Origin of the sequence: Burkholderia sp. NLJ2, assembly GCF_049487195.1 — a bacterium.
In the GTDB taxonomy this organism is placed as follows: Bacteria; Pseudomonadota; Gammaproteobacteria; order Burkholderiales; family Burkholderiaceae; genus Burkholderia; species Burkholderia pyrrocinia.
In genome coordinates this window covers 2,386,831-2,443,430 of record NZ_CP137808.1, presented here as the reverse complement: position 1 = coordinate 2,443,430, position 56,600 = coordinate 2,386,831, and the positions used below count along the sequence as shown (strand labels likewise).

The following is a 56,600-nucleotide window of genomic DNA, read 5'->3' as shown; positions in this document are numbered from 1 at the left end:
GGCGTGCGATCGACCTCGCACGACGTGCAGGTGGCGGCGAGCGCCGGCGACAGCAGGATGTGGTCGATGCGCAGCCCCGCGTTGCGGCGGAACGCCATCATCCGGTAGTCCCACCACGTGAAGGTCTTCTCGGGCTGTTCGAAGCGGCGGAACGCATCGACGAAGCCGAGCTCGATCAGCTTGGCGAAGTGCGCGCGCTCCTGCGGCGACACGAGGTTCTGGCCTTCCCATTTCGCGGGATCGTGCACGTCGCGGTCTTCCGGCGCGATGTTGTAGTCGCCGAGCAGCGCGAGCTTCGGGTAGCGCTGCAGTTCCGTGCTCAGCCATGCGTGCAGCGCGTCGAGCCACTGCATCTTGTAGACGAACTTGTCGGAGTCGGGCGCCTGGCCGTTCGGAAAATAGGCGGACACGATGCGCACGCCGTCGACCGTCGCGGCGACCACGCGCTGCTGCGGATCGTCGAAGCCGGGGATGTTGCGCACGACGTCCGCTTCGTCGACGGACAGCGTGTCGCGCGCGAGGATCGCGACGCCGTTGTAGGTCTTCTGGCCCGTGAACCAGCTGCGGTAGCCGGCCGCTTCGAGATCGACGCGCGGGAATTTCTCGTCGGGCAGCTTCAGTTCCTGCAGGCACAGCACGTCGGTGCCGCTTTGCGCGAGCCAGTCGAGCACGTGCTGCTTGCGGACGTTGAGCGAGTTGACGTTCCAGGTGGCGATTTTCATGAACGGGAGTGTGCGTACGGCGTGAATGCGAAGGCCGCCATCTTACCGCGAGCACGCGGCGCGAACGCGTGCGATGCGCGAGGCGGCGAGGGTGCCACGCATCGCTGCGTGGGGGGGGAAAGAAATTGCGACAAAAGTGTTGACGTGAGTACTTCCTCACCCTATAATTTATTTCTCTGACGCGGGGTGGAGCAGTCTGGCAGCTCGTCGGGCTCATAACCCGAAGGTCGTAGGTTCAAATCCTACCCCCGCAACCAAGCACACCAGACGATGTGCGGCGCATATGACCGATGCGCGCTTCGTCGACAGGAACCCGGCCTCGTGCCGGGTTTTTTGTTTTCTGCGCGTGTATCGTTATCGCGCAGCCCATTCCACGGCCGCCTTCGCATGCAGCGCGGTCGTGTCGAATACCGGCAGCGGCGAGTCGTCCGCGCCGATCAGCAGCGTGATTTCCGTACAGCCGAGGATCACGGCCTGCGCGCCGCGCTTCGCCAGTCCTTCGATGATCGTCACGTACGTCGCGCGCGATTCGTGCGAGATGACGCCGTGACACAGCTCGTCGTAGATGATCCGGTGCACGTCGTCGCGCCCGCGTTCGTCCGGTACCAGCACCTCCATCCCAAACTTCCCGCGCAGCCGCTCCGCATAGAACGGCAGCTCCATCGTGTAGCGCGTGCCGAGCAGCGCGACGCGCTCGACGCCCGCGTCGCGCAGCGCGGTGCCGGTCGGATCGGCGATGTGCAGGAACGGCAGCGTCACCGCGGCTTCGATCGCGTCATGCACGCGGTGCATCGTATTGGTCGTCAGCACGACGAGATCGGCGCCGGCCGCTTCGAGCTGCCGCGCGGCGCCGGCCATCCGTTCGCCGAGTGCGGCCCAGTCTTGCGTGCGCTGCAGCGCTTCGATCTCCGCGAAATCGACCGTCACCAGCACGCTCTTCGCGTTGTGATGCCCGCCATGCAGCGCCTTCGAGTGCCGGTTGATCATCCGGTAGTACTCGGCCGACGATTCCCAGCTCATTCCGCCGATCAGTCCGATCGTCTTCATTCGTCACCTTTGCGTTTCGTGTGTCGCGGCAGACGAGTATAGGCGCCGCTCTCCGCGCACCGCCAATACGATCCGTGCAAAGCGGGCCGGTACGGCGCAGCCGGGCGTGGCCGCACGCGACAGTTGAAACCGGCACTGTGTTTTTGTACAGTATCGGCACCGTGAACCCGACCACCATTCCGCCTGCCGATCCACACGCACCGCCGCCGGGCGACGTGCTGCCGCGCATGCGCAAGATCATTCATTGCGATTGCGACTGTTTCTACGCGTCGGTCGAGATGCGCGACGACCCGTCGCTGCGCAACCGGCCGATCGCGGTCGGCGGCCGGCCGGACCAGCGCGGCGTGATCGCGACCTGCAACTACGAGGCGCGGCGCTACGGCGTGCATTCGGCGATGTCGTCGGCGCTGGCGATGCGCAAGTGTCCGGACCTGCTGATCCTGCCGTCCGCGATGGACAAGTACCGCGCGGCGTCGCGGCAGATCATGGCGATCTATCGCGACTACACGCCCGACGTCGAGCCGTTGTCGCTCGACGAGGCGTACCTCGACGTCAGCGGGTCCGAGCGGTGCCAGGGCAGCGCGACGCTGATTGCGCGGGAGATCCGCCAGCGCGTGCACGACACGGTCGGCGTGACCGTGTCGGCCGGCGTCGCGCCGAACAAGTTCATCGCGAAGATCGCGTCCGACTGGAACAAGCCCGACGGCCTGTTCGTCGTGCGGCCGCACGAGATCGACGCGTTCGTCGCGGCGCTGCCGGTGCGCAAGCTGCACGGCGTCGGCAAGGTGACGGCTACGCGGCTCGACCGGCTCGGCATCCAGACCTGCGCGCAATTGCGCGACTGGCCGCTGATCGACCTGCACCGCGAATTCGGCGCGTTCGGGCGGCGGCTGTACGAGCTGTCGCGCGGGATCGACGAGCGGCCCGTGCAGGCCGACCAGGAGCGCAAGTCGGTCAGCGTCGAGACGACCTACGTGACCGACCTGACGACGCTCGAGCAATGCGCGGAGGAAATCCGCCGCCTCGTCGTGCAACTCGACGTGCGCGTCGCGCGCGCCGGCGCCGCGCGGTCGATCCGCAAGCTGTACGTGAAGATCCGCTTCGCCGATTTCCAGCGCACGACGGTCGAGTGCGTGGCCGACGCGACGAATGCCGATACGGCCGTCACGCTGCTCGCGAAGGGGCTGCAGCGGCGCGCGCAGGCCGTGCGGCTGCTCGGCGTCGGCGTGCGCATCGATGAGGACACGGCCGAGCGTCACGGGCAGTTCTCGCTGTTCGACGACGAATCGACCGCACCATGAAAAAAGGCACCGCCGAAGCGATGCCTTTCGATGCAGCCCGAAGGGTCGGGCGGGGCGGCGCGCTCAGTGCGCGGGCGCGGCCATCCCGTTGTGGCGCAGCAGCGCATCGATTTCGGGCTCGCGGCCGCGGAACGCCTTGAACGAATCCATCGCCGGCCGGCTGCCGCCGACCTCGAGGATTTCGCGGCGATAGCGCGTGCCGGTCGCCGCGTCGAGCACGCTGCCGCTCGCGGCCGCCGCTTCCTCGAATGCCGCGTACGCGTCGGCCGACAGCACCTCGGCCCATTTGTAGCTGTAGTAGCCGGCCGCATAACCGCCCGCGAAGATATGGCTGAACGTGTTCGGCCAGCGCGAGAACGCCGCTTGCGGGATCACGTGATAGCGCTCGTTGATCTCGCGCGCGAATGCGGTCACGCCGGTTGCACCCGCCGGGTCGAAGTCGACGTGCAGCAGCATGTCGAACATCGAGAACACGATCTGGCGCAGCGTGCCGAGCCCGCTCTGGAAATTCTTCGCGGCGATCATCTTGTCGAACAGGTCGCGCGGCAGCGTGGCGCCCGTGTCGACGTGCGACGACATCGACGACAGCACGTCCCATTCCCAGCAGAAGTTTTCCATGAACTGCGACGGCAGCTCGACCGCATCCCATTCGACGCCGTTGATGCCGGACACGCCGAGTTCGTCGACGCGCGTGAGCATGTGATGCAGCCCGTGGCCGAACTCATGGAACAGCGTGATGACTTCGTCGTGCGTGAAGCACGCGGGCTTGCCGCCGACCGGTGCCGAGAAGTTGCAGGTCAGGTATGCGACCGGCGTCTGCACGGTGCTGCCGCGCTTCGCGCGCGAACGCGCGTCGTCCATCCATGCGCCGCCGCGCTTGCCTTCGCGCGCGTACAGGTCGAGATAGAACTGCGCGACGAGCGAGCCGTCGCGGTTTTCGACGCGGAAGAAGCGCACGTCCTTGTGCCACACCGGCGCGTCGTCCGGCTTGATCCGCACGCCGAACAGCGTCTCGGTGACGGTGAACAGGCCCTTCAGCACGGCCGGCTCCGGGAAGTACTGCTTGACCTCGTTTTCCGAGAACGCGTAGCGCTGCTCGCGCAGCTTTTCGGCTGCGTACGCGACGTCCCACGGCGCGAGTTCGGCGAGGCCGAGTTCCTTCGCCGCGAATGCGCGCAGTTCGTCCCAGTCCTTGTCCGCGTGCGGGCGCGCGCGCGTCGCGAGATCCTCGAGGAACGCGATCACCTGCTGCGGCGATTCGGCCATCTTCGGCGCGAGCGACACTTCGGCGAAGTTGCGGTAGCCGAGCATCTGCGCCTCTTCGCGGCGCAGCTTCAGCTCGTCGGCGACGATCGCCGTGTTGTCCCACTCGGCCTTGCCGTCGCCGTACTGCGGCCCCAGTTCCGACGCGCGCGTCGCATAGGCGCGGTAGAGCGTCTCGCGCAGCGCGCGGGTGTTCGCGTACTGCAGCACCGGGAAGTATGACGGAAAGTGCAGCGTGAATTTCCAGCCGTCCTTGCTGTCCTTCTGCGCGGCTTCGCGGGCGGCCTCGATCGCGTCGCCGGGCAGGCCGGCCAGTTCGGCGTCGTCCTGCACGAAGTACGCGTACGCGTTGGTCGCGTCGAGCACGTGGTCGGAGAACGCCTTCGACAGCGCGGCCTGCTGTTCCTGCAGTTCCGCGAAGCGCGGCTTCTGGTCCTCGGGCAGCTCGGCGCCCGACAGGCGGAAATCGCGCAGCGCGTTGTCGAGGATCTTCTTGCGCTCGGCGGACAGCGTCGCGTATTCGGCGCTCGCGGCGATCGCCTTGTACTTCTCGTACAGCGCGAGATTCTGGCCGACGCTCGACCAGAACTCGGTCACGCGCGGCAGGTTCTCGCCGTATGCGGCCCGCAGCTCGGGCGTATCGGCGACCGCGTTCAGGTGGCCGACGACGCCCCACGCACGGCCGAGCGGCTCCGTCGCCTGCTCGACCGTCTCGACGACGGCGGCCCAGGTCGCCGGCGTCGCGGGCGCGCTCGCGGCGTCGACCGCGCGACCGGCTGCGTCGAGCAGCGTATCGAGCGCGGGCGTCACGTGTTCCGGGCGGATTTCGCCGAAGCGGGGCAGGCCGGTGAAGTCGAGGAGCGGATTGGTGTTGGCGCTGGCGGACATAAGACTCCCTGTCTGTTGCCGGATGAACCGGGATGAAAAGGGTAACGGCGGCTGGGCGCGATGGCGCCCGATACCGACATTATTGGGGCGCATCGTGCGCTTTCCAATCGTTAGTTTCTAACGGCGCGATTGACGCAGGGTCGGATGCGGGACGGCAAGCCGTCGGGCGACGCGCGGCCGGCGTGGTGCAGCCGGTGTGGTGCGGCTGGCGAGACGCCGGCGCACGGGACCGCGCGCCGGCTGTACGGGCAGAGGGGGTCAGGCGGCCGCGGCGGCAGCGCGCTCGGCGGCTTCGATCGTGTTGATCAGCAGCATCGTGATGGTCATCGGGCCGACACCGCCCGGCACCGGCGTGATGTGGCCGGCGACTTCCTTCACGCCCGCGAAATCGACGTCGCCGCACAGCTTGCCTGCGTCGTCGCGGTTCATGCCGACGTCGATCACCGTCGCGCCGGGCTTCACCATGTCGGCCGTCAGGATGTTGCGCTTGCCGACCGCGGCGACCACGATGTCGGCCTGCCGCGTGTGCGCGGCGAGGTCGCGCGTCTTGCTGTGGCAGATCGTCACGGTCGCGCCGGCTTCGAGCAGCAGCATCGCCATCGGCTTGCCGACGATGTTCGAGCGGCCGATCACGACTGCGTTCGCGCCCTGCAGCGCGATGTCATGCGCGGCGAACATCTTCATCACGCCATACGGCGTGCACGGGCGGAACAGCGGCTTGCCGGTCATCAGCGCGCCGGCGTTCGCAACGTGAAAGCCGTCGACGTCCTTCTCCGGTGCGATCGCCTCGATCACCTTGTGGCTGTCGATGTGCGCGGGCAGCGGCAACTGGACGAGGATGCCGTGGATCTTCGGGTCGCGGTTCAGTTCGTCGATGCGCGCGAGCAGGTCGGCTTCCGACAGCGTTGCCGGGTACGTGTCCTTCAGCGAGAAGAAACCGTTGTCCTCGCACGCCTTGATCTTGTTGCGCACGTAGACTTCGCTCGCCGGGTTTTCGCCGACGAGGATTACCGCGAGGCCGGGCTGGTGGCCGCGTGCGGTCAGGGCGGCGGCGCGTTCGGCGGCCTGCGCGCGCAAGGTCTTCGAAAGGGCGTTGCCGTCGATGAGGAGGGCTGTCATGGTGGTGGGTCCTGCCGGGAAGTTGGAATGCGTGCGTACGGCACGAAGCGCCGCAGCAAAACACGCAATTATACCGTTCGCCTGCTGCCGTCCGACAGCGAATCAGCAGGAAGCGTCATGACCGCGGCGCTCGCGCGCCGGGAGGAAAGGCCGCCGCCGCGCGAGTGGGCCGCATCGCGCGGGGCGGCCGGGCCGGGCGGGCAGGGCCGCCGCGGCCGGCGTACGCTCAGGCCTGTTTCTTCGACAGCGCGAGGCGCAGCAGGTCGGCCACCGTGTTGACGTTGAGCTTTTCCATGATGTTCGCGCGGTGCGCTTCGACCGTCTTGATGCTGATGCCGAGGTCGTCGGCGATCTGCTTGTTCAGGCGGCCCGCGATGATCCGTTCGAGCACCTGCTGTTCGCGCGCGGTCAGCTTCGACAGGCGTTCGCTCGCGGCACGCTGTTCCTGGACGCTCTTGCTCTCGCTTCGGGCCTTGTCGAGCATCCGCTCGACGAGCTTGCGCAGCTCGGCTTCGTCGAACGGTTTCTCGATAAAGTCCATCGCACCCTTTTTCATCGTCGACACGGCCATCGGCACGTCGCCGTGACCCGTGACGAAGATGATCGGCAGCGCGGCGTTGTCGGCGATCAGGCGTTCCTGCAGTTCGAGACCGCTCATGCCCGACATCCGCACGTCGAGGATCAGGCACGCGATCTGTCCGGCCTGTTGCGCAGGCTGGTACGCATCGAGGAATTGCTCGGCGCTCGAGAAGCATTGCACGCGATAGCCGTTCGCCTCCAGCAGCCAGCGCAGCGAGTCCCGTACGGCCTCGTCGTCGTCAACGACAAAGACGGTTTCCTGAGTGGTGGTGACAGGGCTATTCATAGTTCTCCCGTTACGGTATGTGATGCCGATGCCTCGCGCCCCCCTTGGCCGAGATCAGCGGGTTCCCCAATGGGCAGGCTGCAGTGGAACGTCGCGCCGGAAATGCGGCCATCCGGCTCGACGTTGTTGACCACCCACAGACGCCCCCGATGCGATTCGATGATCGAACGGCAGATGTTCAGCCCCATGCCCATGCCATCGGACTTGGTGCTGTAAAACGGTTCGAACAGGCGTTCGGCGGTCGCTTCGTCGACGCCCGGACCCTGGTCGATCACGCGGATGTCGACGAATCCCGCATCGATGTCGGCGACGACGCGGATCACGCCGTCCGCCGACGCCGGCTTCACGTCGGCCATCGCCTCGGCCGCGTTCTTCATCAGGTTCATCAGCACCTGCTCGATCAGCACGGGGTCGACATAAATAATAGGCATTCTTGCGAGGATTTCCGTGACGATCCGGATCCTGCGCTTCCTGGCCTCGATTTCGGCGAGCCCGACCGCGTCGGCGACGATGTCCGCGACGCGCGCCGGCTGGCGCTTCGGCTCGCTGCGCTTCACGAATTCGCGGATCCGCTTGACGATCATCCCCGCGCGCAGCGCCTGCTGCGCGGTCTTTTCCAGCGCGGGCTGTAGCGTCTCGGGCGTGCCGCGGCCGCTCTTGACGAGCGCGAGCGTGCCCGAGCAGTAGTTGTTGATCGCGGCGAGCGGCTGATTCAATTCGTGAGCAATCGACGACGCCATTTCACCCATCGTCATCAATCGGCTCGTGAACTGCAGCTTCTCTTCCTGCTGGTGCGCGAGTTCCTGCGCCTTCTTGCGGGTCGTGATGTCGGTCGCGATCTGCATCTGCGCGAGGTGGCCGTCCACCCACTGGATGTACTGGCGGCGCACCTCGAACCACTTCTGGATGCTCTCGACGTACACCTCCTGCGCATCGGCGGTGCTGCTCGTCAGCGCTGCGGCCGGCAGGCCCGCGAACGCGTCGACCATGTCGATCGAGTCGGACGATGCCTGTGCGCGATCGAAGCCGCCGCCCGACAGCTCGAGATGGCCGTCGGGGCGGATGCCGAACAGGTGGCGGTAGTAGCGGTTCGCGAACAGCAGCTCGGCCTCGTCGGCGGCCAGCACCGACACCGCGGCGTCGAGGCTTTCGAGCACCGTCGTGAAGCGCTCGTGCGCGGCCGCGAGTTCCTCGCGCGCGCGCTTCGGCTCGGTGATGTCGGTCATCGACGACATCCAGCCGGTCTGGCGGCCGGAACTGTCGATCAGCGGCGACACGTACAGGCGCGCATGGAACAGCGTGCCGTTCTTGCGCCGCACGCGCAGCTCGAAGCCCGAGCTCGGCGCCTTGCCGCGCAGCGTCATGTCGAGCTGGCGCTGCATTTCCGGATAGGCGTCGCGCGGCCAGTACGGGAACGGCGCGACCTTGCCGACGAGGTCGCTCTCGTCCCAGCCGGTCATCCGGCAGAACGCCGGGTTCACGTGCGTGATGCGGCCGTGCATGTCGAGCACGCGCATGCCGATCAGCACCGAGTTCTCCATCGCGCGGCGGAAGAACGCTTCCGCGTACAGCGCCTGCTGCGCCTCGAAGCGCTGGCGCGTGTGCTTCCACAGGCTCCAGAGGCTCCACAGCACGAAGCACGACAGCCCCGCGACGAGCCACACGAGCGTGTTGTTGGTCAGGTTCGTGAGCTGCGGGAACGCGTACACGCGCACGGTCAGCCCCTGGCCGGGCGGGTCGAGCGGCAGGTCGTAGTGCGAGTCGCGCGGCAGGCGCGGGCGCGTCGACGTGGACGACAGCTCGCGGTTGTTCGCGTCGGTGATCGAGATCTTGTACTTCGACGACAGCTCCTGCGGGATGTCGTGCTTCAGGATGCCTTCGACCGAGAACACCGCGGCGATCGAGCCGAGATACTCGCGGTCGCCGCGCATCACCGGCGTCTGCAGCGTGATGAAGCCGTTGCCGAAGTCGTCGTACATCAGCGGCGAATAGGCCTGGCGGCGCGTGCTGCGCGCTTCGTCGTAGGCGCCGCGCACGGCGTCCTGCATCTGTGCGTCGCCGGGCTTCGCGAGCCGCTGGCCGAGCAGCGGCGGATGCACGGTCGGCCAGCGCTGCACGCCGGGCGCGGTGTACCAGTTCAGGTAGAGGATTTCCGGATGCGTCTGCATCACGTCCGCGACGGCCATCTGGAACGCGTTCTGGTCGAGGCGGCCCGACGCGAGATCGCGCGACAGCGCCTGGAGCTGTTCCTGCGCGCCCGTCATCGACAGGCGGATCTGCTGCTGCGCCCACGCGACGTTACGGAAGAGGGTGTCTTCCTGCTGCTGCTGTTCGCGGCGATTGAGGCTCCACAGGATGAGGCTCATCACCACCAGGAACACCAGGATCGACAGCAGCGGCGTCAGCAAATAGGAATTGGACCACCACGGTCCGTGGTGCCAACGGGACGGCTGCGACTCCGCCGGCGGGCCCGACGGTCGCGCCGAGCGTGCGAAAAGCCGATCGGTCAACATGGCAGGATTGTAGCGCAGCGCAATACATGGAAAACCTGTACCGCATATGTTGAACGGAAACGGATTTATGCTGCGGGGACGTGCCGCGGAGCCCCGAAACAAGGGTGCAGCGCAGCAATATTCCGCATTACGAGAAAAGATCTCACAATTCGAAAATCTTGTTGCGCGGGCCCGCGCACGCTCATTACAATCCGCTGGAGCTTGCCCGCAGCCGGTCGCGTCGCGTCGTCTGCACGAGAGCGATCCTCACATTCCAGGACCCAGGAGACGAGAATGTCCGCTGTACCGAACGAAGTGATGAAATATGTCGCCGCCGAACGTGACGACGACCCGCAAGAAACCGTTGAGTGGCTCGAGTCGCTCGATGGCGTGATCTCCTCCGTGGGCACCGGCCGCGCGCATTACCTGATCGAAAAGCAGATCGAGTTCGCGCGCATGCACGGCGAACACCTGCCGTTCTCCGCGAATACCCCGTACATCAACACGATCCCGGTCGAAGCCCAGGCGAAGATTCCTGGCGACCAGGACCTCGAGCACCGCATCCGTTCGTACACGCGCTGGAACGCGCTGGCGATGGTGCTGCGCGCGGGCAAGGACACGAACGTCGGCGGCCACATCGCATCGTTCGCATCGGCCGCGACGCTCTATGACGTCGGCTACAACCACTTCTGGCACGCGCCGTCCGAGAACCACGGCGGCGATCTCGTGTTCGTGCAGGGCCACTCGTCGCCGGGCGTGTACTCGCGCGCGTTCCTGCTCGGCCGCCTGACCGAGAACCAGCTCGACAACTTCCGCCAGGAAGTCGGCGGCAACGGCATCTCGTCGTATCCGCACCCGTGGCTGATGCCGGACTTCTGGCAGTTCCCGACCGTGTCGATGGGCCTGGGCCCGATCATGGCGATCTACCAGGCGCGCTTCATGAAGTACATCGAAGCGCGCGGCATCGCGAAGACGCAGGGCCGCAAGGTGTGGGCGTTCCTCGGCGACGGCGAGACGGACGAACCGGAATCGCTCGGCGCGATCGGGATGGCGAGCCGCGAGAAGCTCGACAACCTCGTGTTCGTGATCAACTGCAACCTGCAGCGTCTCGACGGCCCGGTGCGCGGCAACGGCAAGATCATCCAGGAACTGGAATCGGAATTCCGCGGCGCCGGCTGGAACGTGATCAAGGTCATCTGGGGCAGCCGCTGGGATGCGCTGTTCGCACGCGACAAGACGGGCGCGCTGATGCGCCGCATGATGGAAGTCGTCGACGGCGAATACCAGACGTACAAGTCGGAATCGGGCGCGTTCGTCCGCGAGCACTTCTTCAACACGCCTGAACTGAAGGCGCTGGTCGCCGACTGGTCGGACGACGACATCTGGGCGCTGAACCGCGGCGGCCACGATCCGCACAAGATCTACGCGGCGTTCCACGAGGCCAGCAACACGAAGGACGCGCCGACCGTCATCCTCGCGAAGACCATCAAGGGCTACGGGATGGGCGAGTCGGGCCAGGCGATGAACATCACGCACCAGCAGAAGAAGCTGCCGGTCGAGCAACTGAAGAAGTTCCGCGACCAGTTCCGCCTGCCGATCACCGACGAACAGATCGCCGACGTGCCGTACCTCAAGTTCGACGAAGGCTCGAAGGAACTCGAATACATGCGCAAGCAGCGCATGGACCTCGGCGGCTACCTGCCGCAGCGCCGCGAGAAGGCGACCTCGCTGCCGGTGCCGGCGCTCGACGCGTTCGAGCCGCTCCTGAAGGGCACGGGCGAAGGCCGCGAGATCTCGACGACGATGGCGTTCGTGCGGATCCTGAACATCCTGCTGAAGGACAAGGCGCTCGGCAAGCGCGTCGTGCCGATCGTCCCGGACGAGTCGCGCACGTTCGGCATGGAAGGCCTGTTCCGCCAGATCGGCATCTGGAACCAGCAAGGCCAGAAGTACGTGCCGGAAGATTCCGACCAGCTGATGTTCTACAAGGAATCGGAAACCGGCCAGATCCTGCAGGAAGGCATCAACGAGGCGGGCGGCATGTGCGACTGGATCGCGGCGGCGACGTCGTATTCGACGCACGGCGAGATCATGGTGCCGTTCTACATCTTCTACTCGATGTTCGGCTTCCAGCGGATCGGCGACCTCGCATGGGCCGCGGGCGACATGCGTTCGCGCGGCTTCCTGCTCGGCGGTACCGCGGGCCGCACGACGCTGAACGGCGAAGGCCTGCAGCACGAAGACGGCCACTCGCTCCTGTGGGCGGCATCGGTGCCGAACTGCGTGAGCTACGACCCGACCTTCGGTTATGAACTGGCTGTGATCATCCAGGACGGCCTGCGCCGCATGGTGCAGGACCAGGAAGACGTGTACTACTACATCACGGTGATGAACGAGAACTACGAGCACCCGGCGATCCCGCAGGGCGAGCAAGTGGCGGCCGACATCATCAAGGGCATGTACGCGTTCAAGAAGGCCGATGCGAACACGAAGGCGCCGCGCGTCCAGCTGCTCGGCGCGGGCACGATCTTCAACGAAGTGATCGCCGCCGCCGATCTGCTGAAGAACGACTGGGGCGTCGCCGCCGACCTGTGGAGCGTGCCGAGCTTCACCGAGCTCGCGCGCGAAGGCCACGAAATCGAGCGCTGGAACCTGCTCCATCCGACCGAGGAGCGTCGCCTGTCGCACGTGCAGAAGTGCCTGAAGGACACGCAGGGCCCGGTCATCGCATCGACCGACTACGTTCGTGCGCTGGTCGACCAGATCCGCGGCCAGATCGATCGCCGCTTCGTCGTGCTGGGCACCGACGGCTACGGTCGTTCGGACACGCGCGAGAACCTGCGCCACTTCTTCGAGGTCGACCGCCACTGGGTCACCGTCGCCGCGCTCAACGCGCTGGCCGACGAAGGCACGATCGAGCGCAAGGTGGTCGCGGACGCGATCGCCAAGTACAACCTCGATCCGTCCAAGCCCAACCCGATGACCGTTTAACGCACACGCCGTGTGATGCCGCGCGCCGCTTCCGGGAGGAGCGCGCGCGGCCATGGAGACAGAAACAGATGAGTCAAGCGATCGAAGTGAAGGTGCCGGATATCGGCGATTACAAGGACGTGCCCGTCATCGAAGTGCTCGTGAAGGCGGGCGATACGGTCGAGCCCGAGCAGTCGCTCGTCACGCTCGAGTCCGACAAGGCGACGATGGACGTCCCTAGCCCGGCTGCGGGCACGGTGAAGGAAGTGAAGGTGAAGGTGGGCGATTCGGTGTCGGAAGGCACGCTGATCATCCTGCTCGACGGCGGCGCAGCCGCCCAGCCGAACGGCGCGGCTGCTCCGGCAGCAGCCCCGGCTCCGGCGGCAGCGCCGGCTGCGGCTGCACCGGCTGCCGCACCGGCAGCGGCCGGCGGCACGCTCGAAGTGAAGGTGCCCGACATCGGCGACTACAAGGATGTCCCGGTGATCGAGATCGGCGTGAAGGTCGGCGACACGGTCGAGAAGGAGCAGTCGCTCGTCACGCTCGAATCGGACAAGGCGACGATGGACGTCCCGAGCCCGGCTGCGGGCGTCGTGAAGGATATCAAGGTGAAGGTCGGCGATTCCGTGTCGGAAGGCACGCTGATCGTGCTGCTCGAAGCCGCAGGCGCGCCGGCTACCGCACCGCAGGCGAGCGCACCGGCTCCGGCCGCTGCCGCGCCGGCTCCGGCGCCTGCCGCCGCGCCCGCGAAGGCTGCACCGGCACCGGCTGCCGCCGCCGCCCCGGCCGCAGCGCCGTCGGGCGAATACCGCGCCAGCCACGCATCGCCGTCGGTGCGCAAGTTCGCGCGCGAACTCGGCGTCGAAGTTGCACGCGTGCAGGGTTCGGGTCCGAAGGGCCGCATCACGAAGGAAGACGTCACGGGCTTCGTGAAGGGCGTGATGACGGGCCAGCGCGCAGCACCGGGCGCGGCAGCGGCCGCGCCGGCAGGTGGCGGCGAGCTGAATTTGCTGCCGTGGCCGAAGGTCGACTTCTCGAAGTTCGGCCCGTTCGAGGCGAAGCCGCTGTCGCGCATCAAGAAGATCTCGGGCGCGAACCTGCATCGCAACTGGGTGATGATCCCGCACGTCACGAACAACGACGAAGCGGACATCACCGAGCTCGAGGCGCTGCGCGTCCAGCTGAACAAGGAGCACGAGAAGGCGGGCGTGAAGTTCACGATGCTCGCGTTCGTGATCAAGGCGGTCGTCGCCGCGCTGAAGAAGTTCCCGACCTTCAACGCGAGCCTCGACGGCGACAACCTCGTGTTCAAGCAGTACTTCCACGTCGGTTTCGCTGCCGATACGCCGAACGGCCTCGTCGTGCCGGTGATCCGCGATGCGGACAAGAAGGGGCTCGTCGACATCGCGAAGGAAATGAGCGACCTGTCGAAGGCCGCGCGCGACGGCAAGCTGAAGCCGGACCAGATGCAGGGCGGCTGCTTCTCGATCTCGTCGCTCGGCGGGATCGGCGGCACGAACTTCACGCCGATCATCAACGCGCCGGAAGTGGCGATTCTCGGGTTGTCGCGCGGCCAGACGAAGCCGGTGTGGGACGGCAAGCAGTTCGTGCCGCGTCTCATGCTGCCGCTGTCGCTGTCGTATGACCATCGCGTGATCGATGGCGCGGAAGCCGCGCGGTTCAATGCGTATCTCGGCGCGTTGCTCGGCGATTTCCGTCGCATCATTCTTTGATGAGCGGGGAGGTTGCTCGCGGGGGCGTGGGTTTCTTTTCTGTTATCCACGCCTCGTCGTTGAACTGGCTTTCTTGACGGTCTGCCGGCGTCGCCCCTGCGCGGGGCGGCGGTCACTTTTCTTTGTCTTCCAAAGAAAAGTAACCAAAAGAAAGGCGCGTCCTTGGGCGGACGGCAAAGGTGGTCCTGCCCAGCGTCGTGGTCCTTCTTTTGCCAGGCCGTAGTTCTCCCGCGGGTTTCTTCCCCCTCTGTCTGCAGCTAATCAAGAAGGGGACAGTAATGAGTCTCATCGAAGTCAAGGTTCCGGATATCGGCGATTTCAGCGGCGTCGATGTCATCGAAGTCAACGTGAAGCCGGGCGACGTGATCGAAAAAGAGCAGACGCTCATCACGCTCGAATCGGACAAAGCCTCGATGGAAGTGCCCAGCGACGTCGCCGGCACCGTCAAGGAAATCAAGGTCAAAGCCGGCGAGAAAGTCTCGCAAGGCACCGTCATCGCCATCGTCGAAGCCTCGGCAGGCGCCGCCGCGCCCGCGAAAGCACCCGAACCGGCCAAGCCCGCAGCGGCTGCTCCGGCACCGGCCGCCCCGGCGCCCGCGCCGCAAGCCGGCAGCTACGCCGGCGCAGTCGACATCGAATGCGACATGCTCGTGCTCGGCGCCGGCCCCGGCGGCTACTCGGCCGCGTTCCGCGCAGCCGATCTCGGCATGAAGACGGTGCTCGTCGAACGCTACTCGACGCTCGGCGGCGTGTGCCTGAACGTGGGCTGCATCCCGTCGAAGGCGCTGCTGCACACGGCGCTCGTCATCGACGAAGCCGCGGCGCTCGCGTCGCACGGCATCACGTTCGGCAAGCCGCAGGTCGATCTCGACAAGCTGCGCGACTTCAAGGGCGGCGTCGTCAAGAAGCTGACGACGGGCCTCGCCGGCATGGCGAAGGCGCGCAAGGTCGAAGTTGTCACGGGCGTCGGCGCATTCGTCGATCCGTATCACATGGAAGTGCAGGGCGAAAACGGCAAGAAGGTCGTCAGGTTCAAGCAGGCGATCATCGCCGCGGGCTCGCAGGCCGTGAAGCTGCCGTTCATGCCGGAAGACCCGCGCGTCGTCGATTCGACGGGCGCGCTCGAACTGCGCCAGCTGCCGAAGCGCTTGCTCGTGATCGGCGGCGGCATCATCGGCCTCGAAATGGCGACGGTGTACGCGACGCTCGGCGCCGAGATCGACGTCGTCGAAATGATGGACGGCCTGATGATGGGCGCCGACCGCGATCTCGTGAAGGTCTGGGAAAAGTACAACGCGAAGCGTTTCGGCAACGTGATGCTGAAGACCAAGACGGTCGGCGCGGAAGCGAAGGAAGACGGCATCTACGTGAAGTTCGAGGGCGAGAAGGCGCCGGCGGAAGCGCAGCGCTACGACCTCGTGCTCGTCGCGGTGGGCCGCAGCCCGAACGGCAAGAAGATTGGCGCCGACAAGGCAGGCGTGGCCGTCACGGATCGCGGCTTCATCGACGTCGACAAGCAGATGCGCACGAACGTCCCGCACATCTTTGCGATCGGCGATGTCGTCGGCCAGCCGATGCTCGCGCACAAGGCAGTGCATGAAGGCCACGTCGCGGCGGAAGCCGCGCACGGCGAGAAGGCGTACTTCGACGCACTGCAGATCCCGTCGGTGGCGTACACCGATCCGGAAGTGGCGTGGGCCGGCAAGACGGAAGACCAGTGCAAGGCCGAAGGCATCAAGTACGGCAAGGCCGTGTTCCCGTGGGCCGCTTCGGGCCGCGCGATCGCGAACGGCCGCGACGAAGGCTTCACGAAACTGATCTTCGACGAGGAAACCCATCGCGTGATCGGCGGTGCAATCGTCGGCCTGAACGCGGGCGACCTGATCAGCGAAGTGTGCCTCGCCGTCGAAATGGGCGCGGACGCGGAAGACATCGGCAAGACGATCCATCCGCACCCGACGCTCGGCGAATCGGTCGGCATGGCCGCCGAACTGTACGAAGGCGTCTGTACGGACCTGCCGCCGCAACGCAAGAAGTAACGCGACCGGCACGGCCGGTCATGCGCCGGCCATGAAAAAACGCCGCCGCCCGGGCAAGCCGGGCGGCGGCGTTTTCTTTTGCTCGCGGCCGGCGCGGCGATCAAACGGCTGTTCGAGCGTAGCGAGCGGCTACCGGTTCGCGCAGTTTCCGGCGCCAGAAACGAAAAAGCCGCGCTGAGCGCGGCTCTTTCAGGAGCAGGGGACGCTTACGCGGCCGGCTTGCTCGTACGACGTGCAGCAGCGGCGGTAGCAGCCTTCGTTGCGACGGCAGCAGCGGCGTTGAAGTTCGTTTCGGCGATCTCGACGGCTTGCTTCGCAGCCTTCTGAACCGTTTCGTACGTGGTGTTCGCAGCGTTCAGTGCCGACTTCAGCGCGGCGACAGCCGTTTCCGAACCGGCCGGGGCGTTCTTCGCGACGTTGTCGACGAGTGCCTGGACCTTCTTGTTCTGCTCTTCGAATTGGGCTTCAGCAACCTTCGCGAACTCGGCTTGCGTCGACGATGCGATTTCGTACAGGTGACGGCCGTACGACAGCACCTTTTCAGCGACCGGCTGCGACAGGCTCGCTTGCAGTGCGATCAGTTCCTGAGCGTCCTTCACCGACAGCAGACGCTGTGCGTTTTCCTGGCCCTCGGCCAGCGTCGACTTCACGACCTGCAGATTCAATTCGATCAGCTTTTCGACGCTTTCGAACGCCTTGGTCGTCAGACCGAACAGGCTTTCGAGGTTGGCTTTCTGTGCGGCGGCGATTTGCTCGGGGGTCAGCAAGGACATGTCAAGCTCCTGAAAAGCGATCGCGTCGATCGCAGGGTAAGGGGCACTACAAAGGGGAACCTCGGATGCGCGTGCTTTGTGCAACGCAGCAATGAAGCCTATTTTAGGGCAGAGAAAACGGATGTCAAGTATTTTTTGTGCGTTGCACAATCGTGACAAATTATCGATAAAACAACAAGTTATCGCGGCCGTCCGGAATCGGTTTCACGCGAATTCCCAAATGGTGCGCACGGCCGCGGGGCAGGCGCGGCGCACCATGATCAAGCACCGGTAAACCTGACAGGCCTGTGGAACGTTATCCTTCTGTTCCTGTCGAAAACGCGCCGTTTCAATGCGCGTGCCGTGGCGACGTGCCGCCGCCACGGTCGAGGTCGGAGTGCCTGGCACGCCGAGCGCCGGATACGTAGTTTCCCCGCTTTAAATTGCCTCCAAAGTGACGTTATCTCAATTAACCGTGTGGTAATCGGGAGACGGGTACTGTCGGGCAGCGCATCCCATGAATTTTTTCGATGGGGGCGGGAGAGTCGATTGGTCAGAGGTTGGCCGACTCTTACATTCCGGTTTAACGACGATCGGTAAGTGCCTAATATTGCTCTTTTTTTCAGCTTTAACTACACTTGCGGAAACTCCCGCCCGCTTTGTCCAGACCCCAATGAAAGCCGAATCGTTTTCACCGCGCAGATTGTTGCAGAGCATGACGCTCGGCACGGCTGTGTCGGTCGCCGTCGCCTTGCTGGCGACGACCGCGTCCGTCGCGCCCGCTGACGCCTTTGCCGCCACTGCGAAGACCCAACAAGCTGCCAAGAAAAAGGCCGTCGCTCCTGCTTCGTCCGCGAAGAAGAAGACGGCCAAGGCAACCGCCGACAAATCCGCCAAGGTCGCAGCGGCCGATGCGCCGCGAGCGTCGCGCAAGCGCGTGACGCTCGCGGCGAACGTGCATGGCGGCCACCGCGGCGCGGTCCGCAAGATCGCGTTCCAGCCGCGCCGGCCGACGGTCGGCCAGGCGTTCGGCCTGCACGACACGCCGGACGCGCTCGCGCTGCGCTCGAGCGTCGCGTACGTCGTCGACCAGAATTCCGGCGAACCGCTGTTCGACAAGAATTCGCACGCCGTCGTGCCGATCGCGTCGATCACGAAGCTGATGACGGCGATGGTCGTGCTCGACTCGAAGTCGCCGATGACCGACCAGATCGAAGTCACCGACGAAGACCGCGACTACGAAAAGGGCACGGGCTCGCGCCTGTCGGTCGGCTCGGTGCTGTCGCGCGAGGACATGCTGCATATCGCGCTGATGGCGTCGGAAAACCGCGCGGCCGCCGCGCTGTCGCGTTACTACCCGGGCGGCCGTCCGGCGTTCATCGCCGCGATGAACGCGAAGGCGAAGTCGCTCGGCATGGCCGATACGCACTTCGAGAATTCGACGGGCCTGTCGAGCTCGAACGTGTCGAGCGCGCGCGACCTCGTGAAGATGGTCAATGCCGCGTACCAATACCCGACGATCCGCCAGTTCTCGACCGATCGCAGCTACGAGGTGTACACGGGCAAGCGCAATCTCGCCTACAACAGCACGAACGCGCTGATCCGCGGCAACGGCTCGTGGGACATCGGCCTGCAGAAGACGGGTTTCATCAACGAAGCGGGCGAGTGCCTCGTGATGCAGGCAACGATCCACGGCCGGCCGATGGTGATGGTGCTGCTCGATTCGTACGGCAAGTATTCGCGCTTCGCCGACGCGGCACGCCTGCGCAACTGGCTCGATGCCGGCGGCGGCGAGCGCCTGACGGCGGCCAACGCGCCGAACGGCGGCACCTGATCGCGCCTGCGGCGGTCCGCCGCCGCGCCGGTCGGCTGCAAGCAAAAAGCCCCGCGATCGCGGGGCTTTTTTCGTTCGGGAGAACCGGGGCCGGTGAAGGCAGCTTACGCCTGCCGCTGCAGCCCGTCCGCATCCTTCGCGGGCGCCGGCCGGTAGCCGAGCGATTCCGAGATGGTGAGCGCCGTGCGGCTCAACTGGCCGAGCCACGCGTCCTGCAGGCGATCGGCCGGTGCCGACAGCGACAGGCCCGCGACGAGCTTGCCCGAATCGTCGTAGATGCCGGCCGCGATACAGCGCACGCCGAGCTCCAGCTCCTCGTTGTCGCGTGCGCACGATTGTTGGCGGACGATCGTCAGCTCGCGCTCGAGCTTCGCGATGTCGGTGATGCTGTTCTGCGTATGGCCGGACAGCCCCGTGCGCGTCGCATAGGCGCGCACGCGCGACGTTTCGTCGGCCGCGAGGAACAGCTTGCCGACCGACGTGAGGTGCAGCGGCGCACGGCCGCCAATCGCACGGACGACCTGCATCCCGGAACGCTCCGAATACGCGCGCTCGATATAGACGATCTCGTCGCCCTGGCGCACCGACAGGTTCACGGTCTGCCCGGTGAGGCGGTGCAGCTCGCGCATCGGATTCAGCGCCGCGTCGCGTACCGACAGGCGCGCCTTCACGAGGTTGCCGAGCTCGAGCAGCCGCATGCCGAGGCGGTACGTGCCGGGATCGGAGCGATCGACGAGACGGCAGGTCACCATGTCGTTGAGGATGCGGTGCGCGGTCGACGGATGCAGCTCCGTGCGCTGCGCAAGCTCCTTCAGGCTGACAGGGTCGCTGTGCGCGGCGAGCGCGTCCAGCAGCCGCATCATGCGTTCGATCACCTGGATCGACGTTTTTGAATCCGGGGTGGGTTGGCTCATGTCGGGGGAGAAATCGGTTGACGCGTCAAGCGGAGTTGGGCCGATTGTATCTCGTATTGTGAAAAAAGCGAACGCCGTTCGAGGAAGTCCTCGTTTCGCGCAGCGCGGGCTTGCGCGCGAGCCGGCGTTGGTCTTGCCGGCCAAACGGCGGATAATGAGAGCCGTTTTCTCGAAGGAGCACGTATGCGAGTCGGTTTGTTCGTGACCTGCCTGGTCGATCTGATGCGCCCCGAAATCGGTTTCTCGGCGCTCAAGCTGATTCGCGACGCCGGTTACGAGGTGATCGTGCCGCCCGCGCAGACCTGCTGCGGCCAGCCGGCCTACAACTCCGGCGACCGCGCGCTCGCGCGCGATCTCGCGGAAAAGACGCTGCGCGAGTTCGAGCAGTTCGATTATGTCGTCGCGCCGTCGGGTTCGTGCGGCGGGATGATCCGCACGCACTACGGCGACCTGTTCCGCGACGACCCCGAACTGATGGGGCGCTACGCGCGGCTCCAGCAGAAAGTCTACGAACTGACCGATTTCCTTGCGAACGTCGCCAAGGTGTCGCTCGAGCCGGGCGAGTTCACCGGGCCCGTTACCTATCACGACTCGTGCTCGGGCCTGCGCGAACTCGGCGTGAAGGCGCAGCCGCGCGCGCTGCTCGCGCAGCGCGGCATCGCGGTCACCGAGATGAAGGACTGCGAGCACTGCTGCGGCTTCGGCGGCACGTTCGCAGTCAAGTACGGCGATATTTCGGCTGCCATCGCGGATGAGAAATGCGCGAACGTGCGTGCGTCGGGCGCGGGCGCGGTCGTGCTCGGCGATCTCGGCTGCATGCTGAACATCGAAGGGCGGTTGCGCCGCACCGGCGACCGCGACACGCGCGTGCTACACGTCGCGCAGGTGCTGGCGGGCGACGTCTGACGCCCGGTTCCGCTCACTTTTCCCCCGATACCGCGATGCAAGTCCAATCGATGCATTTCAAGGCGCGCGCCGGCCAGAAGCTGGCCGACCAGCGCCTGCAGCAGAACCTGAAGAAGCTGTCGACGAAGTTCGTGTCCGCGCGCGCCGACGCGATGACCGCGATCGACTTCCCGGCCACGCGCGCCGCGCTCAAGGCGCGCCGCAACCGCGCGCTGGAGAACCTCGACGTGTGGCTCGAGGCATTCGAGCGCGAGGCGACGCGGCGCGGCACGACGGTGCTGTTCGCCGAAACGACCGCGGATGCCGCGCGGCTCGTGGCCGACATCGCGCGTCGGCACGACGTGCAGAAGGTCATCAAGACCAAGTCGATGGTGTCCGAGGAAATGCGCCTGAACGCGGTGCTCGCGGAGATGGGCGTGCAGTCGATCGAGACGGATCTCGGCGAATACATCCTGCAGATCAACGACAACGAGCCGCCGAGCCACATCATTGCGCCCGTCGTGCACAAGGACAAGGAAGAGATTGCTGACCTGTTCGCGCGCACGCACCACCGCGAGCGGCTCACCGAGATTCCGGACATGACGCGCGAGGCGCGCGAGGTGCTGCGCCCGCATTTCATGTCGGCCGACATGGGCGTGACGGGCGGCAACTTCGTGATCGCCGAGACGGGCTCGGTCGCGATCGTGACGAACGAAGGGAACGAGGGGATGTGCACGGTGATGCCGCGCGTGCATGTCGCGGTGACGGGCATCGAGAAGGTGCTGCCGACACTCGAGGATCTGGCGACCGCGATGCGCCTGTTGCCGCGCTCGGCGACGGGGCAGAAGACGTCGAACTATTTCTCGCTGCTGACCGGGCCGCGCGGGCCGGGCGACGAGGACGGCCCTGAACACAACTACGTGGTGCTCGTCGACGGCGGCCGTACCGGCCTGATCGGCGGCGAGTTCCAGGAGATGCTGCGTTGCATCCGCTGCGGCGCGTGCATGAACCACTGCCCGGTTTACCAGAAGGTCGGCGGCCATGCGTACGGCTGGGTCTACCCGGGGCCGATGGGGTCGGTGCTGACGCCGAGCTACGTCGGGCTCGAGCGCACGCTCGACCTGCCGCAGGCCGCGACGCTGTGCGGCGAATGCGACAGCGTGTGCCCGGTCGGGATTCCGTTGTCGCACCTGTTGCGTACGCTGCGCGAGAAGCAGGTCGAGCGGCACCTGCGGCCATGGCGCGAGCGGGCGGCGCTCGCCGCATGGGGCTTCGTCGCGCGGCGGCCGATGCTGTACGCACTGACGACCAAGCTCGCGGTGCGTGTCCTCGAGCGGCTGGGCGGCAACGGCGGCACGCTGCGGCGCCTGCCGATGATGGGCGGCTGGATGGATACGCGCGACATGCCGACGCCGACCGGGCGCACGTTCCGCGAACTGTACGCGGCATCGCAAAGCCACCTCGGCTGAAGACTGTTCATCCGGCGACAACAGTGCGTTCGCTATTTGTATATTTATCTCGATAGATGCGGTCTATAGAATCCTGTCTGTAGTCCCCGGAATTGGGTTTCGGGGTACGAGGTCAAGGAGGTCCGCATCATGAAAAAGACAATATCGATGTACTGGCCGCTGGCAATCGTCGTTCCGCTGGCTGCGGCTGCCTATCTGCATGCGATGGCCGATGCGCCGTCGCGTGGCCCGCTCGCGGTTCACCAGGCGTCTGCCGAACTGGCGCGCGCAGTGTCGTTCGGGCTGGTCGGCGACGCGGCGCAGCCGCTGCCGGCGGCGTCCGGCGACGTCGTGCTCGCCGCGCCGAAGGCGCTGTAATGCACGGCGCCGTCGTTTTGTGCGGCGGCGCGATTTCGGGCGCCTTTGTATAATGCAGCGTTCATTTCTTTCGCGGTCCGCCGCGGCTTTCCGATAGTGCGATGACCCGCGTTGCGATCTGTTTCGTCTGTCTCGGCAACATCTGCCGTTCGCCCACCGCAGAAGGCGTGATGCGTCACCAGGTCGACGCTGCCGCGCTGGCGGACCGGATCGCGATCGACTCGGCCGGCACCGGCGACTGGCATGTGGGCGAGCCGCCCGATACGCGTGCGCAGGTAGCCGCGCGCAGCCGCGGTTACGACCTGTCGGCGCTGCGTGCGCGGCAGGTGAGTGCGGCGGATTTCGAGCGTTTCGACCTGCTGCTGGCGATGGACGAAGCGAATCTCGCGGAACTGCATCGCCGCTGCCCGCCGCAGCATCGCGACAAGGTGCGCCTGCTGATGGAATTTGCGCCGGATTCGGCCGAAACCGAAGTGGCCGATCCCTATTTCGGCGGTGCGCAGGGCTTCGAACAGGTGCTCGATCAGGTCGAGCGCGCGTGCGCGGGCCTGCTGGAGACGCTTCGGGCCCGCGCGGAGCGCTGATCGCGCGGTATTCAGCGATCTGCGAATACCCTTTCAAAGGCATGGATACTTGACTAAATTCGTCAAATATTTATACTTGACCAAAATCGTCAAGATTGCAGTCCCCTAGACACCATGAGACTCACCACCAAAGGCCGTTTCGCCGTCACGGCGATGATTGACTTGGCACTGCGCCAGGAGCAGGGCCCGGTGACGCTTGCAGGCATCAGCCAGCGCCAGCGGATTTCGCTCTCGTATCTCGAACAGCTGTTCGGCAAGCTGCGCAGGCATGAAATCGTCGAATCCGTGCGCGGCCCGGGCGGCGGCTACAACCTCGCGCGTCGCGCGCAGGACGTCACCGTTGCCGACATCATCATCGCGGTCGATGAACCGCTCGACGCCACGCAGTGCGGCGGCAAAGGCACGTGCGACGGCTCGAAGCAGCCAGACGGCCATTGCATGACGCACGAGCTGTGGTCGACCCTGAACCAGAAGATGGTCGAATACCTCGATTCCGTGTCGCTGCAGGATCTCGTCGATCAGCAGCGCGCCCGCGAGGGCGCACCCGCGGTGCTGCGCGACCGGCGCACGCCGGAGCCCGCCGCCGCGCCGGCCGAGCCCGTGCGCACGATGCCGCTCGGCCCCAATTCGGTGTTCAACATCGCGAGTTCGTGAGCGCGAAGGCGCCCGCCATACCCCATAACGCACATAGTCCCTGCACAGAATACCCGGAGCGACAGATGACCCAAGAGACTCTCCACCTGCCCATCTATATGGATTACAGCGCGACGACGCCGGTCGATCCGCGCGTGGTCGACAAGATGGTGCCGTACCTGCGCGAGCAGTTCGGCAACCCGGCGTCGCGCAGCCACGCTTATGGCTGGGGCGCGGAGCGCGCGGTCGAGGAAGCGCGCGAGCAGGTGGCCGCACTCGTGAACGCGGATCCGCGCGAGATCATCTGGACGTCCGGTGCAACGGAATCGGACAACCTCGCGATCAAGGGTGCCGCGAACTTCTACAAGGGCAAGGGCAAGCACATCATCACGGTGAAGACCGAGCACAAGGCCGTGCTCGATACGTGCCGCGAGCTCGAGCGCGACGGTTTCGAAGTCACCTACCTCGACGTGAAGGACGACGGCCTGCTCGACCTCGATGCGTTCAAGGCCGCGCTGCGCCCCGACACGATCCTCGTGTCGGTGATGCACGTGAACAACGAGATCGGCGTGATCCAGGACATCGAGACGATCGGTGAAATCTGCCGCGAAAAGGGCATCATTTTCCACGTCGACGCCGCGCAGTCGACCGGCAAGGTCGGGATCGACCTCGCGAAGCTGAAGGTCGACCTGATGTCGTTCTCGGCGCACAAGACCTACGGCCCGAAGGGCATCGGCGCGCTGTACGTGCGCCGCAAGCCGCGCGTGCGCATCGAGGCGCAGATGCACGGCGGCGGCCACGAGCGCGGGATGCGTTCGGGCACGCTGGCGACGCACCAGATCGTCGGCATGGGCGAAGCGTTCCGCATCGCGCGCGAAGAAATGGCGACCGAGAACGAGCGCGTCCGCATGCTGCGCGACAAGCTGCTGCGCGGCCTGTCGCAGATCGAGGAAACGTACGTGAACGGCGACATGGAGCACCGTGTCCCGCACAACCTCAACATCAGTTTCAACTTCGTCGAAGGCGAGTCGCTGATCATGGCGATCAAGGACGTCGCGGTGTCGTCGGGCTCCGCTTGCACGTCGGCGTCGCTGGAGCCGTCGTACGTGCTGCGTGCGCTCGGCCGCAACGACGAACTGGCACACAGCTCGATCCGCTTCACGGTCGGCCGCTTCACGACGGAGCAGGAAGTCGACTTCGTGGTCAATCTGCTGAACAGCAAGATCGCGAAGCTGCGCGAACTGTCGCCGCTCTGGGAAATGCACCAGGAAGGCATCGATCTGTCGACGATCGAGTGGGCCGCACACTGAACACGCATTGAATGCACCCGCGGGCGGATTGGCGCACGCAGACGTAACGAGTCAAGGAGTCTGAGTCATGTCTTACAGCAACAAGGTTCTGGATCACTACGAAAACCCGCGCAACGTCGGTTCGTTCGCGAAGGACGACGACACGGTCGGCACGGGCATGGTCGGCGCGCCCGCCTGCGGCGACGTGATGAAGCTGCAGATCCGCGTCGGCGCGGACGGCGTGATCGAAGACGCGAAGTTCAAGACCTACGGTTGCGGTTCGGCGATCGCGTCGAGTTCGCTCGTGACCGAATGGGTAAAGGGCAAGACGCTCGACGAAGCACTGTCGATCAAGAACACGCAGATCGCCGAAGAGCTCGCGCTGCCGCCGGTGAAGATTCACTGCTCGATCCTCGCGGAAGACGCGATCAAGGCAGCCGTGGCCGACTACAAGAAGCGCCACGACACGAAGGAAGGCGATCAGGCAGCAGCCTGAGCGGTATCGAGCGGCTTCGCAAGAAAACGCCGGGCCGCCCCAAGTTTTCTTGACCCCCTCGGGGGGCCTGGCGCGAAGCGACAGGTTTGGGGGCGCTTAGACGGAACGCGGCGGGCCCCGGTGGCGCGTCGCGGCAAGGACATCATGGCAATTACACTGACCGAAAAAGCAGCACAGCACGTCCAGAAATACCTCGTCCGTCGCGGCAAGGGTGTGGGCCTGCGGCTTGGCGTTCGCACGACCGGGTGCTCGGGGCTCGCGTACAAGCTCGAGTATGTCGACGAGCTGGCTCCCGAGGATCAGGTGTTCGAGAGCCATGGCGTGAAGGTCGTCGTCGATCCGAAGAGCCTCGCGTATATCGACGGCACCGAGCTCGACTTTGCCCGCGAAGGCCTGAACGAAGGGTTCAAGTTCAACAACCCGAACGTGAAGGACGAGTGCGGCTGCGGCGAATCGTTCCGCGTGTGACGCGGATCTCCGCGCAATGCGGGCAAGAGGCGGCACGGGCCGCCTTTTTAATGTGCGGCGTTTGCCGCGCGACGAACCGGAATTGAACGCGACGATGGTCTCGCTGAAAGACAGCCATTTCGACCTGTTTCACCTGCCGGCGCAATTCGCGCTCGACGAGGCGACGCTCGACACCGCCTATCGGACGGTGCAGACGCAGGTGCATCCGGACCGCTTCGCGGCGGCCGGCGACGCGCAAAAGCGCATTGCGATGCAATGGGCAACCCGCGCGAACGAAGCGTACCGCACGCTGCGCGATCCGCTGAAGCGCGCATCCTATTTGCTGTCGCTGCGCGGCGTCGACATCGGCGCGGAAAACAACACCGCGATGGAGCCTGCGTTCCTGATGCAGCAGATGGAGTGGCGCGAGGGCATCGAGGATGCCGCGGCCGCCCGCAACGTCGACGCGCTCGACGCGCTGCTCGCCGAGTTGCGCGACGAGAAGCGCGTGCGCGTCGAACGCCTCGGCACGCTGCTCGACAGCGGTGCCGATCAGGCGGCCGCCGAGGCTGTGCGCCAGTTGATGTTCATCGAACGGGTCGCGTCGGAAGTGGGCACGCAGATCGAGCGCCTCGAAACTTAACCGCGTGCCTTGCGGCACGCGCAGCAAACGGGCCGAGCGCCCGAACGAACCAAGATGGCTTTACTGCAAATTTCCGAACCGGGCATGGCGCCGGCGCCGCACCAGCGGCGACTCGCCGTCGGGATCGATCTCGGCACGACGAACTCGCTCGTCGCGGCCGTGCGCAACAGCGTGGCCGAAGTGCTGCCGGACGAAGCGGGCCGCGTGCTGCTGCCGTCGGTGGTCCGTTATCTCGAGAAGGGCGGCCGCCGCATCGGCCACGAAGCGAAGGAGCAGGCCGCGACCGATCCGCGCAACACGATCGTGTCGGTCAAGCGCTTCATGGGCCGCGGCAAGGCCGAGGTCGAAGGCGCGGCGAACGCGCCGTACGAATTCGTCGAGGCGCCGGGCATGGTGCAGATCCGTACCGTCGACGGCGTGAAGAGCCCGGTTGAGGTGTCGGCCGAGATTCTCGCGACGCTGCGCTATCGCGCCGAGGATTCGCTCGGCGACGATCTGGTCGGCGCGGTGATCACGGTGCCCGCGTATTTCGACGAAGCGCAGCGCCAGGCGACCAAGGATGCCGCGCGCCTCGCGGGCCTCAACGTGCTGCGCCTGCTGAACGAACCGACCGCCGCGGCGATTGCCTATGGCCTCGACAACGCGGCCGAAGGCCTCTACGCGGTGTACGACCTCGGCGGCGGCACGTTCGACCTGTCGATCCTGAAGCTAACGAAGGGCGTATTCGAAGTGCTGGCCGCGGGCGGCGATTCCGCGCTCGGCGGCGACGACTTCGATCACGCGCTGTTCGATCACGTGCTCGCGCAGGCCGGCATCGACGCGAAGACGCTCGCGCCCGAGGACGTGCGCCTGCTGCTCGACCGAGTGCGCGTGCTGAAGGAGACGCTGTCGTCCGCGCCGCAGGCGTCGCTCGACGTGACGCTGTCGGGCGGCGAGCACCTCGTGCAGACGATCTCGCACGACACGTTCGCATCGCTCGTCGAGCCGCTCGTGCAGCGTACGCTCACACCGACCCGCAAGGCGCTGCGCGACGCGCAGGTGACGCCGGCCGACATCAAGGGCGTCGTGCTCGTCGGCGGCGCGACGCGCATGCCGGTCATCCGCGACGCGGTCGCGACGTATTTCGGCCAGCCGCCGCTCGTGAACCTCGATCCGGACCAGGTCGTCGCGCTCGGCGCGGCGATCCAGGCCGACCTGCTCGCGGGCAATCGCGGCACCGGCGACGACTGGCTGCTGCTCGACGTGATTCCGCTGTCGCTCGGTGTCGAGACGATGGGTGGCCTCGTCGAGAAGATCATTCCGCGCAACTCGACGATTCCGATCGCACGCGCGCAGGAATTCACGACCTTCAAGGACGGCCAGACCGCGATGGCGATCCACGTCGTGCAGGGCGAGCGCGAGCTCGTCGCCGACTGCCGGTCGCTCGCGCGCTTCGAGCTGCGCGGCATTCCGCCGATGACGGCCGGCGCCGCGCGCATTCGCGTGACCTATCAGGTCGACGCAGACGGCCTGCTGTCGGTGTTTGCGCGCGAACAACTGTCGGGCGTCGAGGCATCGGTCGTCGTGAAGCCGTCGTACGGCCTGGCCGACGACGATATCGCGAAGATGCTCGAAGACAGCTTCAAGACCGCCGAAATCGACATGCGCTTACGCGCGCTGCGCGAAGCGCAGGTCGAGGCCCAGCGGATGCTCGAGGCGACGCAGGCCGCGCTGGCGGCCGACAGCGAACTGCTCGATGCGGACGAGCGCACGCAGATCGACGCGCTCGCCGCGGCGCTGCGCACGGTTGCGCAGGGCGACGATACGAATGCGATCGAAGCGGCGACCAAGACGCTGGCCGACGGCACCGACGAATTCGCGGCGCGCCGGATGGACAAGAGCATCAAGCGCGCACTGTCGGGCCGACGGCTCGACGAGATCTGAATCCAACAACTGCGCATCGGCCGGCGACGACGGCCCGCGCGATAATGAACCGTGCGGCGCCAGTCGCCGCACCCTGACTGACGGAACGGACATGCCTCAACTGGTGGTGCTGCCTCACGTCGAACTGTGCCCCGACGGCGCAGTGATCGACGCGACGCCCGGCAAGAGTATCTGCGACAACCTGCTCGACCACGGGATCGAGATCGAGCATGCATGCGAGAAGTCGTGCGCGTGCACGACGTGCCACGTGGTGATCCGCGAGGGCTTCAACGATCTGACGCCGTCCGAGGAGGACGAGGACGATCTGCTGGACAAGGCGTGGGGCCTCGAGCCGACGTCGCGCCTGTCGTGCCAGGCGATCGTGAACGAAGATTCGGACCTGGTGGTCGAGATCCCGAAGTACTCGATCAACCACGCGAAGGAAAATCACTGACCAACCGGAGGCAGGCGATGAAATGGACCGATTCGCGCGAACTAGCCATTGCGCTGGCGGACAAGTACCCGGACATCGACCCGCAGCGGATCAACTTCGTCGACCTGCGCCAGTGGGTGCTTGAGCTCGACGGCTTCGACGACGATCCGAAGCATTCCGGCGAGAAGATCCTCGAAGCGATCCAGGCGCACTGGATCGACGAATCGGACTTCGACGACGAAGACTGAGCACGGCGTGTGCCGCAATGGCGCACGCGGCTCCAATGAGAAAACGGCTCGTGAGCGATCGCTCACGAGCCGTTTTCGTTTTCAGGTCGCTTGCCCGCGCACGCGACGGGCAGGGGACGCTTACGCGCCGACCAGCGTGCCGTTCTCGATCCGCACGCGCTGGCCCTGGCCGAACGGCGGCGGGTTGTGGTACGTGAACGTACGCGTCGCGCCGCTTTCCATCTGCACTTGCACCTGATAGTCGGTTTCCGCGCGTACCTGCTTCTCGACCTGGTTGCCGGCGAGACCGCCGCCCAGCGCGCCGATGATCGTCATCGCGGTGCGGCCGTTACCGTTGCCGAACTGGTTGCCGAGCAGGCCGCCGGCCGCTGCACCGCCAACGGCGCCGATCCCCGAACTCTGGCCCGGCGTGCGCGTCTGCGTGATCGCGACGACCGTGCCGCAACTCTGGCAGTAGGCCGCCTGGGCAGGCGCAGACGTCTGTTGCTGTGCGTATTGCGGCGGCTGCGGTGCCGTCGCGTGGCGGCGGTGCGTCGGCGCCGGGCGCGGCGCGGGCTTCGGTTCGGCCTGCACGATCGCCTTCTGCTGCGCGGCGGCTTGTGCGGCGGCCTGTTCAGCTGCCTGCTGCCGGGCTTGCGCGGCCAGCGCGGCGCTGGCGGCTGCGGCCGTATCGACGGCCGGCTGCGACGCGATCAGCGCGGCCTGGGTCTGGCCGTTCTGTTCGTTGCTGCTGCTGGCCTTCGGGAATACGCCCGTGATCGCTGCCGTCGCCGCGAGGCTGGCGACGATGACGGCGCCCGCTGCAGTGGCGATCAGCGGGTGGAGGCGTTGCTTTTGCGGCGTGGTCTGATTCTGGTTGTCCATTTTTTTCTCCGATGTCGATCCGGATCGGCACGTCGGCGCCGGGCCGGATCCCACGCTTCGGGATCGAGCAGACTCGGCGTTCCGGCGCCTCGTTCTGGTCCCGTGGTCATGCGTGGTGACGCAAACGGAGTGTCGTCCACTGGCGAGCGGCGCGCCGTATCAAGGTGTAACGAATTGCAGCGCGGCGTGGGCGGTCGTTACCGGGAAAACCCGCGGCAGGCCGTCGCGACGAGGGAATAAAACGGGGCGGGATCGGAGGCCGGCGGACGCCGGCTGGCGGGATTTACGCGTCGTTACAAAGCTGGCGCGTGTACGCCGCAGGGTGCGGCGTACACGCGGGTATGGCTGTCAGTCTTCGCGGCGCAGATGGGGGAACAGCAGCACGTCGCGGATCGTCGGGCTGTCGGTCAGCAGCATCACGAGGCGGTCGATGCCGATTCCGCAGCCGCCGGTCGGGGGCATCCCGTATTCGAGCGCGCGGATGTAGTCGGCGTCGAAGAACATCGCTTCCTCGTCGCCCGCATCCTTCTGCTCGACCTGCTTCTTGAAGCGTGCGGCCTGGTCTTCCGGATCGTTCAGCTCCGAGAAGCCGTTCGCGATCTCGCGGCCGGTCATGAACAGCTCGAAACGCTCGGTGATGCCCGGCACCGTATCCGATGCGCGTGCGAGCGGCGACACCTCGACCGGGTAGTCGATGATGAACGTCGGCTCCCAGAGGTGCGCTTCGGCCGTTTCCTCGAACAGCGCGAGCTGCAGCGCGCCGGTGCCTGCGTTCAGGAACGCCGGCTGCGTGACGTCGACGCCGAAGCGCTTCAGTTCGGTGCGCAGGAACGCGTCGTCGGAGAGCTGGCCGTCGGTGTACTGCGGCGCGTACTTCTGGATCGCCTGCGTGATCGTCAGGCGATGGAACGGCTTCGCGAGGTCGAGCTCGCGGCCTTGATACTGGATCGTCGCGGTGCCGAGCGCATCGATCGCCGCCTGGCGGATCAGTTGCTCGGTGAAGTCCATCAGCCAGCGATAGTCGGTGTACGCGGCGTAGAACTCCATCATCGTGAATTCCGGGTTGTGACGCGGCGACACGCCTTCATTCCGGAAGTTGCGGTTGATCTCGAACACACGCTCGAAGCCGCCGACGATCAGGCGCTTCAGGTACAGCTCCGGCGCGATGCGCAGGAACATCTGCATGTCGAGCGCATTGTGATGCGTGACGAACGGCTTCGCGGCCGCGCCGCCCGGGATCGGGTGCAGCATCGGCGTCTCGACTTCCATGAAGTCGGCCGAATCCATGAACTTGCGGATCGACGCGATCGTCTTGGTACGCGCGCGGAACGTGTCGCGCGTTTCCGGCGTGACGATCAGGTCGACGTAGCGCTGGCGGTAGCGCATTTCCTGGTCGGCGAGGCCGTGGAACTTGTCCGGCAGCGGCCGCAGCGCCTTCGACAGCAGGCGCAGTTCCTTGCACTGGACCGACAGCTCGCCCTTGTTGGTGCGGAACAGCACGCCGCGCGCGGCGACGATGTCGCCGAGGTCCCACTTCTTGAATGCGTCGTAGGTTTCCGCGCCGACGTCGTTCGGCGTCACGAAGAACTGGATCTGGCCCGAACCGTCCTGCACCGTCGCGAAGCTCGCCTTGCCCATCACGCGCTTGAGTATCATGCGGCCGGCGACCGACACCTCGACCGGGTTCGCTTCGAGCGCGGCCTTGTCCGAGTCAGCGAATTTCACCTGCAGATCGGCTGCGTGGTGCGTCGGCCGGAAGTCGTTCGGGTAGGCGACGCCTTGCTCGCGCAGTGCGCGCAGCTTCTCGCGGCGCTCGGAAATGATCTGGTTTTCGTCCGCTGCGACGGCGGGCTGCGTTTGAGTCGGTTCGGTCATGATGGTCGGAATTCGGAATGGGTGCGGCAACGCAAACGGGAAGGGCAAGGATGGCGCGACCTGGCCAGGCCGCGCCGCGGCGCTTACACGCCCTGTTTGAGGCTCGCGCTGATGAAGTCGTCGAGGTCGCCGTCGAGCACCGCGCGGGTGTTGCTCATTTCGACGTTCGTACGCAGGTCCTTCACGCGGCTCTGGTCGAGCACGTACGAGCGGATCTGGTGGCCCCAGCCCACATCGGTCTTGCTCGATTCGAGCTTGTCCTGCTCGGCCTGGCGCTTGCGCATCTCGACTTCGTACAGGCGCGACTTCAGCATCGCCATCGCTTCCGCGCGGTTGCGGTGCTGCGAGCGGTCGTTCTGGCACTGCACGACGATGCCGGTCGGCATGTGCGTGATCCGCACCGCGGAGTCGGTCTTGTTGATGTGCTGGCCGCCGGCGCCCGATGCGCGGTACGTGTCGATGCGCAGGTCGGCCGGGTTGATCTCGACTTCGATCGAGTCGTCGATTTCCGGATAGACGAACACCGACGAGAACGACGTGTGGCGGCCGCCCGACGAATCGAACGGCGACTTGCGCACGAGACGGTGGATGCCCGTTTCGGTGCGCAGGAAGCCGTATGCGTATTCGCCCGAGACCTTGACCGTCGCGTTCTTGATGCCGGCGACGTCGCCGTCGGACTCTTCGAGCACCTCGGCCTTGAAGCCCTTGCGTTCGCAATAGCGCAGGTACTGGCGCAGCAGCATCGACGCCCAGTCGCACGCTTCGGTGCCGCCGGCGCCTGCCTGGATGTCGATGAAGCAGTTGTTCGGGTCGGCCGGGTTCGAGAACATCCGGCGGAACTCGATGTCGCCGACGCGCGCCTCGAGTTTCGCGGCGTCGTCTTCCGATGCGACGAGGGTATCTTCGTCGCCTTCCTCGCGAGCCATCTCGAACAGGTCGAGCGCGTCGCGCAGGTCGCTATCGAGCACCGTCAGCGTCGTGACGACACCGTCGAGCAGCTTCTTCTCGCGACCGAGTGCCTGGGCGTTCTTCGAATCGTTCCAGACGTTCGGGTCTTCGAGTTCCTTGTTGACTTCGATCAGACGCGCAGCTTTGGCGTCGTAGTCAAAGATACCCCCGGAGCTCGCCCGCGCGGTTGCGCAGGTCGAGCAGGGAGCTTTCGATCGCGTTGAGACGTTCCGCTTCCATGATCGCTCGCTATTCTTGCTTCGTAAAAAAGCGGAATTATAGCCGATCGGCAGGGTTGCCCGGTGACGCGAATGGTGCTCGCACGCGCGCCGCGGCCCCGTCCGGCGCAGCGTACATGCATCGGCGGGCACCGCGGGCCGGGTGGCTCGCGCTCAGCCGGCCGCGTGTTCGACGATCAACTGGACGCGCGTGACGCCGTTCCACGTGTCGGCGACGAGGCGGTACGCGATCAGCGCGCTCGCCGGCAGCGGCTCGGTATGGTTGAACCAGATCGCGTTGAAGCGCTGGCGGCCGCGCGCAAGCTGCAGCTTCAGGTGCTTTTCCTTCACGAGCGACTGCGACACGACGTCGAATTCGCCCGAAAAAAGCGGGGCCGGAAAACCTTGCCCCCAGACGGCCTCGTCGAGCAGCCCGACGAACTGCGGCGTGAAGTACGCGTCCTCGAGTTCGCCGTCGGTCTCGATCACGCGGGCGAGTGCATCGTCGGACAGCCATTCGCGCGCGACGGCCTCGAACGCGGCCGCGAAGCGCGGCACATTCTCGGTGTCGAGCGTGAGGCCGGCCGCCATTGCATGGCCGCCGAACGCGACGATCAGGTCCGGCTCGCGTTTCGACACGAGGTCGAGCGCGTCGCGCAGGTGGAAGCCCGCGATCGACCGGCCCGACCCCTTGACCCGCTTGCCTTCGTCGTCCGCATGCGCGAACGTGAACGACGGGCGGTGGAATTTTTCCTTGAGCCGGCCGGCGACGATGCCGATCACGCCCTGGTGCCACTCGGGGTTGAACAGCGTGATCGTGCACGCGTCGGCCGGGTCCACGTCGGCGAGATCGGCGAGCGCCTGCTGCTGCATGCCGGCCTCGATCTCGCGGCGCTCGCGGTTCATCACGTCGAGCTGCTGCGCGAGATCCCACGCGCGGCCGATGTCGTCGGTGATCAGGCACTCGATGCCGAGCGACATGTCGGACAGCCGCCCCGCGGCGTTGAGCCGCGGACCGAGGCCGAAACCGAGATCGAAGCCCGACGCGGTGCGCGCTTCGCGCGCGGCGGCGCGGAACAGCGCGGCGACGCCCGGCTGCATGCGGCCGTTGCGGATGCGCTGCAGCCCCTGTGCGACGAGCACGCGGTTGTTGCCGTCGAGCCGCACGACGTCGGCGACGGTGCCGAGCGCGACGAGGTCGAGCAGGCCGTCGAGGCGCGGCTCGGCTTCCTTGCTTGCGAATGCCCCGCGGCGGCGCAGTTCGGCGCGCAGTGCGAGCAGCACGTAAAACATCACGCCGACGCCGGCGATGTGCTTGCTCGGGAATGCGCAGCCGGGCTGGTTCGGGTTGACGATCGCGCGGGCGGCGGGCAGCGCGTCGCCGGGCAGGTGGTGGTCGGTCACGAGCACGTCGATGCCGCGTGCGTTCGCGGCTTCGACACCCGCGACGCTTGCGATCCCGTTGTCGACGGTGATCAGCAGGTCGGGCTTGCGCGCGGCCGCGAGCTCGACGATCTCGGGCGTGAGGCCGTAGCCGTATTCGAAGCGGTTCGGCACCAGGTAGTCGATCTGCGCGCCGAACATCCGCAGGCCGCGCACCGCGACCGCGCACGCGGTCGCGCCGTCGCAGTCGTAGTCGGCGACGACGAGCAGGCGTCGTTTGTCGGCGATCGCGTCGGCAAGCAGCGACGCCGCGTCGGCGCAGCCTTTCAGCTCGGTAGGCGGGACGAGGCGTGCGAGCGCGGTCTCGATGTCGGTCGGGGACTGCACGCCGCGCGACGCGTACAAGCGTGCGAGGACGGGATGCAGGCCGTGGCGCGCGAGCACTTCGGCGTCGGCGGGCGCGACGGGGCGGGTAACGATCCGGGTCATTCGGGGTCTGCTGGTTATTCGAACAGGGAGGCGAGCGCACGGCGGCGCCAGAATTTGCGCAGATCGCCGCGCGTCGCGTGCAGCGTCACGGAGCTCGTATCGCCGCACAGCGTGAAGTCGACGCTGGCGAGCGCACCGTTCTGCAGTGCGGCGAGCGCGGGCGCGAACCAGTCGCGCTCGAGCGCGGCGAGCCCGTCGTGCCAGCGTGCCCAGTCCTGTTCGATGAATGGGGTGGTCAATGCCGGCAGTTCGACGAGCGTCGCGCCATCGGCGGCGAGCAGCTCGCCGAACGTGGCGGGCGGGGTGCCGGCTTCGGCTTGCGCGGCGCGCGCGAGGCCGAGCGCGGCCGACGACGCAGACAGCACGCGCGCGAACGGCTTGCCGACCGGCTTCAGCGTGCCCTGCGCATGGAACCAGATCGAATTGACGGTCGGCAGGCCACGCGCCTCGCGGGCTTCGTTGACAGGATGCTCGAACCACGCCATCTGCACTTCGTTCTGCAGTTTCATCCACATCCGCGAGCGTTCGCCCGTGTGCGCCTCGTGCGGCAGCCAGATCTCGATGTTGCGGCCGCTTGCGCGCAGTGGCGCGGCGCCGGCGAGCCGTGCGAGCTGTTCGCTCGACAGGTACCAGCGCGCGGGGTTCGGCGCTTCAAGGCGCACGCCGAGTTCCTCGATCAGCGGCCGCGCGACCGCGAGCAGCGCGGCCGCGTCGCCGTCGTCGAGCGCGAGGGCCGCCGGATCGACGAGCACCAGGTGATCGTGCGCGATTTCGACGTGCACGGGCTCGACGCATGCCCATGCGTGCGCGCCGGGTTCGCCGCCGTCCGCCAGCAACATGTAGGGCGCGAGCGGCGCCTCGTCCGCGGCGTTGCCCCGGGTCGCGCCGAACTGGCGGGCCAGCCAGCGCTCGTGCGGCAGCGTGCGCTGGAAGTCTTCGCCGGCCACGCGCTCGACGAGGCTCGCGCGGGCGAGCAACTTTTCGAGCGCGGGGCTGTCCAGCGTGTGCAGGGACGAGGCCGCATCGGCCGCCGACGGCAGCGCGAACGGAACGAGAAAATGGAGGCGTCGGTCGTGCATGATGGTGCGCATTGTATGGCAAACTGCGCGCGTGATCGGGCCGGAAGACGGCCCGTTCGCGTCCGGCGGCCGTTTTTCGACCGTGCCCGGGCCGGCGGCCGCCGCCGGGTGGCGGTCCGGCCCCGGGGCGCCTCCCCGCCGTAACCAGCAGAAAGGATTCGCTTGAAACTTCCGTACGAATGGCAGATCGGCTGGCGCTATACGCGCGCCGGCAAACGCACGACCGGCAACGGCTTCATTTCCTTCATCGCCCTCGTGTCGATGCTCGGGATCGCGCTTGGCGTCGCGGCGCTGATCGTCGTGCTGTCTGTGATGAACGGCTTCCAGAAGGAAGTGCGCGACCGCATGCTGTCGGTGCTCGCGCACGTCGAGGTGTTTTCGCCGACGGGCTCGATGCCCGACTGGCAACTGACCGCGCAGGAAGCGCGCCGCAATCCGTCGGTGGTCGGCGCGGCGCCGTACGTCGACGCGCAGGCGCTGCTCACGCGCCAGGACGCAGTGAGCGGCGTGATGCTGCGCGGCGTCGAGCCGGCGCTCGAGCCGCAGGTGTCGGACATCGGCAAGGACATGAAGGCCGGGCAGCTCGGCGCGCTCGTGCCGGGCCAGTTCGGCATCGTGCTCGGCGACGCGCTCGCCGGCAACCTCGGCGTGACGGTCGGCGACAAGGTCACGCTCGTCGCGCCCGAAGGCTCGATCACGCCGGCCGGCATGATGCCGCGCCTGAAGCAGTTCACGGTCGTCGGCGTGTTCGAGTCCGGCCACTACGAATACGACAGCACGCTCGCGATGATCAACATCCGCGACGCCGAGGCGCTGTTCCGGATGGCCGCGCCGACCGGCGTGCGGCTGCGGCTGACCGACATGCAGAAGGCGCCGCAGGTCGCGGTCGAGCTGTCGCATACGCTGTCGGGCAGCCTGTACATCCGCGACTGGACGCAGCAGAACAAGACGTGGTTTTCGGCCGTGCAGATCGAGAAGCGGATGATGTTCATCATCCTGACGCTGATCATCGCGGTGGCCGCGTTCAACCTCGTGTCGTCGCTCGTGATGACCGTGACCAACAAGCAGGCCGACATCGCGATCCTGCGCACGCTCGGCGCGCAGCCGGGGTCGATCATGAAGATCTTCGTCGTGCAGGGCGTGACGATCGGCTTCGTCGGCACGGCGTCGGGCGTCGCGCTCGGCTGCCTGATCGCGTGGAGCATCCCGTGGCTGATCCCGATGATCGAGCACCTGTTCGGCGTGCAGTTCCTGCCGCCGTCCGTGTACTTCATCAGCGAGCTGCCGTCCGAACTCGTCGCTAGCGACGTGATCCGGATCGGGCTGATCGCGTTCGTGCTGTCGGCCGTCGCGACGCTCTATCCGAGCTGGCGCGGTGCGAAGGTGAAGCCGGCGGAGGCGCTTCGTTATGAATGACCGCGCGACCGCATTCGAGGATTCAAAACAACACAACAGACAGGATTCGGCAGGTATGCAGGAATACGTGCTTCAGGCGCGCGGGATCACGAAGGCGTTCGTGCAGGGCGGCTTCAACGTGCAGGTGCTCAACAACACCGAGCTGACGGTGCGGCGCGGCGAGAAGCTCGCGGTCGTCGGCGCGTCGGGTTCCGGCAAGAGCACGCTGCTGCACGTGCTGGGCGGGCTCGACGAGCCGAGCGCGGGCGAGGTGTCGCTGCTCGGCAAGCCGTTTACGCAACTCGCCGAGCGCGAGCGCAACGAATTGCGCAACCGCGCGCTCGGCTTCGTCTACCAGTTCCATCACCTGCTGCCGGAATTCACCGCGCTCGACAACGTCGCGATGCCGCTGCGCATCCGCCGGATGACGACCGAGGACGCGCGCGCGCAGGCGCAGGCGATGCTCGAACGCGTCGGTCTCGGCCCGCGTGCGAAGCACCGGCCGGGCGAGTTGTCGGGCGGCGAGCGGCAGCGCGTCGCGATCGCGCGCGCGCTGGTCACGAAGCCCGCGTGCGTGCTCGCCGACGAGCCGACCGGCAACCTCGACGGCACGACGGCAGACACGGTGTTCAACCTGATGCTCGAACTGTCCGAGACGCTCGAAACGAGCTTCGTGATCGTCACGCACGATCCCGATCTTGCCGCGCGCTGCGACCGCATCATGCGGCTGCGCGACGGTGTGCTGCACGAGGAGCCGGCGCTGCCGGTGTAAGCGAACGCCCCTGGCCGGGCTGCCGGGTTCGTCCCGGCGCGGTGCAGGGGGACAGGAATGCCGTCATGTGGATCGATACGCACTGCCATCTCGATGCCGCCGAGTTCGACGCCGACCGTGACGCGGTCGCGCAGGCGGCGCGCGCGGCCGGCGTGTCGCGCATCGTGATCCCGAGCGTCGGGCGCGACAACTTCACGACAGTGCGCGAACTCGCGCAGCACACGCCGGGTGCCGTCTATGCGCTCGGCATCCATCCGATGTATACGCCGCACGCGCGCGACGAAGATCTCGACCGGCTGCGCATGGAGATCGAAGCGAGCCTCGACGATCCGCGCTTCGTCGCGATCGGCGAGATCGGTCTCGACTATTTCGTACCGGGGCTCGACGAAGACCGGCAGCAGTTCTTCTACCAGGGGCAGCTCAAGCTGGCGCGCGAATTCGACCTGCCCGTGCTGTGCCACGTGCGCAAGTCGCAGGACCGCGTGCTCGCGGGGCTGCGCCGTTTCAACGTGCGGCGCGGCATCGCGCATGCATTCAACGGCAGTTTCCAGCAGGCCGAAGCGTATCTCGCGCAAGGGCTGCATCTCGGCTTCGGCGGCAACGTGACGTTCACGCGCGCGTTGCAGATCCGCCGGCTTGCCACGGAATTGCCGCTCGACGCGATCGTCGTCGAGACGGACGCGCCCGACATTGCGCCCGAATGGGCGTACAGATCCCGCAACACGCCCGACCAGGTGCCGCGCATCGGCGACGTGCTCGCCGAACTGCGCGGTCTCGACGCCAGTTCACTCGGTCTATCCACTTCGGCCAACGCGCTCGCCGCGCTGCCGCGACTCGCCCTTTCGTCCGCATAATCGTTGCCGGAAGGCGCCGCGTTCGCAACGGCGGCGCCAGGTCGACGAGGAGGCGGGATGCGCGTGTGGTGGATCGCGTTCGCGCTCGGCGTCGTCGTGCTGCAGCGGCAGACGGCGTTGCCGGGTGCGATCGCATGGACGATCGGTGCGGTCGTGCTCGCGGGCTGTGCGGTGCCGGGTGCGTGGTGCATGCGCCGCCGGCGCACGCGCGCGACCGTCGCGCTCGGATGGATGCTGTGCGCGCTCGCGGCCTGCGTGGCGGGGTTCGGCTATGCGGCGGCGCGGGCCGAATGGCGGCTGCGCGACAGCTTGCCCGTCGAGTGGGAGGGGCGCGATATCGTCGTCACCGGCGTGATCCGGGGGCTGCCCGTCGTCGACGAGACGGGCGCGCGGCTGCTGCTCGCGGTCGAGTCGAACGAGGCGGGGCTGGCCCGTTTTCCGCCATTGATCCGTCTGTCGTGGCGCGCGTATGGCGCGCCCGCGACCCGCGACCCGCTTCCCGACCTGCGTGCCGCGCAGCGCTGGCGCTTCGTCGTGCGCCTGAAGCGCCCGCACGCCGAGGCCAATGCCGGCGTGCGCGACAGCGAGGCGGCGTGGCTCGCCGCCGGTATTCGCGCGAACGGTTATGTCAGCGCGCCGCGGCGGTCGGTATTGCTCGATGCGCGCGCATCGGGTTGGCGTGCATCGATCGATCGGCTGCGCGATGCGCTGCGGGCACGCATCGGCGAGACGCTCGGGGTCGACGCCAGCCATCGCGGCATCGTCGCCGCGCTCGCGATCGGCGACCAGTCCGGCATCGGCGACGACGACTGGCGCGCGCTGCGCAACACCGGTACGAGCCATCTGGTCGCGATCTCCGGCCTGCACGTCGGCCTCGTCGGCGCGCTTGCGGGCGGGCTCGTGTCGATGGTCTGGCGCCGGTTGCGCTGGCGTGTGCGGGCCGCGACGCTCGTGTTGCCGGCGCCGTACGCGGCATCGCTTGCCGCGCTGGCCGCTGCGGCCGGCTATGCGACGCTCGCCGGCTTCAACGTGCCGGCGCAGCGCGCGTGGTGGATGATCGCGGCCGGCGGCATCGCGTATCTGGCCGGGCGCAGCGTGCCGACGTCGGCGGTGCTGTGCGCGGCGCTCGGCGGTGTGCTGCTCGCCGATCCGTGGGCCGTGCTGTCGGCCGGGTTCTGGCTGTCGTTCGGGGCGGTCGCCGTCATCCTGCTGACTGTCGCGGGCTGGCGAGCGGCGCGTGAAGTCGGCACAGCGGACGTAGAGCAGGACGATACGCCCAACCCGCCGAGCCGGTTGCGCGCGTGGGGCATGCGCGTCGCGCGCCGCATCGCCGAGGCCACGCGCGTGCAGTACGCGGTGACGATCGGTCTTGCGCCGCTGACGGCGGCGTGGTTCGCGCAGATTTCGCTGTCGGGCCCGTTCGGCAATGCGTTCGCGATTCCCTGGGTGAGCACGGTCGTGACGCCGATCGTGCTGGCCGGCATCGCGTTGCCCGCGCCGCTCGATGCGTATGCGTTCCGGCTTGCGCATGCGGCGCTCGAACCGATGATGACGCTGCTCGGGTATCTCGCCGACTGGCCGGCTGGCGTGTTCTGGCTGCGCATGCCCGACTGGCCGGTGCTGGCGCTTGCGTGCGTGGGCGTCGCGTGGGCGCTGATGCCCCGCGGCTGGCCGTTGCGCTGGGCGGCGCCGCTCACGTGGCTGCCGCTCGTTGCGCCGGCAGCCGATGCACCGCCGCCAGGCGGCTTCCGGCTGACCGTGCTCGACGTCGGGCAGGGCGCGTCGGTGCTGGTGGAAACCGCGCGCCGAACCTTGCTGTTCGATGCGGGGCCGGGCGCGGAGTCGACCCACGCCGGGGCGCGGATCGTCGCGCCGGCGCTGCGGGCGCGCGGCATCGCGGTAATCGATTCGCTCGTGCTCAGTCACGCGGACGCCGATCACACGGGCGGCGCGCCGGCCGTCTATGCGGCAGCCGACGTGCGTCAGCTGCTGGCCGGCATTCCGGCGAAGAGCCGGCTGTGGCGCGACGCGACGGCCGCCGGCGTGGCCGACCGGCTGCCGTGCGCGGCCGGGCAGCGCTGGACCTGGGACGGCGTCGTTTTCACGATGCTCTGGCCGTCGGGCGGCCCGGGCACGGGCTCGTCGAACGGGCAATCGTGCGTGCTGCGCATCGACGCGGGCGGCACGTCCGCGCTGCTGACGGGCGACATCGAAGCACGCGTCGAACGCCAGCTCGTGGACGCCGCGCGCGACGCACTGGCTGCGCAGATCCTGGTCGTTCCGCACCACGGCAGCCGCACGTCGTCGGTCGAGCCTTTCCTCGATTCGGTCGGGCCGCGCGTCGCGGTATTTCCTGTAGGCTATCGCAATCGCTTCGGACATCCGCACCGGACCGTCCTCGCGCGCTATGAGGCGCGCGGGATTCCGCTGCCGCGCACCGATCGCGACGGCGCCGTGCGGTTCGACGTCGCGCCGGCCGACGGCGGGTTTGCATTCGAGCGTTACCGCGACGTACAGCGACGGTACTGGATGGACCGTTGATCGGGGCGAGGGCAGGTTTATAAAGAATGCATGTGGCCAGCGCAAAGTGCCGGAGCACTGGCCCGATAGAGCAAGGAGACATCGGCGTTTGAAGGACATCCTCCACTTCTCGCATGCAAACGGCTTCCCGGCGTCGACGTACCGGACGATCTTCGCCGAACTGGCCGACGACTACGAGCTGCGCTACATCGAACGGATCGGCCACGACCGCCGCTATCCGGTGACGCGCGACTGGCCGCATCTCGTCGAGCAGCTGCTCGACGACATCGGCAGCCGCTACGAGCGTCCCGTGTGGCTCGTCGGCCATTCGCTCGGCGGCTACCTGTCGCTGATGGCCGCGCTGAGGAAGCCGCAATGGGTGCGCGGCGTCGTGATGATCGATTCGCCGATCATCGCGGGCTGGCGTGCCGGCGCGTTGCGCGCGAGCCAGTGGGCGGGGCTCGACGAGCGGCTGTCGCCGGCCGCCGCGACGCGCAACCGGCGCACGCACTGGGTGAGCCGCGACGAAGTCTGGCGGCACTTCCGCGAGAAACCCGCGTTCGCGCGCTGGGACGAACGGATGCTGGCCGACTACATCGACTACGGCATTCCGCAGGCCGGTGCCGACGGCGAGCGCGCGCTCGCGTTCGACCGGCAGGTCGAATACCTGATCTACCGGACGCTGCCGCATACGCTCGGCCCGCGGCTCGCGCACGGCGCGCCGGTGCCGCTCGGGTTTCTCGCCGGCACGCGTTCGCGCGAGGTGCGGCAGGTCGGGCTCGATGCGACGCGCCGTGCGACGCGCGGCCGCGTCGAGTGGCTCGAGGGCAGCCACCTGTTCCCGATGGAGCGGCCGCTCGAGACCGCCCGCGCATTGCAGCGGATGCTGAATTCGCTGAAGGCGGAGGAGGGCGGTGTGTCGCAGGGCGGCGCCCCGCTCGTGAAGCGCGCCTGACGCTGCCGTCCGGCGCCCCGGCATGCGCGGCGGCGCGCGGTCGCGCCGGGCGGCCGGTTCGCCCCCGGCGCGCACGGCGTGCAGGGCCGGCGCGGGTCCGCCCGAAGGGGCGCGATCATCACGTGTCATCCCGGCAATTGCTGAGAAAAGGGCGGGCTTTACGGTATAATCCGTTTTTCCCGCGAGCATCCAGCGATGACCAAATATGTTTTCGTCACCGGCGGCGTAGTTTCTTCCCTTGGCAAGGGCATTGCCGCCGCTTCCCTCGCCGCGATCCTCGAATCGCGCGGTCTGAAAGTCACCCTCCTCAAACTCGATCCGTACATCAACGTCGACCCCGGCACGATGAGCCCGTTCCAGCACGGCGAAGTGTTCGTGACGGAAGACGGAGCGGAGACGGACCTCGACCTCGGCCACTATGAGCGCTTCATCAGCACGAAGATGCGCAAGGCCAACAACTTCACGACCGGCCAGATCTACGAATCGGTGATCCGCAAGGAACGCCGCGGCGACTATCTGGGCAAGACCGTGCAGGTCATTCCGCACATCACGAACGAGATCCAGGCGTTCATCGAGCGCGGGGCCGCATCGGCCACCTGCGGCGAGCCGGATGTCGCGATCGTCGAGATCGGCGGCACGGTCGGCGACATCGAGTCGCTGCCGTTCCTTGAAGCCGCGCGCCAGATGAGCCTGCGCCTCGGCCGCAACAGCGCGTGCTTCGTGCACCTGACGCTCGTGCCGTACGTCGCGACGGCCGGCGAGCTGAAGACGAAGCCGACCCAGCACAGCGTGCAGAAGCTGCGCGAGATCGGCATCCTGCCGCACGTGCTGCTGTGCCGCGCGGATCGCCGCATCCCCGACGACGAATCGAAGAAGATCTCGATGTTCTCGAACGTGCCGGAAGACGCCGTGATCTCGGTGTGGGACGCCGACAGCATCTACAAGATTCCGCAGATGCTGCACGACCAGGGCCTCGACAAGATCATCTGCGACGAGCTGAAGCTGTCGCCGCACGATGCCGACCTGAGCATGTGGTCGGAGCTCGTCGAGAAGCTGGAGAACCCGAAGCACGAAGTGACGATCGGCATGGTCGGCAAGTACGTCGACCTGACCGAATCGTACAAGTCGCTGATCGAGGCGCTGCGTCACGCGTCGCTGCACACGTCGACGAAGGTCAACATCGAGTACATCGACTCGGAAGAGATCGAGACGAACGGCGTCGACAGCCTGAAGCACCTCGACGCGGTGCTGGTCCCGGGCGGTTTCGGCCGTCGCGGCACCGAAGGCAAGATCGCGGCGATCCGCCATGCGCGCGAGTCGAAGGTGCCGTATCTCGGCATCTGCCTCGGCATGCAGCTCGCGGTGATCGAGTTCGCGCGCGACGTCGTCGGCCTGAAGCAGGCGAACAGCACGGAATTCGATCCGGACACGCCGGAACGCGTGGTCGCGCTGATCACCGAGTGGTTCGACCGCGACGGCAAGGTCGAGACGCGCACCGAGGAATCCGATCTCGGCGGCACGATGCGCCTCGGCTCGCAGCGCTGCCCGATCAAGCCCGGCACGATGGCGGAAGAAATCTATGGCAAGGACGTGAACGAGCGTCATCGCCACCGTTATGAAGTCAATAACCGCTTCGTGCCCCAGCTCGAAAGCGGCGGCCTTATCATCAGCGCGCGTACCCCGAGCGAGGATCTGCCGGAAATGATGGAGCTGCCGCGCTCGATGCACCCGTGGTTCGTCGGCGTGCAGTTCCACCCGGAATTCACGTCCACGCCGCGTGACGGTCATCCCCTGTTCAAGTCGTTCGTCGAAGCCGCGCTCGCCAACAAGCAAGCGCGCGGAGTGAAAGCATGAAGCTGTGCGATTTCGAGGTCGGTCTCGACAAGCCTTTTTTCCTGATCGCGGGTACCTGCGTCGTCGAATCGGAGCAAATGACGATCGACACGGCGGGCCGCCTGAAGGAGATCTGCGAGAAGCTGAACGTTCCGTTCATCTACAAGTCGTCCTACGACAAGGCAAATCGCAGTTCGGGCAAGTCGTTTCGCGGCCTCGGAATGGACGAGGGCCTGCGGATTCTCGGCGAGGTGAAGCGCCAGCTCGGCCTGCCGGTGCTGACCGACGTGCATTCGATCGACGAGATCGAGCAGGTCGCGTCGGTCGTCGACGTGCTGCAGACGCCCGCGTTCCTGTGCCGCCAGACCGATTTCATCCAGGCATGCGCGCGCTCGGGCAAGCCCGTCAACATCAAGAAGGGCCAGTTCCTCGCGCCGCACGACATGAAGAACGTGATCGACAAGGCGCGCGACGCGGCCCGTGAAGCGGGGCTGTCGGAAGACCGTTTCATGGCGTGCGAGCGCGGTGTCTCGTTCGGCTACAACAATCTCGTGTCCGACATGCGTTCGCTCGCGATCATGCGCGAGACGAACGCGCCCGTCGTATTCGATGCGACCCACTCGGTGCAATTGCCGGGCGGGCAGGGCACGAGCTCGGGCGGCCAGCGCGAATTCGTGCCGGTGCTCGCGCGTGCGGCGGTCGCGACGGGCGTCGCGGGCCTCTTCATGGAAACGCACCCGAATCCGGCCGAGGCGAAGTCGGACGGCCCGAACGCGGTGCCGCTGAACCGGATGGGCGCGCTGCTGGAGACACTCGTCACGCTCGACCAGGCGGTGAAGCGCAATCCGTTCCTGGAAAACGATTTCAATTAAAGATCGAATGAACCTTGCGACGGCTTCGCGCGTCAGTAGCAGAAGCGGTTCCGGCACGCACGCCGTCGCAGTTTGAAGAATCCATCGTCATTCTCAGAGGAAACCCATGAGTGCAATCGTAGATATCATCGGCCGCGAGATTCTGGATTCGCGCGGCAACCCCACCGTCGAATGCGACGTGCTGCTCGAATCGGGCACGATGGGCCGCGCGGCGGTGCCGTCGGGCGCGTCCACGGGCTCGCGTGAAGCGATCGAACTGCGCGACGGCGAAGCCGGCCGCTACAACGGCAAGGGCGTGCTGAAGGCAGTCGAGCACATCAACACCGAAATCTCCGAAGCCATCATGGGCCTCGACGCGTCGGAACAGGCGTTCCTCGACAAGACGCTGCTCGAGCTGGACGGCACCGACAACAAGTCGCGCCTCGGCGCGAACGCGATGCTGGCCGTGTCGATGGCCGTCGCGAAGGCTGCCGCCGAAGAGGCAGGCCTGCCGCTGTACCGCTATTTCGGCGGTTCGGGCGCGATGCAACTGCCGGTGCCGATGATGAACATCGTCAACGGCGGCGCGCACGCGAACAACAGCCTCGACATCCAGGAATTCATGATCGTCCCGGTCAGCCAGCCGACGTTCCGTGAAGCCCTGCGTTGCGGCGCGGAAGTGTTCCACGCACTGAAGAAGATCCTGAGCGACCGCGGCATGAGCACGGCAGTCGGCGACGAAGGTGGCTTCGCGCCGAACTTCGGCAGCAACGACGAGTGCCTGTCGACGATCCTGCAGGCAATCGAGAAGGCTGGCTACCGTGCGGGCGAGGACGTACTGCTCGCGCTCGACTGCGCGGCATCCGAGTTCTACCACGACGGCAAGTACCAGCTCGCGGGCGAAGGCCTGCAACTCTCGTCGGCCGAATTCACCGACTACCTCGCGACGCTCGCCGACAAGTTCCCGATCGTGTCGATCGAGGACGGCATGCACGAAAGCGACTGGGAAGGCTGGAAGCTGCTGACCGACCGCCTCGGCAAGAAGGTGCAGCTCGTCGGCGACGACCTGTTCGTCACGAACACGCGCATCCTGAAGGAAGGCATCGAGAAGGGCATCGCGAACTCGATCCTCATCAAGATCAACCAGATTGGTACGCTGACCGAAACGTTCGCGGCGATCGAAATGGCGAAGCGCGCGGGCTACACGGCCGTGATCTCGCACCGCTCGGGCGAAACGGAAGATTCGACGATCGCGGACATCGCGGTCGGCCTGAACGCCGGTCAGATCAAGACGGGTTCGCTGTCGCGCAGCGACCGCATCTCGAAGTACAACCAGCTGCTGCGCATCGAGGAAGATCTCGGCGACATCGCCAGCTACCCGGGTAAATCGGCTTTCTATAACCTGCGCTAACGCGCTAATATCGGGTTCGTCATATCGACGCCGCTCTGTGCATGTGCGCGGAGCGGCGCTTCTTATATCTGCGTCTCTTACATGCGGCTTGTCACTGTCGTCCTGATTGCCTTGCTGGCGCTCATTCAGTACCCCCTATGGTGGGGACACGGCGGCTGGCTGCGGGTGCATGAATTGCGTCAGCAGCTCGGCGACCAGCTCCAGAAGAATGCGGACGAGAAGCTGCGCAACGAGCGGACCGCGGGCGAAGTGCAGGATCTGCAGAGCGGTACCGCGGCCATCGAGGAGCGCGCGCGCTACGAGATGGGCATGGTGAAGGACGGCGAAGTATTCGTGCAGTTCGTGTCGCCGAATGCACCGGCGGTGCCGCTGAACAACACGCCTTCGAACACGTCGACGCGCGGTGCCGTGTCCGCGGCGCCGGTGCGTGTCGTGCCGAATCCGCAGTCGATGGCGAAGCCGTCGCGGCATCATGGCGGCGACAAGGGCAAGGTCGCGCATCACTGAGTGCGGCAGTTCGAACCCATTAAAAAAGCGCGGGAAATGCCGCGCTTTTTTATTTCCTGACAGTATTCAATCGGCCGGGCGACTGCTCACCACCACCAGCCCGGGTAGCCGTAGCTGATACCCGTTCCCCAGCGATTCCCCCATCCGCCGTAATACCCGCCGTAAACCGTCACGGGCGGCGGCGAGTAATAGGCCCACGCGCGCGCGGCCGCTTCGGCCGCCATCGCACTGTTCTGTTCGCGCAGAACCTGCTGGTCGATCTCGTCGTAGCGCTTGCGTTCGGCGCTCGACAGCACGGGCGGCTGGCCACCCGACGCGCCCGGTTCGGGCAGGCGGCTCAGGATCGTGGAGGACGGCGGCGGCACCGCGCAGCCGGCGAGCGCGAGCGTGCCGGCGGCGACGCTCGTCAGGACGATGATGCGAAACGGGCGATTCATGTGGTTCTCCTGCAGCGCGCCGACGACGGGAAGCGGCTTGCGCCGAAGGCAGAGCCTCCGGCGCCTGAGCCGTGCGTGCGACGCTCTTGCGTCATTATGCGCCCGTGCCCGGACGGCGGGCATCGGGCGCGCCACTCAGTGACGCTGGTCGGTCGCGGGCGCGATGCCGGTCTCGACGCCGGGTGCCGCGAACAACTGCGCGACGTCGACGGGATCGAATTCGTAGCGCTGGTTGCAGAACTCGCAGTGGATCTCGACGTGGCCGCGCTCGACGATCACGCTGTCGACTTCGTCGCGGCCGAGCATGCGCAGCATCGCACCGACCTTCTCGCGCGAGCATGAGCACTGGAAGCGCGTGCCGGCCGGCTCGAAGTGCTGCACGTTCTCCTGCCAGAACAGCCGGCGGAACACGACTTCCGGTTCGACCTCGAGCAATTCCTTCGCGGACAACGTGCCGCCGAGCGCGCAGACACGCTCCCACGTATCGATATCGGTTTCGGCATTGCGCGGCACGATGCCGCCGTCGCCAGGCAGCTTCTGCAACAGCATGCCGACCGCACGGTCGCGATCGGCCGCGAGCCACAGCCGCGTGTCGAGCTGCTCCGAGTGATGCATGTACTGCTCGAGCACCTGCGACACTGATTCGAGCGGGCCGTCGACGCCGTTCAGCGGCACGATGCCTTGGTACGGCTGCTGGCCCGGCAGCTTGTCGGCCGGGTCGAGCGTGATCACGCAGCGGCCGTGACCGCTCGCGTTGACGAGCGACGCGAAACTCGTGTCGTCGCCGATCGTTTGTGCCGCGTCGCCGGAGAACTTCGCGGTGGCCCGCATCGACAGATCCGAACCGCACTGGACGACCAGCATCTGGACCGGCCCGTCGCCGAAGATCTGCATGATCAGGGTGCCGTGAAATTTCAGGTTCGCGGACAGCAGCGCGCACGCGGCCATCATTTCGCCGAGCACCGTGCGCACGGGGGCAGGGTAGTCGCGGCGGGAGAGCACTTCCTGCCACGTATTGCGCAGCGAAACGATCTCGCCGCGCACGGGCGCCGCATTGAACATGAATTTCTGTAACTGGTCGCTCACTCTTCTTCCTTGAAATCGCGCGAATCACCCGATCCGCACGAGTTGCTCCTTGAAATGCGCGCGCCGCTCGACATAGGTCTTCGCGTTTGCGCGCAGCCGCGCGATGTCTTCCGCCGACAACTCGCGCACGACTTTCGCCGGTGCGCCGAGAATCAGCGAGTTGTCCGGGAACGTCTTGCCTTCCGTCACGACCGCGCCGGCACCAACCAGACAGTTGCGGCCGATGACCGCTCCATTCAAGACCACCGCCTGAATACCGATCAGCGAACCTTCGCCGATCGTGCAGCCGTGCAGCATCGCCTGGTGCCCGATCGTCACGTTTTCGGCAATCGTCAGCGGAAAGCCGGGGTCCGTGTGCAGTACCGCGCCTTCCTGGACGTTGCTGCCGGCGCCGACCGCAATCGTCTCGTTGTCGCCGCGAATCGTCGCGCCGAACCAGACGCTCGCGTTTTCCTCGAGCACGACCTTGCCGATGATGGCCGCCGTATCGGCGACGAATACGCTTTCGTGGATCGTCGGGGCCGTATCGCCCAGCTTGTAGATCGTCACGGAGTCTCCTTGTCTCTTCGGTGATGGGCGCCGGTAGAATGGCGCGTCTGGTTTGCCCGGCGCGTTGCGCCGCGGAACAATCGCATATTGTAAACCGTCGCGTGCATGCGCTCCCGCGATGCGCACGCAGGGTGTCCCCGTTTATGAGCATGGAGTCTTCTTCTTTCGGTCATGTGCCGGCCTGCGTGCGCCGTGTTGCACTCGACGCGCTGCGTGCATCCGAACCTGCGGCCAAGGCCGCGCAGGTGCGTTCGCTGTACGACGCGCTGCTGGCCGGGCAGGCCGCGATCGCGCCGTCGCTCGAACTGCACGAACCGGGCGATCTACCCGGGCGCCCGGCGCGTCCGGCGCTCGTCGAGCCGCGCCAGCTCGAGCGACGCAGCATGCGTTCGCCCGAAGGGCGCGCGGTGCTGCTGCACGCGCTCGCCCATATCGAATTCAATGCGATCAATCTGGCGCTCGACGCGGTGTGGCGTTTCGTGGGCCTGCCGAATGCGTTTTATGCGGACTGGCTGAAGGTCGCGGCCGAGGAGGCCTATCACTTCACGCTGCTGTCCGACCGGCTGGCGGCATTCGGGCATGCATACGGCGATTTTCCCGCGCACAACGGGCTGTGGGAGATGTGCGAGCGGACCAAGGGCGATGTGCTTGCGCGCATGGCGCTCGTGCCGCGCACGCTCGAGGCCCGCGGGCTCGATGCTTCGCCGCCGATCCGTGCGAGGCTCGTGCAGGCGGGCGACGATGCGTCGGCCGCGATCCTCGACGTGATCCTGCGCGACGAGGTCGGCCATGTCGCGATCGGCAACCACTGGTTCCGGCATCTGTGCGACGAAACCGGCCGCGATCCGGTGTCGGCCTACCGCCAGCTTGCCGAGCAATATCATGCGCCGCGGTTGCGCGGCCCGTTCAACTTCGATGCGCGTCGCGATGCCGGATTCGAGCAGGCCGAACTCGACGAACTGGCCGCGCAGGACGCAGCGGACGGAAACGCGGCGCGTTAGCCGGATCGCGTCCTGCTGCGTGTTGGCCGGCCGCCAGGCGGCCCGCGCGCCCGGCTGATGGCGCTTCCTGGCCGTTTCGTCGGACCCTCGGGCCGCCGCACCGCTAGAGAGGGGCCTCGACTGCCGACCGCCGGAACGGAGGCGTCGCCGCTATAATCGAACGATCATTCTTTTTTTGGCGGCTGCAATGAGTGCCTCGAGTTCTGTTTCCGATTTCGTCACGGTGCGCGGCGTGAAGCTGCATGTGCGGCGCTGGGGCCGGCCCGACGCGCCGACGTTGTTCATGCTGCACGGCTGGATGGACGTCGCGGCGTCGTTCCAGTTCGTCGTCGACGCGCTCGCGGGCGACTGGCAGGTGATCGCGCCCGATGCGCGCGGCTTCGGGCTGTCCGACTGGCCGGTCGCGCGGCAGGGCGGCGGCCACTACTGGTTCCACGAATACCTGGGCGACCTCGATGCGCTCGTCGACCACTATGCGCCGACCGGCGAAGTCAACCTGGTCGGGCACAGCATGGGCGCGAACGTCGTGTGCCTTTACGCGGGCGCGCGGCCGGAACGCGTGCGGCGCGTGGTCGACCTCGAGGGTTTCGGGCTCGCGCCCGCGCGGGCCGAGCAGGCGCCGCGCCGGCTGCGCGGCTGGCTGGACGAGCTGCGCGAGCCGCCCGCGCTGCGGCCTTACGCGTCCCTCGACGAGGTGGCGGCGCGCCTGACCAAGACCAATCCGCGGCTCGACCCGCAGCGCGCCGCATTCCTCGCCGCGCACTGGTCGAAGCGCGGCGACGACGGCCTCTACCACCTGCTCGCGGACCCCGCGCACAAGATGCCGGGTCCGCTGCTGTACCGGCTCGACGAGGTGATGGCCACCTGGAAGCAGGTGCGCGCGAAGGTGCTGCACGTCGAGGCCGTCAATTCGCCGACGCTCGCGTACATCGCCGGCGACATCCCGCTGCGGGAATTCAAGGCGCGTTTCAACGCATTCCCCGACTGGCGCGAGAAGCTCGTCGAGGATGCCGGCCACATGGTTCATCACGACCAACCCGAGCAGATCGCGGCGCTGATCGAGGCGTTCTGCGCATAGGCGCGCGACGGCGGCGGCGGGGCAGGCGGGCGGCGCAATTGCCGCGTTGCAGTAGAATGAAGCCTTACCTGCCATACCGACAATGAACGCTGATCTCCACTGCCATTCGAATGTTTCCGACGGGTTGCTGTCGCCTGCCGATGTCGCGCGCCGTGCCCATGCCGGCGGCGTGACCCTGTGGGCGCTGACCGACCACGACGAGATCGGCGGCCAGGCGGCGGCGCGCAGCGAGGCGGAAGCGCTCGGCATGCGTTACCTGAGCGGCGTCGAGATTTCGGTCACGTGGGCATCGCGCACCGTGCACATCGTCGGCCTGAACATCGATCCCGCGAACCCGGCGCTCGTCGATGGCCTGTACCGCACGCGCCACGGCCGCGCGGCGCGCGCGCGGGCGATCGGCGCGCAACTCGAGACGCTCGGCATTCCCGGCGCGTACGAAGGCGCGCTGAAGTTCGTATCGAATCCCGACCTGATCTCGCGCACGCACTTCGCGCGCTTTCTCGTCGAAAACGGCCACGCCGAATCGACGTCCGACGTGTTCGACCGCCTGCTCGGCGACGGCAAGCCCGGGTTCGTCCCGCATCGGTGGGCGACGCTGTCCGACGCGGTCGGGTGGATCCGCGCGGCGGGCGGCGAAGCCGTGGTCGCGCATCCGGGCCGTTACCGCTATACGCCTGTCGAATTCGACGCGTTCTTCGGCGAGTTCATCGATCTGGGCGGCCGCGCGATCGAGGTCGTCACGGGCAGCCACACGCCCGACCAATACCGCGAATACGCGGATGTTGCCCGCCGCTTCGGCTTCGAAGTGTCGCGCGGCTCGGATTTCCATGCGCCGGGCGAGGGCCGCGTCGAGCTCGGCGGCTTGCCGCCGCTGCCGTCCGACCTGACACCGGTCTGGGAGCGCTGGCTCTGACACCGGGCGGTCGCCCGCCGCACGAGTTGCCGCTGTCGCGCGCATCCGACTCCTCCCTATTTACCTGCTTCCATGTCCCAGTTCTTCAGGATTCATCCGGATAATCCGCAGCCGCGCCTGATCAAGCAGGCCGTGGAGATCGTCAGCAAGGGCGGCGTGATCGCGATGCCGACCGATTCGAGCTATGCGCTCGCGTGCCATCTCGACGACAAGGATGCAGTCGAGCGCGTGCGCCGGATTCGCGGCCTCGACGAGAAGCAGCACCTGTCGCTGCTCGTGCGCGACCTGTCGGAGCTCGCCAACTTCGCGATGGTCGACAACCGCCAGTACCGGCAGATCAAGTCGGTGACGCCGGGCCCGTACGTATTCATCCTGCAGGCGACGAAGGAAGTGCCGCGCCGGCTGTCGCACCCGTCGCGCAAGACGATCGGGCTGCGCGTGCCCGATCACGCGATCACGCTCGCGCTGCTGGAATCGCTCGGCCAGCCGCTGCTCGGCACGACGCTGATCCTGCCGCCGGATGACGAACCGCTCAACGATCCGGACGACATCCGGGCGCGGCTCGAGAAACAGGTCGACCTCGTGATCGACGGCGGCGCGTGCCCGCGCGAGCCGTCGACGGTGATCGACCTGACCGGCAACGAGCCGGAACTCGTGCGCGCGGGGCGCGGCGCGCTCGAACCGTTCGGACTCTCGGCCGCGTAAGCGCGCGCCGTTCCCATTTTTGCGCGAGTGCGCTTGTTACAATAACGCGATATGGATGCTTCCCTGATACAGACCATCGCCGTCTACGCGCTGCCCGTGATCTTCGCGATCACGTTGCACGAGGCCGCGCACGGCTACGCCGCCCGCCTGCTCGGCGACAACACCGCCTACGTGATGGGGCGCGTGTCGTTCAATCCGATGCGCCACATCGATCCGATCGGCACGATCGCGATCCCGCTCGCGATGTATTTCCTGACGGGCGGCGCGTTCCTGTTCGGCTATGCGAAGCCGGTGCCGGTTTCGTTCGGCAACCTGCGCGATCCGCGCTGGGGCAGCCTGTGGGTAGCGCTCGCGGGCCCGGCCTGCAACTTCGTGCAGGCGCTGATCTGGGGGCTGCTGACCCTCGTGCTGCCCGCGGTCGGCATCGACGAGCCGTTCTTCACGCGGATGGCGTTTGCCGGCGTCAGCGCGAACCTCGTGCTCGGCGTGCTGAACCTGTTTCCGCTGCCGCCGCTCGACGGCGGCCGCATCCTGGCGGCGCTGCTGCCGCCGAAGCAATCGATCGCGCTGTCGCGCATCGAGCCGTACGGTTTCATCATCGTCCTCGCGCTGGTCGCGACGGGCGTGCTGACGAACTTCTGGCTGCGCCCGCTCGTCAACGTCGGCTACGCCGTGCTGAGCGCCATCCTGTCTCCATTCGCCTCGCTTCTCTAACGACAATCATGTTCCCAGAACGTATTTTCTCCGGCATGCGACCCACCGGGTCGCTGCACCTCGGTCATTACCACGGCGTGCTGAAAAACTGGGTGAAACTGCAGTCCGAGTACCCGTGCTTCTTCTGCGTCGTCGACTGGCATGCGCTGACGACGCACTACGAGACTCCCGAGGTCATCGAGAAGAACGTGTGGGACGTGCTGATCGACTGGCTCGCGTCCGGCATCGACCCGGCGCAGGCGACGCTGTTCATCCAGAGCAAGGTGCCTGAGCACGCGGAACTCGCGCTGCTGCTCGGCATGAGCACGCCGCTCGGCTGGCTCGAACGCGTGCCGACCTACAAGGAGCAGATGGAGAAGCTGAAGGACAAGGACCTGTCGACCTACGGCTTCCTCGGCTACCCGGTGCTGATGGCGGCCGACATCCTGCTGTATCGCGGCTCGCTCGTGCCGGTTGGCGAGGATCAGGTGCCGCACGTCGAGATGACGCGCGAGATCGCGCGCCGCTTCAACTACCTGTACGGCCGTGAGCCCGGTTTCGAGGAGAAGGCGCTCGACGCCGCGAAGAAACTCGGCGGCAAGCGCGCGAAGCTCTATCACGAACTGCGCAACGCGTACCAGCAGGAAGGCGACGACGAGGCGCTCGAACAGGCGCGTGCGATGCTGCAGGAATCGCAGAGCCTGTCGATGAGCGACCGCGAGCGCCTGTTCGGCTATCTCGAAGGCGCGCGCAAGATCATCCTCGTCGAGCCGCAGGCGCTGCTGACCGAAGCGTCCCGGATGCCGGGCCTCGATGGGCAGAAGATGTCCAAGTCGTACGGCAACACGATCGGCCTGCGTGAAGACGCCGAGACGATCACGAAGAAAGTCCGCACGATGCCGACCGATCCGGCGCGCGTGCGCCGCACCGATCCGGGCGACCCGGACAAGTGCCCGGTGTGGCAACTGCACCAGGTCTATACGGACGAAGCGACGCACGAGTGGGTGCAGAAGGGTTGCCGCTCGGCGGGCATCGGCTGCCTCGACTGCAAGCAGCCGGTCGTCGAAGGCATCCTGCGCGAACAGCAGCCGATGCTCGAGCGCGCGCAGAAGTACATGGACGATCCGTCGCTGCTGCGCGCGATCGTCGCGGACGGTTGCGACAAGGCGCGCAAGTACGCGACGGAAACGATGCGCGACGTGCGCGACGCGATGGGCCTGTCGTACAACTGATCCGACTGCATGAGCGAATCCGTCATCGCCGCCGCGGGCGGCCACGTCGCACAGGCCGAGCCGTCGCGCTGGGTCGCGCAATGGTCGCGGCTCGTTCCGGCCGGCGGCGCGGTGCTTGACGTCGCCGCGGGCGGCGGCCGCCATGCGCGCTGGTTCGCGTCGCATGGGCATCCGGTCGTCGCGCTCGACCGCGACCCGGCCGCGCTGGCCGCGTTGCGCACGATTGCGGGCGTCGATGCCCGCGACGTCGATCTCGAAGGCGCACCGTGGCCACTGCCGGTAGGCGAGCGGTTTTCGGCCGTGATCGTCACCCATTATCTGCATCGTCCGCTCTGGCCCCATCTGCTCGATGCGGTGGCCCCGGGCGGCGTGCTCATCTACGAAACTTTCGCGCAAGGAAACGAAACGGTCGGCAAACCGTCCAACCCCGCGTTCCTGCTCGCCCCGGGCGAGCTGCTGGACGCCGTGCACGGCCGCCTGCGGGTGGTCGCGTACGAGGACGGTTTCGTCGCCGCGCCGCGCGAGGCGTTCGTCCAGCGTCTCTGCGCAGTGCGCGAGGGCGCGACCCCGAAGGCGGGGGCGGGAATTCCACGTTACGAACTGCCCGGCTAATCCGCTACAATCTCAACGTTTACCGGTACACAATCAATCGCGTTTCATGGCTAACGGCACCCAAGACGGCATTCAAATCCGCGGCAGCATCCCCGCGATCGTCACCCCGATGCTCGAAGACGGCAGTCTCGACCTGCCGGCGTTTCGCAAACTGATCGACTGGCACATCGCGGAAGGCACCGATGCGCTCGTCGTGGTCGGTACGAGCGGCGAGTCGGCAACGCTCAACGTCGAAGAGCACATCCTGATGATCCGCACCGCGGTCGAGCATGCGGCGAAACGCATTCCGATCATCGCGGGCGCGGGCGGCAACTCGACCGCAGAAGCGATCGAGCTGACGAAGCACGCCAAGGCTGTCGGCGCGGACGCGACGCTGCAGGTCGTGCCGTACTACAACAAGCCGACGCAGGAAGGCATGTACCGTCACTTCAAGGCGATCGCCGAAGCGGTCGACCTGCCGGTGATCCTGTACAACGTGCCGGGCCGCACGGTCGCGGACATGGCGAACGAGACGATGCTGCGTCTCGCGCAGGTGCCGGGCATCATCGGCGTGAAGGAAGCGACGGGCAACATCGATCGCGCCGCGCACCTGATCAAGGCCGCGCCGAAGCATTTCGCGATCTACAGCGGCGACGATCCGACGGCGATCGCGCTGATGCTGCTCGGCGGCCACGGCAACATCTCGGTGACGGCGAACGTTGCGCCGCGCGCGATGAGCGAGCTGTGCCGCGCGGCGCTGGCCGGCGACGTGCAGACGGCCCGCGAGCTGCACATGAAGCTGCTGTCGCTGCACAAGAACCTGTTCATCGAGGCGAACCCGATTCCGGTGAAATGGGCGCTGCAGGCGATGGGCAAGATGCAGGGCGGCATCCGGCTGCCGCTCACGGCGCTCGACGAGCGCTGCCACGATGCCGTGCGTTCGGCCCTCGTCGAGGCCGGCGTCCTCGCCTGATGCCGAGGCGGCCGCGCCCTGCGGCCGCCGGCTCGACCCCTGATCAACCCGCACCGGCCGGCT

General features: G+C 66.7%; 50 protein-coding genes and 1 tRNA gene (1 of these 51 running past the window's edge). 35 read left to right on the top strand and 16 right to left on the bottom strand.

What is annotated here, in order from left to right; translation table 11 throughout:
• Positions 1–722 carry the 5' portion of an exodeoxyribonuclease III gene (gene xth / locus R9B84_RS11235; protein ID WP_423758010.1) on the bottom strand. 55 nt of this gene lie to the left of the window's left edge, so 722 of the gene's 777 nt are visible here — the first part of the coding sequence; the start codon lies at positions 720–722; its stop codon lies beyond the left edge, outside the window.
• 180 nt (positions 723–902) lie between these two features.
• Here xth and R9B84_RS11230 point away from each other — a divergent pair.
• A tRNA-Met gene (locus R9B84_RS11230) sits at positions 903–979 on the top strand.
• A 97-nt stretch (positions 980–1,076) separates the two neighbouring features.
• Here the strand turns inward: R9B84_RS11230 and R9B84_RS11225 are convergent.
• Positions 1,077–1,769, bottom strand: coding sequence for an aspartate/glutamate racemase family protein (locus R9B84_RS11225; protein ID WP_423758009.1), 693 nt, complete (start codon positions 1,767–1,769; stop codon positions 1,077–1,079).
• A gap of 137 nt (positions 1,770–1,906) precedes the next feature.
• Here R9B84_RS11225 and dinB point away from each other — a divergent pair, with 137 nt between their 5' ends.
• Positions 1,907–3,070 carry a DNA polymerase IV gene (gene dinB, locus R9B84_RS11220; RefSeq protein ID WP_423758008.1) on the top strand — a complete coding sequence of 388 codons (1,164 nt, stop codon included), beginning with the start codon at positions 1,907–1,909 and terminating at the stop codon, positions 3,068–3,070.
• A 63-nt stretch (positions 3,071–3,133) separates the two neighbouring features.
• Here the strand turns inward: dinB and R9B84_RS11215 are convergent, their stop codons facing one another.
• The 4 genes from R9B84_RS11215 to fixL form a co-directional block, all read right to left on the bottom strand.
• Positions 3,134–5,221 carry a M3 family metallopeptidase gene (locus R9B84_RS11215; protein WP_423758007.1) on the bottom strand — a complete coding sequence of 696 codons (2,088 nt, stop codon included), beginning with the start codon at positions 5,219–5,221 and terminating at the stop codon, positions 3,134–3,136.
• A 258-nt stretch (positions 5,222–5,479) separates the two neighbouring features.
• Positions 5,480–6,340 (bottom strand): bifunctional methylenetetrahydrofolate dehydrogenase/methenyltetrahydrofolate cyclohydrolase FolD, encoded by an 861-nt coding sequence (folD, locus tag R9B84_RS11210; RefSeq protein WP_175961259.1) that lies wholly within the window; start codon positions 6,338–6,340, stop codon positions 5,480–5,482.
• A 226-nt stretch (positions 6,341–6,566) separates the two neighbouring features.
• Entirely contained in the window at positions 6,567–7,205 is a 639-nt protein-coding gene (fixJ, locus tag R9B84_RS11205; protein WP_006493245.1) for an oxygen response regulator transcription factor FixJ, read from the bottom strand.
• Complete coding sequence (fixL, locus tag R9B84_RS11200) at positions 7,202–9,718, bottom strand: oxygen sensor histidine kinase FixL (protein ID WP_423758006.1); 2,517 nt, start codon at positions 9,716–9,718, stop codon at positions 7,202–7,204. Before fixL ends, fixJ begins: the two co-directional genes overlap by 4 nt.
• A gap of 273 nt (positions 9,719–9,991) precedes the next feature.
• Between fixL and aceE the strand changes: the two genes are divergently transcribed.
• From aceE to lpdA, 3 genes are all read left to right on the top strand, one after another.
• The gene (gene aceE / locus R9B84_RS11195; protein WP_423758005.1) at positions 9,992–12,688 is read left to right on the top strand and encodes a pyruvate dehydrogenase (acetyl-transferring), homodimeric type; all 2,697 of its coding nucleotides are present in this window, start codon (positions 9,992–9,994) and stop codon (positions 12,686–12,688) included.
• A 68-nt stretch (positions 12,689–12,756) separates the two neighbouring features.
• Positions 12,757–14,400 (top strand): dihydrolipoyllysine-residue acetyltransferase, encoded by a 1,644-nt coding sequence (aceF, locus tag R9B84_RS11190; protein WP_423758004.1) that lies wholly within the window; start codon positions 12,757–12,759, stop codon positions 14,398–14,400.
• 278 nt (positions 14,401–14,678) lie between these two features.
• Complete coding sequence (gene lpdA, locus R9B84_RS11185; protein WP_423758003.1) at positions 14,679–16,439, top strand: dihydrolipoyl dehydrogenase; 1,761 nt, start codon at positions 14,679–14,681, stop codon at positions 16,437–16,439.
• Between the two features lie 206 nt (positions 16,440–16,645).
• On the opposite strand, the gene R9B84_RS11180 is transcribed toward lpdA, so the two are convergent.
• Positions 16,646–17,212 (bottom strand): phasin family protein, encoded by a 567-nt coding sequence (locus R9B84_RS11180; protein ID WP_423758002.1) that lies wholly within the window; start codon positions 17,210–17,212, stop codon positions 16,646–16,648.
• Positions 17,213–17,864: 652 nt separating this feature from the next.
• Here R9B84_RS11180 and pbpG point away from each other — a divergent pair.
• Positions 17,865–19,025: a D-alanyl-D-alanine endopeptidase gene (gene pbpG, locus R9B84_RS11175; RefSeq protein WP_423758001.1), complete on the top strand. Its 1,161-nt coding sequence runs from the start codon at positions 17,865–17,867 to the stop codon at positions 19,023–19,025.
• 104 nt (positions 19,026–19,129) lie between these two features.
• Here the strand turns inward: pbpG and R9B84_RS11170 are convergent, their stop codons facing one another.
• Positions 19,130–19,939, bottom strand: a complete 810-nt coding sequence (locus R9B84_RS11170; RefSeq protein ID WP_262534067.1) for an IclR family transcriptional regulator — start codon at positions 19,937–19,939, stop codon at positions 19,130–19,132.
• Positions 19,940–20,122: 183 nt separating this feature from the next.
• Here R9B84_RS11170 and R9B84_RS11165 point away from each other — a divergent pair, with 183 nt between their 5' ends.
• The 12 genes from R9B84_RS11165 (at position 20,123) to iscX (ending at position 29,325) form a co-directional block, all read left to right on the top strand.
• Positions 20,123–20,845: a (Fe-S)-binding protein gene (locus R9B84_RS11165; RefSeq protein WP_174420589.1), complete on the top strand. Its 723-nt coding sequence runs from the start codon at positions 20,123–20,125 to the stop codon at positions 20,843–20,845.
• Positions 20,846–20,880: 35 nt separating this feature from the next.
• A complete protein-coding gene (locus tag R9B84_RS11160; protein ID WP_423758000.1) occupies positions 20,881–22,293 on the top strand; it encodes a lactate utilization protein B in 1,413 nt (470 codons plus the stop codon).
• 129 nt (positions 22,294–22,422) lie between these two features.
• Positions 22,423–22,650, top strand: coding sequence for a hypothetical protein (locus R9B84_RS11155; RefSeq protein WP_423757999.1), 228 nt, complete (start codon positions 22,423–22,425; stop codon positions 22,648–22,650).
• Positions 22,651–22,751: 101 nt separating this feature from the next.
• On the top strand, positions 22,752–23,234 hold the full coding sequence (locus R9B84_RS11150; protein ID WP_423757998.1) for a low molecular weight protein-tyrosine-phosphatase: 483 nt from the start codon (positions 22,752–22,754) through the stop codon (positions 23,232–23,234).
• Positions 23,235–23,348: 114 nt separating this feature from the next.
• Entirely contained in the window at positions 23,349–23,888 is a 540-nt protein-coding gene (gene iscR / locus R9B84_RS11145) for a Fe-S cluster assembly transcriptional regulator IscR (RefSeq protein WP_122945788.1), read from the top strand.
• Between the two features lie 65 nt (positions 23,889–23,953).
• The gene (locus R9B84_RS11140; protein ID WP_423757997.1) at positions 23,954–25,177 is read left to right on the top strand and encodes an IscS subfamily cysteine desulfurase; all 1,224 of its coding nucleotides are present in this window, start codon (positions 23,954–23,956) and stop codon (positions 25,175–25,177) included.
• A 67-nt stretch (positions 25,178–25,244) separates the two neighbouring features.
• Positions 25,245–25,652, top strand: a complete 408-nt coding sequence (gene iscU, locus R9B84_RS11135) for a Fe-S cluster assembly scaffold IscU (protein ID WP_006481982.1) — start codon at positions 25,245–25,247, stop codon at positions 25,650–25,652.
• A 144-nt stretch (positions 25,653–25,796) separates the two neighbouring features.
• The gene (iscA, locus tag R9B84_RS11130; protein WP_011885413.1) at positions 25,797–26,120 is read left to right on the top strand and encodes an iron-sulfur cluster assembly protein IscA; all 324 of its coding nucleotides are present in this window, start codon (positions 25,797–25,799) and stop codon (positions 26,118–26,120) included.
• Positions 26,121–26,214: 94 nt separating this feature from the next.
• Complete coding sequence (gene hscB / locus R9B84_RS11125) at positions 26,215–26,742, top strand: Fe-S protein assembly co-chaperone HscB (protein WP_423757996.1); 528 nt, start codon at positions 26,215–26,217, stop codon at positions 26,740–26,742.
• A 54-nt stretch (positions 26,743–26,796) separates the two neighbouring features.
• Positions 26,797–28,665: a Fe-S protein assembly chaperone HscA gene (hscA, locus tag R9B84_RS11120; RefSeq protein WP_423757995.1), complete on the top strand. Its 1,869-nt coding sequence runs from the start codon at positions 26,797–26,799 to the stop codon at positions 28,663–28,665.
• 91 nt (positions 28,666–28,756) lie between these two features.
• On the top strand, positions 28,757–29,098 hold the full coding sequence (gene fdx / locus R9B84_RS11115; RefSeq protein WP_047898490.1) for an ISC system 2Fe-2S type ferredoxin: 342 nt from the start codon (positions 28,757–28,759) through the stop codon (positions 29,096–29,098).
• Positions 29,099–29,115: 17 nt separating this feature from the next.
• Positions 29,116–29,325 (top strand): Fe-S cluster assembly protein IscX, encoded by a 210-nt coding sequence (iscX, locus tag R9B84_RS11110; RefSeq protein WP_034183561.1) that lies wholly within the window; start codon positions 29,116–29,118, stop codon positions 29,323–29,325.
• 120 nt (positions 29,326–29,445) lie between these two features.
• Here iscX and R9B84_RS11105 read toward each other — a convergent pair whose 3' ends face one another.
• From R9B84_RS11105 to R9B84_RS11085, 5 genes are all read right to left on the bottom strand, one after another.
• The gene (locus R9B84_RS11105; protein ID WP_423757994.1) at positions 29,446–30,189 is read right to left on the bottom strand and encodes a glycine zipper 2TM domain-containing protein; all 744 of its coding nucleotides are present in this window, start codon (positions 30,187–30,189) and stop codon (positions 29,446–29,448) included.
• 348 nt (positions 30,190–30,537) lie between these two features.
• Positions 30,538–32,064 (bottom strand): lysine--tRNA ligase, encoded by a 1,527-nt coding sequence (gene lysS / locus R9B84_RS11100; RefSeq protein WP_423757993.1) that lies wholly within the window; start codon positions 32,062–32,064, stop codon positions 30,538–30,540.
• Between the two features lie 83 nt (positions 32,065–32,147).
• Positions 32,148–33,252, bottom strand: a protein-coding gene (prfB, locus tag R9B84_RS11095) for a peptide chain release factor 2 (RefSeq protein WP_262533977.1) whose coding sequence is annotated in 2 segments (ribosomal slippage) — positions 32,148–33,170 and positions 33,172–33,252 — 1,104 coding nt in all. Because the reading frame shifts where the segments join, the coding sequence is not laid out codon by codon here.
• Between the two features lie 152 nt (positions 33,253–33,404).
• Positions 33,405–35,102: a single-stranded-DNA-specific exonuclease RecJ gene (recJ, locus tag R9B84_RS11090; RefSeq protein WP_174420596.1), complete on the bottom strand. Its 1,698-nt coding sequence runs from the start codon at positions 35,100–35,102 to the stop codon at positions 33,405–33,407.
• A 14-nt stretch (positions 35,103–35,116) separates the two neighbouring features.
• Positions 35,117–36,193: a regulator gene (locus R9B84_RS11085; protein WP_423757992.1), complete on the bottom strand. Its 1,077-nt coding sequence runs from the start codon at positions 36,191–36,193 to the stop codon at positions 35,117–35,119.
• A gap of 150 nt (positions 36,194–36,343) precedes the next feature.
• Here R9B84_RS11085 and R9B84_RS11080 point away from each other — a divergent pair, with 150 nt between their 5' ends.
• From R9B84_RS11080 to ftsB, 9 genes are all read left to right on the top strand, one after another.
• Positions 36,344–37,597, top strand: coding sequence for a lipoprotein-releasing ABC transporter permease subunit (locus R9B84_RS11080; RefSeq protein ID WP_423757991.1), 1,254 nt, complete (start codon positions 36,344–36,346; stop codon positions 37,595–37,597).
• The gene (lolD, locus tag R9B84_RS11075; RefSeq protein ID WP_423757990.1) at positions 37,590–38,348 is read left to right on the top strand and encodes a lipoprotein-releasing ABC transporter ATP-binding protein LolD; all 759 of its coding nucleotides are present in this window, start codon (positions 37,590–37,592) and stop codon (positions 38,346–38,348) included. The genes R9B84_RS11080 and lolD overlap by 8 nt, the downstream gene beginning before the upstream one ends.
• A 65-nt stretch (positions 38,349–38,413) precedes the next feature.
• Entirely contained in the window at positions 38,414–39,202 is a 789-nt protein-coding gene (locus R9B84_RS11070; protein WP_423757989.1) for a TatD family hydrolase, read from the top strand.
• Positions 39,203–39,259: 57 nt separating this feature from the next.
• The gene (locus R9B84_RS11065; protein ID WP_423757988.1) at positions 39,260–41,743 is read left to right on the top strand and encodes a DNA internalization-related competence protein ComEC/Rec2; all 2,484 of its coding nucleotides are present in this window, start codon (positions 39,260–39,262) and stop codon (positions 41,741–41,743) included.
• Between the two features lie 88 nt (positions 41,744–41,831).
• Positions 41,832–42,677 (top strand): alpha/beta fold hydrolase, encoded by an 846-nt coding sequence (locus R9B84_RS11060; RefSeq protein ID WP_423757987.1) that lies wholly within the window; start codon positions 41,832–41,834, stop codon positions 42,675–42,677.
• Positions 42,678–42,872: 195 nt separating this feature from the next.
• Positions 42,873–44,531, top strand: coding sequence for a CTP synthase (locus R9B84_RS11055; RefSeq protein ID WP_423757986.1), 1,659 nt, complete (start codon positions 42,873–42,875; stop codon positions 44,529–44,531).
• Positions 44,528–45,382 carry a 3-deoxy-8-phosphooctulonate synthase gene (gene kdsA / locus R9B84_RS11050; protein ID WP_423757985.1) on the top strand — a complete coding sequence of 285 codons (855 nt, stop codon included), beginning with the start codon at positions 44,528–44,530 and terminating at the stop codon, positions 45,380–45,382. Before R9B84_RS11055 ends, kdsA begins: the two co-directional genes overlap by 4 nt.
• Positions 45,383–45,488: 106 nt before the next feature.
• Positions 45,489–46,772, top strand: coding sequence for a phosphopyruvate hydratase (eno, locus tag R9B84_RS11045; protein ID WP_011352544.1), 1,284 nt, complete (start codon positions 45,489–45,491; stop codon positions 46,770–46,772).
• Positions 46,773–46,853: 81 nt separating this feature from the next.
• On the top strand, positions 46,854–47,279 hold the full coding sequence (ftsB, locus tag R9B84_RS11040) for a cell division protein FtsB (RefSeq protein WP_423757984.1): 426 nt from the start codon (positions 46,854–46,856) through the stop codon (positions 47,277–47,279).
• Between the two features lie 86 nt (positions 47,280–47,365).
• Here the strand turns inward: ftsB and R9B84_RS11035 are convergent, their stop codons facing one another.
• The 3 genes from R9B84_RS11035 to R9B84_RS11025 form a co-directional block, all read right to left on the bottom strand.
• A complete protein-coding gene (locus R9B84_RS11035; protein ID WP_423757983.1) occupies positions 47,366–47,716 on the bottom strand; it encodes a hypothetical protein in 351 nt (116 codons plus the stop codon).
• Between the two features lie 135 nt (positions 47,717–47,851).
• The gene (hslO, locus tag R9B84_RS11030) at positions 47,852–48,802 is read right to left on the bottom strand and encodes an Hsp33 family molecular chaperone HslO (protein ID WP_423757982.1); all 951 of its coding nucleotides are present in this window, start codon (positions 48,800–48,802) and stop codon (positions 47,852–47,854) included.
• A gap of 24 nt (positions 48,803–48,826) precedes the next feature.
• The gene (locus tag R9B84_RS11025; RefSeq protein ID WP_034183575.1) at positions 48,827–49,351 is read right to left on the bottom strand and encodes a gamma carbonic anhydrase family protein; all 525 of its coding nucleotides are present in this window, start codon (positions 49,349–49,351) and stop codon (positions 48,827–48,829) included.
• Between the two features lie 143 nt (positions 49,352–49,494).
• Here R9B84_RS11025 and R9B84_RS11020 point away from each other — a divergent pair, with 143 nt between their 5' ends.
• From R9B84_RS11020 to dapA, 8 genes are all read left to right on the top strand, one after another.
• On the top strand, positions 49,495–50,352 hold the full coding sequence (locus tag R9B84_RS11020) for a ferritin-like domain-containing protein (protein WP_423757981.1): 858 nt from the start codon (positions 49,495–49,497) through the stop codon (positions 50,350–50,352).
• Between the two features lie 187 nt (positions 50,353–50,539).
• Positions 50,540–51,430, top strand: a complete 891-nt coding sequence (locus tag R9B84_RS11015) for an alpha/beta fold hydrolase (protein WP_423757980.1) — start codon at positions 50,540–50,542, stop codon at positions 51,428–51,430.
• An 82-nt stretch (positions 51,431–51,512) separates the two neighbouring features.
• Positions 51,513–52,343, top strand: a complete 831-nt coding sequence (locus tag R9B84_RS11010; protein WP_423757979.1) for a 3',5'-nucleoside bisphosphate phosphatase — start codon at positions 51,513–51,515, stop codon at positions 52,341–52,343.
• 72 nt (positions 52,344–52,415) lie between these two features.
• The gene (locus R9B84_RS11005; protein ID WP_047898474.1) at positions 52,416–53,048 is read left to right on the top strand and encodes an L-threonylcarbamoyladenylate synthase; all 633 of its coding nucleotides are present in this window, start codon (positions 52,416–52,418) and stop codon (positions 53,046–53,048) included.
• 51 nt (positions 53,049–53,099) lie between these two features.
• A complete protein-coding gene (locus tag R9B84_RS11000) occupies positions 53,100–53,762 on the top strand; it encodes a site-2 protease family protein (RefSeq protein WP_047898473.1) in 663 nt (220 codons plus the stop codon).
• 8 nt (positions 53,763–53,770) lie between these two features.
• Positions 53,771–54,973 (top strand): tryptophan--tRNA ligase, encoded by a 1,203-nt coding sequence (locus R9B84_RS10995; protein ID WP_048248731.1) that lies wholly within the window; start codon positions 53,771–53,773, stop codon positions 54,971–54,973.
• Between the two features lie 9 nt (positions 54,974–54,982).
• Positions 54,983–55,585, top strand: coding sequence for a class I SAM-dependent methyltransferase (locus R9B84_RS10990; RefSeq protein ID WP_423757978.1), 603 nt, complete (start codon positions 54,983–54,985; stop codon positions 55,583–55,585).
• Positions 55,586–55,631: 46 nt separating this feature from the next.
• Positions 55,632–56,537: a 4-hydroxy-tetrahydrodipicolinate synthase gene (gene dapA / locus R9B84_RS10985; protein WP_174380465.1), complete on the top strand. Its 906-nt coding sequence runs from the start codon at positions 55,632–55,634 to the stop codon at positions 56,535–56,537.
• The last annotated feature ends 63 nt before the right edge of the window (positions 56,538–56,600 follow it).

What these genes read in the sequence shown, in the direction of transcription:
- R9B84_RS11225 (WP_423758009.1), bottom strand. Translation starts at nt 1,769, where the DNA reads ATGAAGACGATCGGACTGATCGGCGGAATGAGCTGGGAATCGTCGGCC.
- R9B84_RS11215 (WP_423758007.1), bottom strand. Translation starts at nt 5,221, where the DNA reads ATGTCCGCCAGCGCCAACACCAATCCGCTCCTCGACTTCACCGGCCTG.
- folD (WP_175961259.1), bottom strand. Translation starts at nt 6,340, where the DNA reads ATGACAGCCCTCCTCATCGACGGCAACGCCCTTTCGAAGACCTTGCGC.
- fixJ (WP_006493245.1), bottom strand. Translation starts at nt 7,205, where the DNA reads ATGAATAGCCCTGTCACCACCACTCAGGAAACCGTCTTTGTCGTTGAC.
- fixL (WP_423758006.1), bottom strand. Translation starts at nt 9,718, where the DNA reads ATGTTGACCGATCGGCTTTTCGCACGCTCGGCGCGACCGTCGGGCCCG.
- aceE (WP_423758005.1), top strand. Translation starts at nt 9,992, where the DNA reads ATGTCCGCTGTACCGAACGAAGTGATGAAATATGTCGCCGCCGAACGT.
- aceF (WP_423758004.1), top strand. Translation starts at nt 12,757, where the DNA reads ATGAGTCAAGCGATCGAAGTGAAGGTGCCGGATATCGGCGATTACAAG.
- lpdA (WP_423758003.1), top strand. Translation starts at nt 14,679, where the DNA reads ATGAGTCTCATCGAAGTCAAGGTTCCGGATATCGGCGATTTCAGCGGC.
- R9B84_RS11180 (WP_423758002.1), bottom strand. Translation starts at nt 17,212, where the DNA reads ATGTCCTTGCTGACCCCCGAGCAAATCGCCGCCGCACAGAAAGCCAAC.
- pbpG (WP_423758001.1), top strand. Translation starts at nt 17,865, where the DNA reads ATGAAAGCCGAATCGTTTTCACCGCGCAGATTGTTGCAGAGCATGACG.
- R9B84_RS11170 (WP_262534067.1), bottom strand. Translation starts at nt 19,939, where the DNA reads ATGAGCCAACCCACCCCGGATTCAAAAACGTCGATCCAGGTGATCGAA.
- R9B84_RS11165 (WP_174420589.1), top strand. Translation starts at nt 20,123, where the DNA reads ATGCGAGTCGGTTTGTTCGTGACCTGCCTGGTCGATCTGATGCGCCCC.
- R9B84_RS11160 (WP_423758000.1), top strand. Translation starts at nt 20,881, where the DNA reads ATGCAAGTCCAATCGATGCATTTCAAGGCGCGCGCCGGCCAGAAGCTG.
- R9B84_RS11155 (WP_423757999.1), top strand. Translation starts at nt 22,423, where the DNA reads ATGAAAAAGACAATATCGATGTACTGGCCGCTGGCAATCGTCGTTCCG.
- R9B84_RS11150 (WP_423757998.1), top strand. Translation starts at nt 22,752, where the DNA reads ATGACCCGCGTTGCGATCTGTTTCGTCTGTCTCGGCAACATCTGCCGT.
- iscR (WP_122945788.1), top strand. Translation starts at nt 23,349, where the DNA reads ATGAGACTCACCACCAAAGGCCGTTTCGCCGTCACGGCGATGATTGAC.
- R9B84_RS11140 (WP_423757997.1), top strand. Translation starts at nt 23,954, where the DNA reads ATGACCCAAGAGACTCTCCACCTGCCCATCTATATGGATTACAGCGCG.
- iscU (WP_006481982.1), top strand. Translation starts at nt 25,245, where the DNA reads ATGTCTTACAGCAACAAGGTTCTGGATCACTACGAAAACCCGCGCAAC.
- iscA (WP_011885413.1), top strand. Translation starts at nt 25,797, where the DNA reads ATGGCAATTACACTGACCGAAAAAGCAGCACAGCACGTCCAGAAATAC.
- hscB (WP_423757996.1), top strand. Translation starts at nt 26,215, where the DNA reads ATGGTCTCGCTGAAAGACAGCCATTTCGACCTGTTTCACCTGCCGGCG.
- hscA (WP_423757995.1), top strand. Translation starts at nt 26,797, where the DNA reads ATGGCTTTACTGCAAATTTCCGAACCGGGCATGGCGCCGGCGCCGCAC.
- fdx (WP_047898490.1), top strand. Translation starts at nt 28,757, where the DNA reads ATGCCTCAACTGGTGGTGCTGCCTCACGTCGAACTGTGCCCCGACGGC.
- iscX (WP_034183561.1), top strand. Translation starts at nt 29,116, where the DNA reads ATGAAATGGACCGATTCGCGCGAACTAGCCATTGCGCTGGCGGACAAG.
- R9B84_RS11105 (WP_423757994.1), bottom strand. Translation starts at nt 30,189, where the DNA reads ATGGACAACCAGAATCAGACCACGCCGCAAAAGCAACGCCTCCACCCG.
- lysS (WP_423757993.1), bottom strand. Translation starts at nt 32,064, where the DNA reads ATGACCGAACCGACTCAAACGCAGCCCGCCGTCGCAGCGGACGAAAAC.
- recJ (WP_174420596.1), bottom strand. Translation starts at nt 35,102, where the DNA reads ATGACCCGGATCGTTACCCGCCCCGTCGCGCCCGCCGACGCCGAAGTG.
- R9B84_RS11085 (WP_423757992.1), bottom strand. Translation starts at nt 36,193, where the DNA reads ATGCGCACCATCATGCACGACCGACGCCTCCATTTTCTCGTTCCGTTC.
- lolD (WP_423757990.1), top strand. Translation starts at nt 37,590, where the DNA reads ATGAATGACCGCGCGACCGCATTCGAGGATTCAAAACAACACAACAGA.
- R9B84_RS11070 (WP_423757989.1), top strand. Translation starts at nt 38,414, where the DNA reads ATGTGGATCGATACGCACTGCCATCTCGATGCCGCCGAGTTCGACGCC.
- R9B84_RS11065 (WP_423757988.1), top strand. Translation starts at nt 39,260, where the DNA reads ATGCGCGTGTGGTGGATCGCGTTCGCGCTCGGCGTCGTCGTGCTGCAG.
- R9B84_RS11055 (WP_423757986.1), top strand. Translation starts at nt 42,873, where the DNA reads ATGACCAAATATGTTTTCGTCACCGGCGGCGTAGTTTCTTCCCTTGGC.
- kdsA (WP_423757985.1), top strand. Translation starts at nt 44,528, where the DNA reads ATGAAGCTGTGCGATTTCGAGGTCGGTCTCGACAAGCCTTTTTTCCTG.
- eno (WP_011352544.1), top strand. Translation starts at nt 45,489, where the DNA reads ATGAGTGCAATCGTAGATATCATCGGCCGCGAGATTCTGGATTCGCGC.
- ftsB (WP_423757984.1), top strand. Translation starts at nt 46,854, where the DNA reads ATGCGGCTTGTCACTGTCGTCCTGATTGCCTTGCTGGCGCTCATTCAG.
- R9B84_RS11035 (WP_423757983.1), bottom strand. Translation starts at nt 47,716, where the DNA reads ATGAATCGCCCGTTTCGCATCATCGTCCTGACGAGCGTCGCCGCCGGC.
- R9B84_RS11020 (WP_423757981.1), top strand. Translation starts at nt 49,495, where the DNA reads ATGAGCATGGAGTCTTCTTCTTTCGGTCATGTGCCGGCCTGCGTGCGC.
- R9B84_RS11015 (WP_423757980.1), top strand. Translation starts at nt 50,540, where the DNA reads ATGAGTGCCTCGAGTTCTGTTTCCGATTTCGTCACGGTGCGCGGCGTG.
- R9B84_RS11010 (WP_423757979.1), top strand. Translation starts at nt 51,513, where the DNA reads ATGAACGCTGATCTCCACTGCCATTCGAATGTTTCCGACGGGTTGCTG.
- R9B84_RS11005 (WP_047898474.1), top strand. Translation starts at nt 52,416, where the DNA reads ATGTCCCAGTTCTTCAGGATTCATCCGGATAATCCGCAGCCGCGCCTG.
- R9B84_RS11000 (WP_047898473.1), top strand. Translation starts at nt 53,100, where the DNA reads ATGGATGCTTCCCTGATACAGACCATCGCCGTCTACGCGCTGCCCGTG.
- R9B84_RS10995 (WP_048248731.1), top strand. Translation starts at nt 53,771, where the DNA reads ATGTTCCCAGAACGTATTTTCTCCGGCATGCGACCCACCGGGTCGCTG.
- R9B84_RS10990 (WP_423757978.1), top strand. Translation starts at nt 54,983, where the DNA reads ATGAGCGAATCCGTCATCGCCGCCGCGGGCGGCCACGTCGCACAGGCC.
- dapA (WP_174380465.1), top strand. Translation starts at nt 55,632, where the DNA reads ATGGCTAACGGCACCCAAGACGGCATTCAAATCCGCGGCAGCATCCCC.